General features: G+C 71.1%; 60 protein-coding genes, 2 tRNA genes and 1 pseudogene (2 of these 63 running past the window's edge). 30 read left to right on the forward strand and 33 right to left on the reverse strand.

Annotated features, from left to right (window positions below; genetic code table 11):
* The 5 genes from gyrA to O7613_RS25750 form a co-directional block, all read left to right on the forward strand.
* A protein-coding gene (gyrA, locus tag O7613_RS25730; protein WP_281585792.1) for an intein-containing DNA gyrase subunit A crosses the window boundary here: on the forward strand, positions 1-3,031 show its 3' portion. Its footprint begins 749 nt before the window's first position; only the last 3,031 of its 3,780 coding nucleotides appear in the window; its start codon lies beyond the left edge, outside the window; it ends in the stop codon at positions 3,029-3,031.
* A 3-nt stretch (positions 3,032-3,034) separates the two neighbouring features.
* Positions 3,035-3,949, forward strand: coding sequence for a DUF3566 domain-containing protein (locus O7613_RS25735; RefSeq protein ID WP_281585791.1), 915 nt, complete (start codon positions 3,035-3,037; stop codon positions 3,947-3,949).
* A gap of 146 nt (positions 3,950-4,095) precedes the next feature.
* Positions 4,096-4,169: transfer RNA gene (locus O7613_RS25740), tRNA-Ile, on the forward strand.
* 43 nt (positions 4,170-4,212) lie between these two features.
* Positions 4,213-4,341 (forward strand): DLW-39 family protein, encoded by a 129-nt coding sequence (locus O7613_RS25745; protein ID WP_013283222.1) that lies wholly within the window; start codon positions 4,213-4,215, stop codon positions 4,339-4,341.
* Positions 4,342-4,350: 9 nt separating this feature from the next.
* Positions 4,351-4,426: transfer RNA gene (locus O7613_RS25750), tRNA-Ala, on the forward strand.
* Between the two features lie 55 nt (positions 4,427-4,481).
* Here the strand turns inward: O7613_RS25750 and O7613_RS25755 are convergent.
* From O7613_RS25755 to O7613_RS25820, 14 genes are all read right to left on the reverse strand, one after another.
* On the reverse strand, positions 4,482-5,594 hold the full coding sequence (locus O7613_RS25755) for a site-specific integrase (RefSeq protein ID WP_282290429.1): 1,113 nt from the start codon (positions 5,592-5,594) through the stop codon (positions 4,482-4,484).
* 35 nt (positions 5,595-5,629) lie between these two features.
* Entirely contained in the window at positions 5,630-5,827 is a 198-nt protein-coding gene (locus O7613_RS25760; RefSeq protein ID WP_064448136.1) for a helix-turn-helix domain-containing protein, read from the reverse strand.
* On the reverse strand, positions 5,827-7,584 hold the full coding sequence (locus O7613_RS25765) for a replication initiator (protein ID WP_282290431.1): 1,758 nt from the start codon (positions 7,582-7,584) through the stop codon (positions 5,827-5,829). Before O7613_RS25765 ends, O7613_RS25760 begins: the two co-directional genes overlap by 1 nt.
* Positions 7,581-7,814: a hypothetical protein gene (locus tag O7613_RS25770; protein ID WP_282294663.1), complete on the reverse strand. Its 234-nt coding sequence runs from the start codon at positions 7,812-7,814 to the stop codon at positions 7,581-7,583. Before O7613_RS25770 ends, O7613_RS25765 begins: the two co-directional genes overlap by 4 nt.
* Entirely contained in the window at positions 7,802-8,248 is a 447-nt protein-coding gene (locus O7613_RS25775) for a hypothetical protein (protein WP_282290433.1), read from the reverse strand. The genes O7613_RS25770 and O7613_RS25775 overlap by 13 nt, the downstream gene beginning before the upstream one ends.
* A gap of 78 nt (positions 8,249-8,326) precedes the next feature.
* A complete protein-coding gene (locus O7613_RS25780) occupies positions 8,327-8,473 on the reverse strand; it encodes a hypothetical protein (protein WP_282290435.1) in 147 nt (48 codons plus the stop codon).
* Entirely contained in the window at positions 8,470-9,060 is a 591-nt protein-coding gene (locus O7613_RS25785) for a hypothetical protein (protein ID WP_282290437.1), read from the reverse strand. Before O7613_RS25785 ends, O7613_RS25780 begins: the two co-directional genes overlap by 4 nt.
* Positions 9,045-9,305 (reverse strand): hypothetical protein, encoded by a 261-nt coding sequence (locus O7613_RS25790; RefSeq protein ID WP_282290439.1) that lies wholly within the window; start codon positions 9,303-9,305, stop codon positions 9,045-9,047. The genes O7613_RS25785 and O7613_RS25790 overlap by 16 nt, the downstream gene beginning before the upstream one ends.
* Entirely contained in the window at positions 9,302-9,544 is a 243-nt protein-coding gene (locus tag O7613_RS25795; RefSeq protein WP_282290440.1) for a hypothetical protein, read from the reverse strand. The genes O7613_RS25790 and O7613_RS25795 overlap by 4 nt, the downstream gene beginning before the upstream one ends.
* Positions 9,541-9,729: a hypothetical protein gene (locus tag O7613_RS25800; protein WP_282290441.1), complete on the reverse strand. Its 189-nt coding sequence runs from the start codon at positions 9,727-9,729 to the stop codon at positions 9,541-9,543. Before O7613_RS25800 ends, O7613_RS25795 begins: the two co-directional genes overlap by 4 nt.
* 21 nt (positions 9,730-9,750) lie before the next feature.
* Positions 9,751-10,062, reverse strand: coding sequence for a spread protein (locus tag O7613_RS25805; protein WP_282290443.1), 312 nt, complete (start codon positions 10,060-10,062; stop codon positions 9,751-9,753).
* Positions 10,059-11,702, reverse strand: coding sequence for an FtsK/SpoIIIE domain-containing protein (locus O7613_RS25810; RefSeq protein ID WP_282290445.1), 1,644 nt, complete (start codon positions 11,700-11,702; stop codon positions 10,059-10,061). The genes O7613_RS25805 and O7613_RS25810 overlap by 4 nt, the downstream gene beginning before the upstream one ends.
* A 592-nt stretch (positions 11,703-12,294) precedes the next feature.
* Positions 12,295-12,510 carry a hypothetical protein gene (locus O7613_RS25815; RefSeq protein ID WP_282290446.1) on the reverse strand — a complete coding sequence of 72 codons (216 nt, stop codon included), beginning with the start codon at positions 12,508-12,510 and terminating at the stop codon, positions 12,295-12,297.
* Positions 12,510-12,908 (reverse strand): transcriptional regulator, encoded by a 399-nt coding sequence (locus O7613_RS25820; RefSeq protein ID WP_282285506.1) that lies wholly within the window; start codon positions 12,906-12,908, stop codon positions 12,510-12,512. The genes O7613_RS25815 and O7613_RS25820 overlap by 1 nt, the downstream gene beginning before the upstream one ends.
* A 222-nt stretch (positions 12,909-13,130) precedes the next feature.
* Between O7613_RS25820 and O7613_RS25825 the strand changes: the two genes are divergently transcribed.
* Together O7613_RS25825 and O7613_RS25830 are read left to right on the forward strand one after the other, a co-directional pair.
* Positions 13,131-13,985: a GntR family transcriptional regulator gene (locus O7613_RS25825; protein ID WP_282290447.1), complete on the forward strand. Its 855-nt coding sequence runs from the start codon at positions 13,131-13,133 to the stop codon at positions 13,983-13,985.
* Positions 13,985-14,560 (forward strand): kinase, encoded by a 576-nt coding sequence (locus tag O7613_RS25830; protein WP_282290448.1) that lies wholly within the window; start codon positions 13,985-13,987, stop codon positions 14,558-14,560. Before O7613_RS25825 ends, O7613_RS25830 begins: the two co-directional genes overlap by 1 nt.
* On the opposite strand, the gene O7613_RS25835 is transcribed toward O7613_RS25830, so the two are convergent.
* The 3 genes from O7613_RS25835 to O7613_RS25845 form a co-directional block, all read right to left on the reverse strand.
* Positions 14,494-15,276, reverse strand: a complete 783-nt coding sequence (locus O7613_RS25835) for an HAD family hydrolase (protein WP_282290450.1) — start codon at positions 15,274-15,276, stop codon at positions 14,494-14,496. The genes O7613_RS25830 and O7613_RS25835 overlap by 67 nt on opposite strands.
* A gap of 868 nt (positions 15,277-16,144) precedes the next feature.
* Positions 16,145-17,374: a HipA domain-containing protein gene (locus O7613_RS25840; RefSeq protein WP_282290452.1), complete on the reverse strand. Its 1,230-nt coding sequence runs from the start codon at positions 17,372-17,374 to the stop codon at positions 16,145-16,147.
* On the reverse strand, positions 17,361-19,064 hold the full coding sequence (locus tag O7613_RS25845) for a DUF262 domain-containing protein (protein WP_282290453.1): 1,704 nt from the start codon (positions 19,062-19,064) through the stop codon (positions 17,361-17,363). The genes O7613_RS25840 and O7613_RS25845 overlap by 14 nt, the downstream gene beginning before the upstream one ends.
* Before the next feature lie 642 nt (positions 19,065-19,706).
* On the opposite strand from O7613_RS25845, the gene O7613_RS25850 reads away from it, so the two are divergent.
* The 5 genes from O7613_RS25850 (at position 19,707) to O7613_RS25870 (ending at position 21,665) form a co-directional block, all read left to right on the forward strand.
* A complete protein-coding gene (locus O7613_RS25850; RefSeq protein WP_092381133.1) occupies positions 19,707-19,961 on the forward strand; it encodes a hypothetical protein in 255 nt (84 codons plus the stop codon).
* Positions 19,943-20,359 carry a type II toxin-antitoxin system VapC family toxin gene (locus tag O7613_RS25855; protein ID WP_282290457.1) on the forward strand — a complete coding sequence of 139 codons (417 nt, stop codon included), beginning with the start codon at positions 19,943-19,945 and terminating at the stop codon, positions 20,357-20,359. The genes O7613_RS25850 and O7613_RS25855 overlap by 19 nt, the downstream gene beginning before the upstream one ends.
* 161 nt (positions 20,360-20,520) lie before the next feature.
* On the forward strand, positions 20,521-20,736 hold the full coding sequence (locus O7613_RS25860) for a Txe/YoeB family addiction module toxin (protein ID WP_348775424.1): 216 nt from the start codon (positions 20,521-20,523) through the stop codon (positions 20,734-20,736).
* Positions 20,737-20,979: 243 nt separating this feature from the next.
* Positions 20,980-21,282, forward strand: a complete 303-nt coding sequence (locus tag O7613_RS25865; RefSeq protein ID WP_282294615.1) for a metalloregulator ArsR/SmtB family transcription factor — start codon at positions 20,980-20,982, stop codon at positions 21,280-21,282.
* Complete coding sequence (locus O7613_RS25870) at positions 21,279-21,665, forward strand: VOC family protein (RefSeq protein WP_281585782.1); 387 nt, start codon at positions 21,279-21,281, stop codon at positions 21,663-21,665. Before O7613_RS25865 ends, O7613_RS25870 begins: the two co-directional genes overlap by 4 nt.
* 5 nt (positions 21,666-21,670) lie before the next feature.
* On the opposite strand, the gene O7613_RS25875 is transcribed toward O7613_RS25870, so the two are convergent.
* Entirely contained in the window at positions 21,671-22,261 is a 591-nt protein-coding gene (locus tag O7613_RS25875; protein WP_281585781.1) for a dienelactone hydrolase family protein, read from the reverse strand.
* 64 nt (positions 22,262-22,325) lie between these two features.
* Between O7613_RS25875 and O7613_RS25880 the strand changes: the two genes are divergently transcribed.
* Positions 22,326-22,907 carry a helix-turn-helix domain-containing protein gene (locus tag O7613_RS25880; protein WP_281585780.1) on the forward strand — a complete coding sequence of 194 codons (582 nt, stop codon included), beginning with the start codon at positions 22,326-22,328 and terminating at the stop codon, positions 22,905-22,907.
* A 93-nt stretch (positions 22,908-23,000) separates the two neighbouring features.
* Positions 23,001-23,948, forward strand: a complete 948-nt coding sequence (locus tag O7613_RS25885; protein ID WP_282294616.1) for an L-threonylcarbamoyladenylate synthase — start codon at positions 23,001-23,003, stop codon at positions 23,946-23,948.
* A gap of 7 nt (positions 23,949-23,955) precedes the next feature.
* Here O7613_RS25885 and O7613_RS25890 read toward each other — a convergent pair whose 3' ends face one another.
* Positions 23,956-28,425 carry an HAD-IC family P-type ATPase gene (locus O7613_RS25890; protein WP_282290460.1) on the reverse strand — a complete coding sequence of 1,490 codons (4,470 nt, stop codon included), beginning with the start codon at positions 28,423-28,425 and terminating at the stop codon, positions 23,956-23,958.
* 159 nt (positions 28,426-28,584) lie between these two features.
* On the opposite strand from O7613_RS25890, the gene O7613_RS25895 reads away from it, so the two are divergent.
* From O7613_RS25895 to O7613_RS25915, 5 genes are all read left to right on the forward strand, one after another.
* Positions 28,585-28,845, forward strand: coding sequence for a hypothetical protein (locus O7613_RS25895; RefSeq protein WP_282285726.1), 261 nt, complete (start codon positions 28,585-28,587; stop codon positions 28,843-28,845).
* A 55-nt stretch (positions 28,846-28,900) separates the two neighbouring features.
* A complete protein-coding gene (locus O7613_RS25900) occupies positions 28,901-30,277 on the forward strand; it encodes an MFS transporter (protein WP_282290463.1) in 1,377 nt (458 codons plus the stop codon).
* Between the two features lie 195 nt (positions 30,278-30,472).
* Positions 30,473-31,333 (forward strand): NAD(P)H-binding protein, encoded by an 861-nt coding sequence (locus O7613_RS25905; RefSeq protein ID WP_282290465.1) that lies wholly within the window; start codon positions 30,473-30,475, stop codon positions 31,331-31,333.
* Between the two features lie 36 nt (positions 31,334-31,369).
* Positions 31,370-31,519, forward strand: coding sequence for a hypothetical protein (locus O7613_RS25910; protein ID WP_281590648.1), 150 nt, complete (start codon positions 31,370-31,372; stop codon positions 31,517-31,519).
* Positions 31,520-31,616: 97 nt separating this feature from the next.
* Positions 31,617-32,165, forward strand: a complete 549-nt coding sequence (locus O7613_RS25915; RefSeq protein ID WP_282290467.1) for a YbaK/EbsC family protein — start codon at positions 31,617-31,619, stop codon at positions 32,163-32,165.
* A 36-nt stretch (positions 32,166-32,201) separates the two neighbouring features.
* Here O7613_RS25915 and O7613_RS25920 read toward each other — a convergent pair whose 3' ends face one another.
* The 4 genes from O7613_RS25920 to O7613_RS25935 form a co-directional block, all read right to left on the reverse strand.
* Positions 32,202-32,834, reverse strand: coding sequence for a DsbA family oxidoreductase (locus tag O7613_RS25920; protein ID WP_282290469.1), 633 nt, complete (start codon positions 32,832-32,834; stop codon positions 32,202-32,204).
* A 20-nt stretch (positions 32,835-32,854) separates the two neighbouring features.
* Positions 32,855-33,280 (reverse strand): SufE family protein, encoded by a 426-nt coding sequence (locus tag O7613_RS25925; protein WP_282290472.1) that lies wholly within the window; start codon positions 33,278-33,280, stop codon positions 32,855-32,857.
* Between the two features lie 94 nt (positions 33,281-33,374).
* Positions 33,375-33,758: a CBS domain-containing protein gene (locus tag O7613_RS25930; protein WP_281585772.1), complete on the reverse strand. Its 384-nt coding sequence runs from the start codon at positions 33,756-33,758 to the stop codon at positions 33,375-33,377.
* 55 nt (positions 33,759-33,813) lie between these two features.
* Positions 33,814-35,583, reverse strand: coding sequence for a proline--tRNA ligase (locus O7613_RS25935; RefSeq protein WP_282290474.1), 1,770 nt, complete (start codon positions 35,581-35,583; stop codon positions 33,814-33,816).
* Positions 35,584-35,712: 129 nt separating this feature from the next.
* Between O7613_RS25935 and O7613_RS25940 the strand changes: the two genes are divergently transcribed.
* Positions 35,713-36,087, forward strand: a complete 375-nt coding sequence (locus tag O7613_RS25940) for a VOC family protein (protein WP_282290475.1) — start codon at positions 35,713-35,715, stop codon at positions 36,085-36,087.
* A 56-nt stretch (positions 36,088-36,143) separates the two neighbouring features.
* On the forward strand, positions 36,144-36,917 hold the full coding sequence (locus tag O7613_RS25945; RefSeq protein WP_282290476.1) for a class I SAM-dependent methyltransferase: 774 nt from the start codon (positions 36,144-36,146) through the stop codon (positions 36,915-36,917).
* Here O7613_RS25945 and O7613_RS25950 read toward each other — a convergent pair.
* The 3 genes from O7613_RS25950 to O7613_RS25960 all read right to left on the reverse strand — a co-directional run bounded on the left by O7613_RS25950 (position 36,892) and on the right by O7613_RS25960 (position 38,179).
* Positions 36,892-37,086 (reverse strand): DUF397 domain-containing protein, encoded by a 195-nt coding sequence (locus O7613_RS25950; protein ID WP_282290478.1) that lies wholly within the window; start codon positions 37,084-37,086, stop codon positions 36,892-36,894. The two genes, O7613_RS25945 and O7613_RS25950, sit on opposite strands and share 26 nt — an antisense overlap.
* 107 nt (positions 37,087-37,193) lie before the next feature.
* Positions 37,194-37,385 (reverse strand): DUF397 domain-containing protein, encoded by a 192-nt coding sequence (locus O7613_RS25955; RefSeq protein ID WP_282290480.1) that lies wholly within the window; start codon positions 37,383-37,385, stop codon positions 37,194-37,196.
* On the reverse strand, positions 37,376-38,179 hold the full coding sequence (locus O7613_RS25960) for a helix-turn-helix transcriptional regulator (RefSeq protein WP_282290481.1): 804 nt from the start codon (positions 38,177-38,179) through the stop codon (positions 37,376-37,378). Before O7613_RS25960 ends, O7613_RS25955 begins: the two co-directional genes overlap by 10 nt.
* 86 nt (positions 38,180-38,265) lie before the next feature.
* Here O7613_RS25960 and O7613_RS25965 point away from each other — a divergent pair, with 86 nt between their 5' ends.
* The 3 genes from O7613_RS25965 to O7613_RS25975 are packed head-to-tail and all read left to right on the forward strand — an operon-like array spanning position 38,266 to position 39,736.
* Entirely contained in the window at positions 38,266-38,601 is a 336-nt protein-coding gene (locus O7613_RS25965) for a hypothetical protein (protein WP_281590597.1), read from the forward strand.
* A gap of 44 nt (positions 38,602-38,645) precedes the next feature.
* Positions 38,646-39,224, forward strand: a complete 579-nt coding sequence (locus O7613_RS25970) for a putative immunity protein (RefSeq protein WP_282290482.1) — start codon at positions 38,646-38,648, stop codon at positions 39,222-39,224.
* Positions 39,221-39,736: a putative immunity protein gene (locus O7613_RS25975; RefSeq protein WP_282290483.1), complete on the forward strand. Its 516-nt coding sequence runs from the start codon at positions 39,221-39,223 to the stop codon at positions 39,734-39,736. Before O7613_RS25970 ends, O7613_RS25975 begins: the two co-directional genes overlap by 4 nt.
* Positions 39,737-39,773: 37 nt before the next feature.
* Here O7613_RS25975 and O7613_RS25980 read toward each other — a convergent pair whose 3' ends face one another.
* Complete coding sequence (locus O7613_RS25980; RefSeq protein ID WP_282290485.1) at positions 39,774-40,385, reverse strand: DUF305 domain-containing protein; 612 nt, start codon at positions 40,383-40,385, stop codon at positions 39,774-39,776.
* Entirely contained in the window at positions 40,385-42,226 is a 1,842-nt protein-coding gene (locus O7613_RS25985) for a sigma-70 family RNA polymerase sigma factor (protein WP_282290487.1), read from the reverse strand. The genes O7613_RS25980 and O7613_RS25985 overlap by 1 nt, the downstream gene beginning before the upstream one ends.
* A 308-nt stretch (positions 42,227-42,534) precedes the next feature.
* Between O7613_RS25985 and O7613_RS25990 the strand changes: the two genes are divergently transcribed.
* From O7613_RS25990 to O7613_RS26000, 3 genes are all read left to right on the forward strand, one after another.
* A complete protein-coding gene (locus tag O7613_RS25990; RefSeq protein WP_282290489.1) occupies positions 42,535-44,031 on the forward strand; it encodes a DUF1996 domain-containing protein in 1,497 nt (498 codons plus the stop codon).
* Positions 44,032-44,272: 241 nt separating this feature from the next.
* Positions 44,273-45,043, forward strand: coding sequence for an SGNH/GDSL hydrolase family protein (locus O7613_RS25995; protein ID WP_282290491.1), 771 nt, complete (start codon positions 44,273-44,275; stop codon positions 45,041-45,043).
* 143 nt (positions 45,044-45,186) lie between these two features.
* Positions 45,187-45,495: a hypothetical protein gene (locus O7613_RS26000; RefSeq protein WP_282290492.1), complete on the forward strand. Its 309-nt coding sequence runs from the start codon at positions 45,187-45,189 to the stop codon at positions 45,493-45,495.
* A 17-nt stretch (positions 45,496-45,512) separates the two neighbouring features.
* On the opposite strand, the gene O7613_RS26005 is transcribed toward O7613_RS26000, so the two are convergent.
* Both O7613_RS26005 and O7613_RS26010 read right to left on the reverse strand, forming a co-directional pair.
* Positions 45,513-46,721: a hypothetical protein gene (locus tag O7613_RS26005; RefSeq protein WP_282290493.1), complete on the reverse strand. Its 1,209-nt coding sequence runs from the start codon at positions 46,719-46,721 to the stop codon at positions 45,513-45,515.
* Positions 46,714-46,959: pseudogene (locus O7613_RS26010) on the reverse strand (sigma-70 region 4 domain-containing protein); the annotation flags it as partial. The pseudogene O7613_RS26010 and the gene O7613_RS26005, both read right to left, overlap by 8 nt.
* 242 nt (positions 46,960-47,201) lie before the next feature.
* On the opposite strand from O7613_RS26010, the gene O7613_RS26015 reads away from it, so the two are divergent.
* Together O7613_RS26015 and O7613_RS26020 are read left to right on the forward strand one after the other, a co-directional pair.
* Positions 47,202-50,141 (forward strand): hypothetical protein, encoded by a 2,940-nt coding sequence (locus O7613_RS26015; RefSeq protein ID WP_282290495.1) that lies wholly within the window; start codon positions 47,202-47,204, stop codon positions 50,139-50,141.
* 95 nt (positions 50,142-50,236) lie between these two features.
* Positions 50,237-51,139 (forward strand): sulfurtransferase, encoded by a 903-nt coding sequence (locus O7613_RS26020; protein ID WP_282290497.1) that lies wholly within the window; start codon positions 50,237-50,239, stop codon positions 51,137-51,139.
* 64 nt (positions 51,140-51,203) lie between these two features.
* Here the strand turns inward: O7613_RS26020 and O7613_RS26025 are convergent, their stop codons facing one another.
* The 3 genes from O7613_RS26025 to O7613_RS26035 form a co-directional block, all read right to left on the reverse strand.
* Positions 51,204-53,246 carry a hypothetical protein gene (locus O7613_RS26025; protein WP_282290499.1) on the reverse strand — a complete coding sequence of 681 codons (2,043 nt, stop codon included), beginning with the start codon at positions 53,244-53,246 and terminating at the stop codon, positions 51,204-51,206.
* Positions 53,243-53,578, reverse strand: coding sequence for a hypothetical protein (locus tag O7613_RS26030; protein ID WP_282290501.1), 336 nt, complete (start codon positions 53,576-53,578; stop codon positions 53,243-53,245). The genes O7613_RS26025 and O7613_RS26030 overlap by 4 nt, the downstream gene beginning before the upstream one ends.
* A 161-nt stretch (positions 53,579-53,739) precedes the next feature.
* The gene (locus O7613_RS26035) at positions 53,740-54,333 is read right to left on the reverse strand and encodes a TetR family transcriptional regulator (RefSeq protein ID WP_282290503.1); all 594 of its coding nucleotides are present in this window, start codon (positions 54,331-54,333) and stop codon (positions 53,740-53,742) included.
* A gap of 80 nt (positions 54,334-54,413) precedes the next feature.
* Between O7613_RS26035 and O7613_RS26040 the strand changes: the two genes are divergently transcribed.
* Positions 54,414-54,453, forward strand: partial view of an FAD-dependent monooxygenase gene (locus O7613_RS26040; protein ID WP_282290505.1) — the 5' portion only. 1,103 nt of this gene lie beyond the right edge of the window; only the first 40 of its 1,143 coding nucleotides appear in the window; its start codon is at positions 54,414-54,416; its stop codon lies beyond the right edge, outside the window.

The following is a 54,453-nucleotide window of genomic DNA, read 5'->3' on the forward strand; positions in this document are numbered from 1 at the left end:
GGACGAGATCGGCTACCCGATGCTGGAGCACGTCGAGGCGGCCGTGCTGGCTGGCGCGTTCGTGTCCGAAGGCTGGGTCTCCGAGGATCGAGCCGGCTTCAACAACGTGGACCGGGAGTTCTTCGTCCGGGTCCTCGCCGCCTACGACCTCGCGGTCGGCGGCCCCCGGTATGTCGCCGAGCGGGTCATCGCCTCTGGCAGCACGCTGTATGAACTCGACGTGCAGAACCTCTCCGCACTGCGGGCGAGCGTGCTGGGCGAGATGGTGGGTGCGCGCAGCGCCGCCAAGTTCGTGCCGGAGTTCGTGTGGCGCGGGCCGGCCGCGGTGAAACGAGCCTTCCTCCAGGCGCTGTTCGAGGGCGACGGCTCCTCGTCGTTGCTGCCGCGCAACACCATCCAGATCTCGTACTCCACCCGCAGTGAGCGCCTGGCCCGCGAGGTGCAGCAGCTCCTGTTGGAGTTCGGCGTCGTCAGCAAGCAGTGCCGGTACGACGACGGCGAGATCAAGGTCGTCGTGACAAACCGCCGGGACGCGCGCATCTTCGCCGCCCACGTCGGCTTCCTTGATCGTAAGCAGACCAAGCTGGAGTCGGAGCTGGCCCAGGTGCCGGCGAGCAGCACCGCGCTCTCCGGCGACATGGTGCCGTTCGTCGGTGACTTCATCCGGGAGCACGGCGCGACGCGCTGGACCGAGCGCGACTGGCTGCGCCGGCACAACGTCGACCGGGTGGAGCGGTGGGAGCGGGACCGCGACGAGATCGCCGCACGGATCACCGAGCCGGGGATCCTCGATGTGGTCGAGCCGTTGGTCGACGGTCGGTTCTACTACGCCGAGGTGACCGACGTCACCGACGCCGGGGTTCGGCCGGTCTACAGCATCCGGGTCGACACCGACGACCACTCCTTCGTCTCCGACGGTTTCGTCAGCCACAACACCGAGTGCAAGCTCGACCCGCTGGCCATGGAGATGCTGCGGGACATCGACGAGGACACCGTCGACCTTCAGGACAACTACGACGGCCGGGCCAAGGAGCCCACCATCCTGCCGTCGCGGATCCCGAACCTGCTGATCAACGGCTCCGAGGGCATCGCGGTCGGCATGGCCACCAAGATCCCACCGCACAACCTGCGGGAGATCGGCGCGGCGGTCCAGTGGTGCCTGGAGAACCCGGACGTCGACGAGGCGAACACGCTGGAAGCTCTGCTGGAGATCGTCAAGGGTCCGGACTTCCCGACCCACGGCCTGATCGTCGGGCAGCAGGCCATCCAGGACGCGTACCGGACCGGGCGCGGCTCGATCCGGATGCGCGCGGTGGTCGAGGTGGAGGAGGACAAGCGCGGTCGGCCGGCGCTCGTGGTCAGCGAGCTGCCCTACCAGGTCAACCCGGACAACCTGGCCGAGCGGATCGCCGAGCTGATCAAGGAGGGGAAGCTCGGCGGCATCGCCGACATCCGGGACGAGTCCTCCGGGCGTACCGGCATGCGGATCGTGCTCGTGCTCAAGCGCGACGCGGTCGCCAAGGTGGTGCTGAACAACCTCTACAAGCACACCCAGCTCCAGGAGACGTTCGGCGCCAACATGCTGGCGCTCGTCGACGGCGTGCCGCGCACGCTCAACCTGGCGCAGTTCATCCGCTACTACGTGGAGCACCAGATCGAGGTGATCCGCCGGCGGACCGCGTTCCGGCTGCGGAAGGCGGAGGAGCGGGCGCACATCCTGCGCGGCCTGAGCAAGGCGCTCGACGCGCTGGACGAGGTGATCGCGCTGATCCGGCGTTCGCCGACGGTGGAGGACGCCCGGCAGGGTCTGATCCGGCTGCTGGACATCGACGAGGTCCAGGCGACCGCGATCCTGGACATGCAGCTGCGTCGCCTGGCCGCGCTGGAGCGGCAGCGGATCCTGGACGACCTGGCCAAGCTCGAGGTCGAGATCGCCGACCTCAAGGACATCCTGGCCAAGCCGGAGCGGCAGCGGAAGATCGTCTCTGACGAGCTGGGTGAGATCGTCGCGAAGTGGGGCGACGAGCGCCGCACGAAGATCATCCCGTTCGACGGCGAGGTCTCGATGGAGGACCTCATCGCCCGCGAGGACGTGGTCGTCACCATCACCCGCACCGGGTACGCGAAGCGGACGAAGGTCGACCTCTACCGGTCGCAGCGACGTGGCGGCAAGGGCGTGAGCGGGGCGACGCTCCGCCAGGACGACATCGTGAGCCACTTCTTCGTATGCTCTACCCACGACTGGATCCTGTTCTTCACGAACAAGGGTCGGGTCTACCGGGCGAAGGCGTACGAGCTTCCCGAGGCCAGTAGGGTGGCCAAGGGCCAGCACGTGGCCAACCTGCTCGCCTTCCAACCGGACGAGCAGATCGCGCAGATCATCGAAATCCCGAACTACCAGGTGGCGCCCTACCTGGTACTGGCCACGAAGAACGGCCTGGTGAAGAAGACGCGGCTCGAGGAGTTCGACTCCAACCGTTCCGGCGGCATCATCGCGGTGAACCTGCGCGATGAGGACGAGCTGGTCGGTGCGGTCCTGGTCGCGCCGGAGAACGACCTGTTGCTGGTGTCGAAGAATGCGCAGGCGATCCGCTTCAACGCCACGGACGAGGCACTGCGTCCGATGGGCCGGGCCACCTCGGGGGTGATCGGCATGCGCTTCAGCGGAGAGGACGAGCTGCTCGCCGTCGAGGTCGTCCGGGAGGGCCTGGACGTGCTGGTGGCGACGAACGGGGGTTACGCGAAACGTACCCCGATCGAGGAATACCCGGTGCAGGGCCGGGGAGGTAAGGGCGTGCTGACTGCGAAGATCACCGAGCGACGCGGTGGTCTGGTCGGCGCGGTCGTGATCGATCCGGAGGATGAGCTGTTCGCCATCACGAGCAACGGCGGCGTCATCCGGACTCCGGTGAAGCCTGTACGCCGTACGCGTGACCGGAACACAATGGGGGTCAAGCTGATGGACCTCCCGGACGGCGTGACTATCGTGGCGATTGCTCGCAATGCCGACGAGCCTGACGAACAGGACTAGTTGATGACGGAGACACAGGCGAAGTCGGGGAACAAGGGGACCTCGGCCACCCCGGTCGAGGAGGAGGCCGCGCAGGGCGGCACACCAGCGACCGGGCGCGCCGCCGTGGGTCGGGCCACGGTTCCCGCCGACGCGCCTGCCCCGAAGTTCACTCGGGCCCCCGGCATGGCCCCGCCGCCCGACAAGCCCGGCGACGACTCGGGATCCCGTGAGTCGACCGAGACCAAGGTCGACGCGCCGACGTCGGCCGACGGCTTCGCGGCTCCGGCCGCGGCGAAGCCCGCCACGAGCACACCGCCGACCAAGGCGACGGCCGCCGCCCGGCCGTCCACCGGCACGACCGGCATGCAGCCCCGCATCGGGGCCGGCCTGGGCACCGCGCCGAAGGCGACGCCCGAGGCCGCCGGCCCGTCCGGCGCCAACCCGGGTCGTCCCGCGAACGGCGGGGGCCTGCCGCCGGGCATCAGCGGCGCGGCGGCGGTCGGCGCCGCGCGCGTGGGTGAGGCGGTACGCGCCGCGCGTACCTCGGTCGGCTCGGCCGCGTCGCGCGGACCGCGCCGGGCCCGGCTGAACCTGAAGCGCATCGACCCGTGGTCCGTGATGAAGTTCGCGTTCGCGGTCTCGGTGGTGCTCTTCATCGTGGTGGTCGTGGCCACGTCGGTGCTCTACCTCGCGCTCGACGCGATGGGCGTGTTCAAGAGCGTCAACGACAGCCTGACCGACCTGGTGAACGCCGGCGGTGGCTCGGGCGGCGGTGGCTTCCGCGTCACCGCGAAGGGCGTGATCATGACGTCCGCGCTGGTCGGCTTGGTCAACGTCGTGCTGTTCACGGCGCTTGCCACCTTGAGCGCGTTCGTTTACAACGTCTGCGCCGACCTGGTCGGCGGGATCGAGCTGACGCTCGCCGAGCGGGACTGATTCCGACGACGCCGGGGCACCGCGTAAAGCGGTCGCCCCGGCGTCGTGCGTCCGGGTACGTTCGTGGCAGCGCGGGTGGTTTCCGCCACGGGCCCCCCGATTTGGGGGCGCTGACAGCGATGGGTTAACCTTGCTCGTCGCTACGCGGGGCTATAGCTCAGTCGGTTAGAGCGCAGAGCTGATAACTCTGAGGTCGCTGGTTCGATTCCAGCTAGCCCCACCGCACATCGTCCGACGACAGTCGAGCGCGAGGGGTCAAGCCCATGTTCAAGAAGCTCCTGATCCTGGCCGGCATCGTCGGCGTGGCCGCCGTGGTGGCCAAGAAGGTCAAGGCGTCGAACGACGAGCGCGCCCTGTGGCACGAGGCCACCACGGCGCCCGACCTGCGCTGACGCCGTCTCGGGGCCCTAGCTCAACTGGCAGAGCACTGCCTTTGCAAGGCAGGGGTTAGGGGTTCGAGTCCCCTGGGCTCCACCAGCACAAACACCGGTTGATCTCGGGTCCGAGTACAGCCATTCGTACAGCCAAGCCGTCACGCCGACCCCTCCTCACCGAGGACCCGGTCGATGGCCGAGGCAGCCTGACGAGCCCGCGCCGGCAGGACGTGCCCGTAGGTGTCGGCCGTCATCCGGATCGTGGAGTGCCCAAGCAGCTCCATAACCGTGCGTAGCTCCTCGCCCTGGTCGAGCAGGAACGTGGCGAAGGCGTGCCGCAGATCGTGCAGGTGCAGCCAGTCCAAGCCGGCCACCGTCCGGAGCTGCTCGAAGCGCCGGTTGACGTTCCGCGGCTCCATCGGGGTGCCGATAGTGCTGGCGAAGACCAACCCGAAGTCCGACCACAACTCCCCCGCCGCGAGCCGTTCCTTGGCCTGGCGGACCCGCTGAGACTCCAACGCCCGGACCGCCAGCGCGGACAGCGGCAAGGGCCGGCTCGACCGGTGCGTCTTCGGCGGCACGAACTCCAAACCGCGGTCCGTGCGCTGCACCGTCTGGCGGACGAACAGCGCCTTACCGGGCAGGTCGACATCCGACCAGCGCAGGCCCAGCAGTTCCGCCCGACGAAGCCCGGTCGCCAGCGCCAGCACGAACAGGGACTCCAACCGATCACCGGTGAGCACCGACAGTAGCTCTTTGGCCTCTCCGGGAGTCAGCGCCCGCCGTTCGACCCGACCGAGAGCCGGTGGCTTGGCCGCCTTGGCGACGTTGCGCGCGACGAGATCCATCCGCTCAGCGTCGGCCAGGGCGACGCGCAGCACCGCGTGCACTTTGATGATGCTGGCCGGCGCCAGCTTGCCGCGAAGCCCGGTGAGGAACCGCTGTACCTCCCGAGGCGTCAGCCGGTCGAGCTTCACCCGGCCCAGCCCCGGCACCAGGTGCTTGGTCACGGCCAGGCGGTAGCGGACGAGCGTCGACGGGCGGGTGCCGTCATGGGCCTTCACGTCCCGCAGCCACTCGGTCAACCAGGCTTCCACCGTCCGAGGCTGCGCGGTGAGGTCGACACCGAGCTGAAGTTGGCGCCGCAACTCGTCACGCTTCCGGACCGCTTCCGCCTCGGTCTTGGCGTAGACGTACTTCCGCTTCCGCTTCCCGTCGATCCACCCGAGGTCGACCACCGCAGCCCACACACCCGGCCGCTGCTCGTACACCGAGCCTTCCCCGTGAGCCCGACGACGACGCCCGGTCATGCCGCGAACTCCTCATCAGCCGACAGGAACTCGTCGATCGCCGTCAGCGGGATCAGGCGAGCCCGACCAGCCTTGATCGACCGCAGCCGACCGGAGCGCATCAGCACGTAGACGGTGTCGCGGCAGACGCCGAGGAGGGCGGCGGCTTCGGCGGGCCGGACGCTCTTCGGAGCCACCGCGCGGGGCTGGATCATCACGCACGTCCTTCCGGGGAGTCGAGGTCGGATCGGGCCGGCACCGAGACGCCCTGTGCCGCCTTGTCCCTCGCCGCGAGCAGTGCCGCCTTCCACTGGGCGCGTTGCGACAGCGCTTTGAGGAGTCGGTGTTGCAGGGGCGGTAGGTCAGGGTCGTCGGGGCGGGCGAGTTCCCAGGCGTACGCGGGCGGGTCGTCCTGGTCGACGGCGTCTGCGTCGGTGGCGCCGACGGTGACGCCGAGGAGGTTGCGGACCCAGGCGCGAGCGTCGGCCCGGTGGTCGGCGAGGGTCTTCCCGGACCAGTCGCGGGAGACGAGGATGCGCCGGCCGCCGATGCCGAGGGTGGCCCGCTGGTGGACCTTGCCCTTGCAGCGGCCGGCTTGCAGGCGCCCGTGTGCCTTCTTCGGTTGGATGCCGTAGAGCAGCCAGTTGGAGCACCGCTCATTGCACGGCGTCACCCGCAGCTCGTGCCAGAGCCGGTCGAGGTGGCCGCGCTGCCGGTCGGTGTCGGGCTTGTGGCAGTCAGCCGCGGACTTGGTGATGTACTTCGTGATGTAGCCGATCGTGCGATTCGCGTGCACCGTGCCGGGAGTGACACCTTCGGCATGGACCTGCGGACCGAAGCGGACCACGTGCGCGGGTTCGGCGTCGGGGTCGGTGTCGATGAGGTCCAGGGCGTCAGCCCACGCGGTCAGCGGTTCGCGGGTGGTGGGGTCGATCCACTCGGCGCGGTCGGCGTCCCAGACCGGTGGCCGGTTGAGGGAGTAGACCGGTTCGTCGGCGGCGGGCCACCAGACTTGGTGGTAGGTGGCGGCGGCCACCTGCCGCAGCACGGTGCGGGGGATGGTGCCGCGGATGGCGAAGTGTGCGTGTGGGGCGAGGCGTCGTTGGGGCTCGACGCAGCCGGCGTATTGGACATTCCATCCGGCGCACCGCCTGAGGTTTTGCCAGAACCGGTCGAGGAGCCGGGCGAAGTGCACCGCGTCCCATGCGGCGCGCCGGTAGTCGTAGGTGTCCGGGTTGACGGGGGTGCCGTCGGGTAGGACCCGGCCGTAGGTGTCGAGGGTGAGGGACAGCCACATGGACGGTCGGTGTTCGGTGCCGTCGGGGGCGGTGTAGACCTTCCCGACCGTGCGCGGCTCGACCTTCTTGCGAGGCAGGTCCGGGGCGTCCTGCCGGCGGCGGGTAGAGCGTTTCCGGCGACCCTGGTTGTCGTCATCCTGGTCGTGGGCCGGGGCCACGGCGCCGCGGAGTCCTTCGGCGGCGATCGCTTCCTCCACCTCTCCGATGGCGTCGTCGATGTCGGGGAGTTGGTCGAACTGGGCGGCGCGTTGGGCTTCGTCGCGGGCGAACTCCAGGTGCGCGCGCAGCAGGATCAGCTCGCGTTGCGCGTCGGTGGCCGGGTTCGGTGCGGGCGCCGGTTCGTCGGTGCGGTGCCAGCCTTCCCGGATCTGGGTTTGGCGCAGCCGGCGGGCGCGTTTCGCACACGGCTCGCACTTGTCTTCGCGGGTGGAACCGCAGGGCAGGTCGACGACCTCGGTGTGACCGGTGTGTAGGTCGGTGCGGCGCAGGGTGACCGGGTGGAGGCAGACGCCGTACTCCGCGGCCATCTCCGTGACGATCTTCCGCGACATTGGCAGGGCGAGGCGAGCGGCACGGGTGCCGGGCGCCGGCGCGAGGTCGGCCGGAACGGCGGCGACCGGGTCGGTGGGCGGGGCGGGGTCGGGGGTGAGGCCGGGCAGGGTCGGGGCGGTCATCGGGTCACCTCCGGGAGCTCAAACAGGACAGCGGGCGTAGGGCCGATCGGGGTGGTGCGGGGTGGGCCGGCGTGGCTGGCCCAGCGGCGGGCGGCGGCCTGGTGGCGGGCGCAGGTGGTTTCGGCGCGGTAGCGGCCGGTGCCGGGTTGGCCGGCTTCGATGAGGGCGGTGGCCCACCTACGGCAGCGGGCGCAGTAGGTGGGCCGGGCCGTGGCGGTCAGTGCCGGCATCCCGAGCAGTGCAGCCCGGTGCAGGTGGCCTTGCGGCGCAGCAGCAACACGGCCAGGACGATGAGGACCAGGACCACGCCGACGGCGGCGGGCGCGGCCCGCTGCACGGTGTGCGCGACCTGGACGGCGAGGTAGCCGATCCCGGCCAGGGCACCGACGGCGGTGGTGGTGATGGCGGTGGCGGCGATGACCCGGCCGCGGCGCAGCCGACGCACCACCGGCGGCGGGTTCGTGCGAGCGGTGTCGAGGAACCGCACGGTGACGGTGACCCGGCCGTCGGGGTGCTGGCGGGGCCGGTCGGCGAACATCAGCCGTCCCGACTGGCGAAGCACGGCGAGCGCGGCGGCGACTTCGGCGGGGGTGCCGACGATGCGACGGGTCAGCGTGGTGGGGCCGGTGCGGTGGGCGAGAGCGGTACGGGTGGGCGACGGCATCGGGCTTCTCCTGCTCTGGCTCGGTGGGGTGCCGCGGCGCGGTCGAGGGTGAGTCGGGCCGCGCCGCAGCAGCCGTGGCTATCGGCGGGGGTGGGCGCCGTGGGGCTTGGCGAGGTTGCGCATGTCGGTGTGCCGCCAGTAGGGGTCCTTGACGTCGACGTACTCGATGGGGCCGTTGCACACGGCGCACGTGTCCATCAGGGGCGGCTGCTTGGGCTGGTTCATCGGGTGACCTCCGAGACGATGTGGCCGTTACGGGGGGCTTGAACGACCGACGACACGAGCGCCGACCGAACCGGCGCCGGAGCCGGCGGCGGGAAGACGGGAGCCGCGGCGGCGGGCACGTCGACGGGTTCGGCGTCGACGGACTCCCGAACCGGAGCCGGGGCCGGACGGGCCGGGGCGGGTGCCGCGGTCGGGGTGGGGGTGCCGGTGAAGACGAGCTTGGTCAGGGCCATGAACGCCAGCGCCGGCAGCGCGGACAGCAGCCACCCGGACGGACTCGCATCAGCCACGGCGAGTTGCGCGGCGAGGGAGAAGCAGGCGAAGGCCAGCATCAGGAACACCGGGTAGCCGATCGGCTGGCGGTGGCGTCGGCGGCGGCGGATGTCGAGCAGACATGCCACCGGCACGAGATCGGACAGCACGGCGTTGGCCCAGCCGAAGGCGTCGGGGGTGCCGTCGGGGACGTGGCGCATGGTCCAGTCGTGGACGTGGGAGAACGACGCCCACCCGGCGGTGCCGGCGACCACGATGAGGATGAGGACCAGGGCGACGGCCTCCAAGCCGTCGGCGTTCAGGAAGCGACGCACGAGGTCACCTCCTGCTCGACCGGCGGGGTGGGGCGGAGCCAGGCGCGTAGGTTGCGCAGGTAGACGGCGCCGTAGACGAAGCAGGAGGCCAGGAATCCCCACTGGCGGGTGGTGATTGCGTAGGCCAGCCACAGGCCCTGAGCGGCGAGGCCGACGGCCCAGCCGGTCCAGGAGCGCTTGCCGGCCAGCCACAGGCCGGTGACGCCGACGGCCATCAGCAGCCAGGACCACAGTTGGTGGTTCATTGCGGGGCCTCCCAGCGGTCGAAGGCGTCGGGCCGGCAGACGGGGCACGGGAGCTTCCAGATCCGGTGTGCCGGTGGGGTCAGTTCGTGGGTGAGCCCGTCGCGGATGTTCGGGTTCCAGATCTGCACCTCGCCGCGCTGCTGGCAGACAGTGCAGTCGTCGGGGTCGGTAACCAGGTGCAGGAAGCCGGCGCGGGTTGCGATGAAGACCAGCGGCTGCCGGAACGGGTGCGAGTTCATGCCGCCCACCCCCAGGCTTCGGCGTCTTCGGCGGCGATCTCGGCGTGCTGGCGCAGCGCAGCGGCGATCACGTCGGCGCCGTCGGGGTCGGGTGCGCAGTAGGGGCAGGTCTGGTCGGGGTCGACGTGGAGCAGGTCGAGGCAGGTCCGGCGGATCGGCCGACGGTTCAGGCGACGGGTACGCATCAGAAGCTCCAAGCAGGCGGGTCAGCGGGTGGTGGGGTTGACGTGGACGCGGATCCACTCCGGTGGCTCGCCGGTGGAGGCGACGGCTTCGGACAGGCAGCGCCACAGCGCCCACGCCTCCGCAGGCGTCAGGTACATGCGGCGCCGGCCAGCGCCCACGGCGACGTAGAGGTCGGCGTCGGGGGTGACCCGGACGGTGACCGGCACGGAGGCTTTGTCGACGTGCGGGGCGCGCAGCCGGTAGAAGCGGCGGGGCTCCGGGGTCTGCTGGTCGGGTTCGTCGGCGTAGGGCATCCGCACCGCAGCGCCCTCGGGGATCTGCTCGTGGGTCATCGAGGGTCACTCCCATTCGTGGTGCCGTTGAGGTCCAGGGCGTTGAGCAGCGACGGCGGTAGCAGCGGAGCGCCCTGCTTCGGCGGGGTGGGCCGGTAGACGTGCCGGCCGGTGCTGGCGCGGGGCTTGGGCGCCGCCGGCTGGACGACGGGTTCCGGCTGCGTCTCCGGCGGGGCGGGGAACGTGGCGGCCATGTCCCGGATCACGTCATCGGAGAGGTAGGAGAACCGGACCCGGGCCGGCTCGGGTTGCCCGTCGAGGAGGACGTAGGCCACGCCCTTGCCGGACAGGGGGATCTGATCCGCGAGTGCGCCGCGGTCGCGGGCGCCGTCCCCGAGGAGCAGGTCGACGTGGCCGCGTTCGGTCAGCCCGAGGGCGATGCGGGTGGGGAACAGGTCGCGGACGGAGACGACTTCCTTGCGGGGGTCCTGGGTGGCGGCGACGACCAGGACGCCGAGGCCGGCACCCTGCGACAGCAGCAACCCGAGCGCCTGAGCGATCCGGGTCCGGATCTCGGAGTCGGGCAGGTAGGCCAGGAGCGCGGCGATTTCGTCGATGACGACGACGATCAGCGGCTCATCGACGGTCGGGGTGTGCACGCGGGCTTTGCCGCGCAGGATCTGCTGGCGGGCGCGCATCCGGGCCACGGCGTCGTCGAGGAGGTCGGCCATGCGGGACCAGTCGTCGTCGACGTAGCGGGAGAACAGCGGCCGGCCGATCGCCAGTTCCATGCCGCCCTTGGGGTCGATCGCCCACACCTGCACCAGCCCCGACCGGATCCCCGCCGCCAGTGCCCGGAGCAGGGACCAGATGACCGAGCCTTTGCCCATCCGGGTCGCCCCGCCGATGAGCACGTGCGTCGCGAGGAGCCGGAAGGCGTAGACGGCGAGGTCTTCGCGCAGCCCCAGGGGCAGGGCGGTGAAGTCCGGGCGGGCCGGCACCGGCAGCGGCGCCACGATGCGGGTCAGCGGGTCACGTCGGATGAACACCAGCCACACATGCCGGGGCCGGTCCCGGAACCGCACCCGGTCGATCAGCCGCAGCACGACCGCGAGACGGCCGGTCCGGTGCGGGATCGGGTGGCGGCGGGTGGAGAAGACCCGGCAGTGCCGGGTACCGAACGAGTACGCCAGGTCGCGGGCGGCCTTGTGGTACACCTCCGGGTTCTGGCCCTTGGGCATCCGGAGGACGAGTTCGTCGGTGGCGTAGGAGCAGCGCAGCGACAACAGCCGCGGCACGACTTCCCCGCCGTCGTACTTCTTCACTAGCCCGCACAGCGACATCACCTCGTGCCACTGCCGCCGGTACACCCACAACCGCCGCCAGATGGAGACGGCAAGCAGGACGACGTGGCGGTGGAAGGAGTCGCGGCCACGCCACCACCAGCAGCCGCCGGCCGTGGTGAGGACGACGGCGACCAGGAGGTGCGGCAACCACCCGTGCGCCCGGTAGGTGTCGACGGCGAGCAGGACCAGGGCCACGGCAGGCCAGGCCCGCCAGTGCCGGAGCACGAACACCCCGAGGCGGACGGCGGCGGTGAGGAGGCGGAACAGCAGGAACAGCGCGGTGACGGTCCAGAGCAGCGGCCACGGCGCGGTGATCTGGAACCGGCGGAAGTTGACCAGCGGAGCCCGCACCATCACGCCACCGCCCGACGGCCGTTGGTGCGCTCGATCCACGCCTCAGCGCAGCCCTTGTGCACCGGCTTCCCGGCAGGGCTGCGGCAGATAGCGGGCTTGCCGCAGATGACACACGGAACCGGATCGCCGGCACCCGCACCGCGCGTCCAGTTCAGGACAACAGGCATGATGAACCTGCCCTTCCAGGCCGAGAGGGTTTGCGAGGGCAGCGGGGCGGTCGAGCTTTCCTAGGGCCGAGACCGCCCCGCGCCATCAATTCAGTTGCTGTTAGCGGTGACGCCGCTCGATGCGAGCCGCCGCGTCACGGCTGGCCTTGCCAGCGCTACCCGAGCCCGACACCTGCCCCTGCCGGGTCGCGATCACCGCGATCTGCGGGCAGTAGCCACACGCACCCGAGTTGCCGCACGTACACGACGGCGGGCGAGTACCTTTAGCCATCGGTGGGACCTCCTGTGTCCTGCCGACCGGTCCGCCGGGAGCTGCAACTCTCGGCGGACCACCCTTTGAGCCAGTCGGCTGACTGACCTCGCCCCGCACGCCGAACCGAACTCGAAGCCCGGCGTGCGGCGACACCAGTCACCCCGCCAGCAGGTCAGGCCGCGGCCAGCACGACCGACAGGGACTCACCGGCCTCAGCGAGCACACCGGCCAACCGGTCGATCTCGCTGCGCGGCAGGAACACGGTCACGTCACCATCGGCACCACCGATCTGCACCGTCACCCGCTCCTGCGTCGGATACAGCGAGAACGACAACTCCGTGTCCGGCCCGACGTGAACGTTCGCCGTGATGTGCGCCCCGCCGGCCATCAGGCGGCCTTCCCGCGCGACTCCGCCAGCGTCTTCGGCGCCACCAGCCCCGTCGCCCGGTACGAGAACGCCAGCCGGCCGTTCGAACCGACGTAGGGCGTCACGTTCAGGCCCTCGAACTCCACCCGCTCGAACGGACCCACCGGCGGCACCGGCTGCACATCGGCCAGGATCTTGATCGCCACCTCACGCGACCGCGACCCCAACTCCGGGTCCATGTCCATCACCCGGCACTGCCACACCCGCTGCCCGGTCACCTTGTCCTTCGCCGGCGTCCGCTGACGAGTCACCTCGTTGAAGTCCTGCGCCTCCGCGATCGAGTCCGGCACGAACACCGCGCCATGCGGGAAAACCGCCTCGAACGGAACCGAGAACCGAGTGCCACCCCTGAGGGCCATGACGCTCTCCTTCGCTGCTGCGACTTGACCGGCAACCCGGCCTTTGTGATGCAGGTAACCTAACAACTGATAGGGCTGCAAGTCAACTGTTAGGTACGAAGTTCTAGCACTGAGTCACTGACCAGGCAGAACACCTTTCATCTGTTAGGCCCTGGTAACCTGAAGCCCGTCCTAACCGCTAGGACAGCCGGAGTGGCGCAAGCCCAACCAGCAGGGAGCACCATGACCCCTCCCCGGGGCGGTACCGAGCGGCCGGAGGCCCGGCATCAGCAGGTGGCGCGCAACATCCGCAACGACATTGAGGCGGGCCGGTTGGCGCATGGCACGCCGCTGCCTTCCACCAGGAAGCTGGCGGAGGAGTGGGACGTCAGCGTCTTCACCATCACCGAGGCAATGAAGGTGCTGGCTGAGGAAGGCTTGGTGATCAACGAATCCCGCTCCAAGCGAGTCGTCAACGCTCCGGACCAACTACGACGGAGCGAGGTCCGTCCTCAGCGGCCCCGGGTAATCCTGGTGGGCGGGTACGCAGGCAGCGGCAAGACCGAGCTGGGTCGCATCCTCGCGCGCGAGACCGGGTGGCCGATGCTCGACAAGGACACACTGACCCGTCCTGTGGTCGAGGCTGCGTTGGAGACGCTGGGCCTATCGCCGCACGATCGCGAGTCGCAGACCTACCTGAGCAAAGTCCGTCCGCGCGAGTACGAGGCGCTTCAGGACGCAGCCAGCGAGAACGTTCAGTGCGGGAACAGCGTGATCGTCACCGCCCCGTTCATCCGGGAGTTCAGCGACCCAGCTTGGCTAGCCCGAACCCGGGCGTTCTACGAGGCGGCGAAGGCGGTAGTGACCGTGGTCTGGGTCTACTGCGATGCCGACACGATGTTGACCTACGTACGTCGGCGAGGTGCTGCGCGGGATGCGTACAAGCTCGCTGACTGGGACGGCTATCTCGGCGTCATCAACCTCGACTTCCGTCCGGTGGACGCACACCTCGTAGTCGACAACTGCGCGTCGAGTTCACCTTTGCAGGAGCAGGCCAAGGAGCTGGTGAAGGGGATCCTCGCGGACGAGGGCCAGTGATGCGAGGCGTGATCCTCTACGGTCCGCCAGCGGCGGGCAAGGACACGATCACTACCGCTCTGCGCGACCTCGACGAGCGGTATCAGCTCTACTCGCGGTTGAAGGTCGGACCAGGACGGACGAGCGGCTACCGGATGTCCGACGAGTCAACCCTTGAAGGACTGCGCCGCAGAGGCGATGTGGTGTGGGAAAACCAGCGGTACGGCGCCCGGTACGTTGTCGACCGCCCGTCCCTGGTGACGAGTCTGTCGGCCGGCGTGCCCGTCGTCCACCTGGGCCAGCGGTCGGCCGTTGCCGCTGTCACCGCGGCGGTCACCGGTGTTCGCTGGTGCGTGGTCTACCTCTGGTGTCCACGACAGGTAGCGGAGCAGCGGATCATTGCCCGACGGACCGGAGACACCGAGGCGCGTCTACGGGCATGGGATGCGACCGAGCCGCTATCCGAGGCCGACCTGATTCTCAACACGGCCGAGTTGTCTCCCCACGAGGCCGCCGAGCGGATACACCGTCACGTCCTGGCCGACGAGGCTACGGAAGCTCCCCAGGCCCGGCGCAGCAGTGCGAGCAGCTCGTAGCCGTCATCAACCTCGGCGTCCGGTCGCAGGTCGGCGCGCGGCGATTCTCGGTCCGTGCGGGGTGAGCGCATGAGGATCGCCGCCTGGGCGCCGGCACGCCGAGCGCAGGCAACGTCGCGGCCGAGAGTGTCACCGATGAACCAGCAGGCGCCGATCGGTACGTCGATGGCGTCGGCCGCGAGGAGCGCGAGTTGCGGGTTCGGCTTCCGAGGGCCGGCTTCATCGCTGTAGAACTCGGCGGCGAAGAGAGGCGACAATCCGACGCTGGCGAGGAATTCACGGTGTGCCGCGCCGCAGAGAGTGTTGCTGACGACGGCGAGAGGTAGGCCAGCGTCGGAGGCTGCCTGTAGCGCTTCCGGGATGCCGGGTCTCACTTGCCATTCACTCCGCCAGGTCCATACGTACGCCAGAGCGGTTGCTTCCCGCTCGACGGCGTCACGGGCCGGTTGGGACCAGGTGCGGGTGACGAAGTCGGCCCATACCCGAGCGTGCGGCAGCTCGACCGGATGACTGGTTCTGCCGATGTCGTCACGCCACCGCGCGTACGCCCGAGCGCCTTCGCGGAGATCGGTGGCGATCTGCTGGACGGACACCGTATCCGCGACGAGGTAGGAGAGCCGGTCGACCAGGTCCGGCGGCGCCGGAGGTTGCGGAGACGGGGCGTCGACCAGGACGCCACCGAAGTCCAGAAGGAGCGCGCTCGGGGACCGAAGCATGTTGACCATCCTCCATGACTGGGAGGTGGCGTGGGTGAAGGAGACAGGGTGAGCCCAGGCAGGGGGCCGAGAGGGAACCGCGGAGCCGAGTAGCAGAAGGACGAAAGGCGACCACGAGCGGAGCGGGTCGAGGAAGCCGGCGTCACGCGAGGATGAGCCCCACGCTTCCAGAGGCCGCACAGGATGGCGGCGGACAGGTGGCGTTGTGTTCGTGCCGGCTCGGTCGACTCGGAGCGCTGTCCGTGATCTGTTGCCGAATTGGCCTGTACTAGATCAAGCGCGTTCCGCGCGGCGCGGGCCGGGGCGCGGCAAACGGCTCCTGCGGAGCCGCCGCCCCGGCGCAAGGGCGCCGGGGCGGAAAAATCAGCCGGCCCGAACCCCACGCCCCGCCCCGCGCGTCACACCTGGGTCAGTGAGGTGACCCGGTGACGAGTCCCGAAGGACGACCAGGGCCAGGCGGACACGCTTCCACCCGATGCCGGCGATCCGAAGCAGCACGAGATCCGGCAGGCCGACCGCGGCGGGGCGAAGTTGCCGAACGACGGCGCATGGTCGCTCAGGCCCCAGGGAGGGGTGGAGGTGGGTGTGGGGGTGGTGGGGTGAGGGAGAGGGCGGGGTTAGAGCTGTGCCTCCGGCGGGGGCCAGACGACTCCGAGATGGAGTTGCCGAACGGTTCCGGTGGGCGGGTGGTTGAGGTGGGATGCCATCCCGTCAGCCACCGACCCAGGCAAGCCGAGCAGACCAGGGCCAGGGCGACAAGGTCGTTCGTCCGGTAGGGCGCTCCACCTTGTCACCCTGGCCCTGGCCCGCTCCACGGTGTGTGGGTCGGCGGCAGACGGGATGGCATCCAAGGCAACGTATTGGCGGCTCACTGCCGCATAATCGTCTGCGAATGGCGCTTGATGCTTGATCCAATTTCATGCGTTAGCAACGGATAATCGGCAAGCTCAGCTTCAACTCGGGGCCAGGCATCCTGCACTCGGCGTATGAGCTCAAACACACAATCGGCGAGGTAGGCGCCCTCGGCGTGAAGCTTCTGTTCAAGCCGCTCGAACCTCCTCAAGGTGACCGTATCGAACCTATGGCTGCCTCCGAACTTCAGACCCATATCCTCTGGACCGTCATCGCGATAAGGAGACGTCGCAACTAGGTCGTAGGCTGGGGAAAGAGAAGGACGGCGACGGTCTCGATAGATTAGGGACCAGTTCTTGAGATGAGCATCCCCGTTGGAAATTAGTATCGAGAAGGCGAGCCGTAGCGCGAACTGTCGGAGCCCTTCAATATCGTGGCCCCTGTAGCTGTAGCTTCCGACAGTCTCATAGTTCCCGAGATACTTTTCGTTCGGATAAACGTTTTTGACCTGGGCTAGGTCTTCAATGTGGATGAGGCCGCGCTGTTCAGTGCGATCGAATCGCCGGACTGCGTATGCCCATTCTTCTGACCCGGTCCACACGCGGGACGGCACGTCAACGATTTCATCGCGATGGACTAGGCGAACCTCTGGGACTTCAATCCCTGCGATGCCAGCAAGTGTCATCATCCAAAACTCATTCCTCGGCACTTGCGAGAATTGAGGGTCTGGGAACTTCACGATCCAATCGCCCTGTTCGCCGGCGGCCGGAATGGTTAGGCGGTCACCGCGAGCAAGCAGCGAGAACTTGAGGGCTACGCCAGCAAGAGAGAATCGCCATCTCCTCGCCTCCGGGCTTTCATTCCGCGATTCTGGGTCTTCGGACGGCGGAAGCCAGTCCCCTGACAAGGATTCATCCGTCGTCAACACGCGAACTGCTCCGGGGAGATCGTGGCCGACCTGCGCAATCAGCTCGATCTCGCGGTCGGAGGAGACTCCACGGTCACGCGCCACCCAATCACGAAGTGGCCCTTCCGGGAGCAAATTGGAAAACCAGGCAGGCAGCCTCAATGCTGATGCATGCCGAGCTTCTAGATTCTCCTCGAAGATCAGGCCGAGGACCGGTCTTTCGGGGTTGCTCCTATACTCCTCGCTCAGCTCCAGCCATGAGTAATCTCCCCGCCTACAAAGGGAGCCAATCCTCTCGTCATAGAGCCATAAGCTGAAGCGCGCCTCAGGCAAAGTCATCTGCTTCCCCCTCAAGATCCTCTATCTCAAGGGTGGAGATAGGGGGTGTGTCCTCGAACCCAAACTCGCACATCCTCGCGAGGAAGCGGAACAACTCCTCGTGGAGATCATCCTGGCGGATCCTCAAGAACCGGTCCACTTCTCCGTGGTAAAGAGCATGAACTGCCTGCGGGCTGACAAAGTGAGACGATAATGTTCGTGCCCACTCGCCGTCATCGAGATAGATAGGCTGCTCAACCAGCGCGTGGTCGATCTCGTAGGTATTTATGTCATCCGTTGGCAGCAAAATGCGATTGGCGGCCCAGAGCCGGTACGGGTCGCTGGCCTGGCGGCCTCTCACAATATTCCGGACAGCGTCGGCAGCGGTCGTGCTTTCGTTCAAAAAGTTCGACAATTGCGCCCGATCAAATGGTTCGCCGCTTACCAGTGACCGGGGGCCTTGGCTCCACCAGCAGCAGAGAGCGATGCGCGTCGCGCCTTCGTTTGTGCGAAACTTCGTCAGGCTGGGTATTCTGATCTCATCGGTTGGCACCGCCGCGAGAAGGCTTTGCAGCGATCCACTCAGATCGTGGGGGCCAATCCGTGCAGACAGGGCGCGCATTGCGTATGACACGCTTCCTTGAAATGGGTCAGGCCCGGCTAGGGCTGCCCGCCAGTACCAACGACGCAACAACTGCATACTCCGATGCCCGGGTTCCGGAAAGTGGGCAAAGAATCGGGCCAGAACTATCAGCAGATAGCGATACGGAAGCATGGTGAAGTGCGGGACTTCAGCCACATCCTGGAGAAAAGAGACAGCTCTTATTAGAGCGGCCTCTCCTTCGCGAAAGGCGACCTCTTGGCGCTCGCCAGGGAACTCGACCGGACCTCGCCGAAACCGGTCTTCGAATTCGTTTCGGATGTCACGGGTGACGTCCGAGCCGCGGCGTGCGAGAATGGTCCGAAGGACCGTGTCGTCGTCAATTCGACCGAACCCTCTTTCCGCATGCACGTTCTGCGCGATTCGGTCGATCGTTAGAACTTGGTCGCCTGCGGTCTCTTCTCCAGCAAAGAGGGCGCTGAACACCTCGGCCCTGCTGAGCCGCTTCCCATAGTTGTTCATTCTATCGAAGATGTCTCTAAGTACCGACTCTTCGCCACGAGATACCTGATAGGCGGGGATTTCAAATTGTCGGATTGCTCGCGTGACCGCAGTCGCCCTTGATAGTCGATCTGATACTTCAGGATGATTAGCGAACCATTGAATCAGCCGCTCAAGGTCGAAGATGACTGGGAGAGGAACGACGGCCGCGTCCTCAACCGAGGGTGGCGAAACGAACTCTTCGGTATCTAGATTGTAGGCAAGAGCGAACCTCGGGTCGGAGGATCCAGCATCGTGTAGAGCATTTGCGAGACTGGTTACTCGCTGCTGCCCATCCACGACCCAGAATGCGTCGCCGCCGGCCTTGGCCTGAACCTTGAGGGCGCCAAGCCGAACGACCTCTTCGGTGGCCGGGCGTACCCAGAGCAACAAGCTTCCGACAGGGTATCCCTTTACGATGCTGTCAAAGAGGCGGACGACGTCTTGTTTCGTCCAACGGAAGTCGCGCTGGAAGTGCGGCACCCGGATTCGACCAGTCCAGGCCATCTGGACGAGACGCTCAACGTCAAACGTTGTCGCTGTAGGCTGAGTATCGAGGCCACTTCTCATTGTTTCTCCTGTCGTAGCTCACCGGCACCCGCCTGCTGTGGCAGCAACCAGCAGCTCGTGCTACTCGCCGAGCCTATCGGCCTGACATGCGTAGGCGTAGCGTCCAACGCCTTACTCGGCGTTCCGTCCACCCGCCATCGCCCGGGACGGTGCCTGCTCCTAGCCCTGCCCGGAGTCGAGCAAGGGCCGGTACGCCCGCTTACGGTTGGCCGGCTCCGACCAGCCCTGCCGACAGCGGAAACCAGCGGTACAGCAGGGATGTACAGCAGCCGACCGAGCCGCAGGACCTCCCAATCGGCGGCCATGAACTGGCCGACGCTGGCGACGGCCGCAGGGAATCGCATCGCCGAGAGCCGCGGATCAGAGCGTGGCTGTACAGCCATCCGTACAGCCAAGCCAACCGACGGACGCCGCCCGGCGTCGACGGGAGCCGACTCGACGAGCAGGTCAACGGCACTGACCGACGCTGACCGACATGAGGCTTGATCTTTGCAAGGCAGGGGTTAGGGGTTCGAGTCCCCTGGGCTCCACCGACTTCTCTGACCTGCGGCCCTTGGCTGTAGCACCATCGTCATGCGAACCATCTGGTCGAGGGCCGAGTCTTTCCTGGAAGCTGAGCGATGCTGCATGCATAATGAATGCATGGTTGCTCTCCAGATTCGTGACGTGCCAGAAGAGGTACGAGACGCCTTGGCGGCGCAGGCCAAGGCGCGCGGGCAGTCACTCCAGGCGTACCTGCTGGATCTGGTGGAGACGCAGGCTCGGCGGCTGCGCAACACTGCGGCCCTTGATCGCTTCGCCGGCCGATCGGACGGTGCTCGCTCCCTGCCGGGGGAGAGCGCGGCCGAGTTGAATGACCAGCGGGAGCAACGCGGACCATGGGGAAGCGCGGCATGATCGTCGTGGATGCGTCGGTTCTGGCCGATGCCCTGGTCGATGACGGGCCGGTCGGCGACGCGGCGCGGGCAGAGCTGACCGGCGATCCGCACTGGGCCGCGCCGAGCCATCTTCTGGTCGAGGTCATGTCGGTGATCAGAGGCAAGGTCCTCGGTGGGAAGCTGGGCCTTGCTCGGGCTCAGGAGGCGATCGATACCCTGCCCTCGTTGGTCATCGACGAGGTTGGCGTCGCGATGCTGATTGACCGGATGTGGCAGTTGCGGGGCAATGTCACCACGTATGACGCAGCCTACGTCGCGGTGGCGGAGTTGTTGGCCTGCCCACTCGTGACCGGTGATGGTCGGCTCGCCAAGGCGAGCGGCGTCCGCTGCGAGTTCCGACTGCTCGCGGTGTCCTGACGGTGGCCGCCCGAGGATCGTCGGCCTGACGCCCTTGGGTCGGCCGACCTGAGTGGTAGGGGGTCACCGGCGATCGTGGCGGTGTGGTTCGCATGATAGTGCCTCCGGCCCACTTGCTGATCTTTTATGCGAACCTGGCCGGACCACCCGCATGAAGTGCGATCCACACAGAACAAAAGTTGATCAAGCGCGTCAATGGCCTCATCGCGGATGTGATGCGCAACGAATACGAGGGTGTCGGCAAGCCGGAGCCCCTTCGGGGAGAGCTCTCCGGCTACTGGTCCCGCCGGATAGATCGCGAACACCGGCTGGTGTATCGGATCACCAAGGACGACGTCGAGATCATCGCCTGTCGTTACCACTACGTCGACCGATAGCGGACTGGACTGGAATCAGGCACGTCGGTCCCGCGCGAACTGAGGCTCCGCAACGGCATCAGTGCCCACTCACCGATGGCCGAGGCGCTGCTGCGTCACCACTCGTCGGTCGGGTGGCGGCGGCCCCGCCCCCAGCCGAGGATCCATCCGCACGTCGTCTGTTCGAGCCTGCCGCCTGATCCGCGACCTGGCGACCGCGGATCCGACCGCGCCCGGTCTTGATATGCAAGCTGTCACTTGCCTATTGTGGCTGACGTGGGCGATCTGTACCAGGCGCTGGCCGATCCGACCCGCCGCCTGATCCTCGACGAGTTGACCGAGCGCGACGGTCAGACCCTGTTCGAGATCTGCGGCCGGCTGGCCACCCGGCACCAGGTCGGGTCGTCCCGGCAGGCGATCTCCCAGCACCTCGACGTGCTGGAGGCCGCCGGCCTGATCGTCACGCGGCGGCAGGGTCGCTACAAGTTCCACCATCTCGACACCCGGCCGCTGCGGTCCATCACCGAGCGATGGCTCCGGTCCGCACCCACACAGGAGACGCCATGAGGATCAATCTGACGAGCGTGTACGTCGACGACCAGGACAAGGCGCTGCGCTTCTACACCGAGGTGCTGGGTTTCGTGCCGAAGACGGACGTGCCCACCGGTGAGCACCGCTGGCTGACGGTCGCCTCGCCCGAGGCGCCGGACGGCGTCGAGTTGCTGCTGGAACCCGACGCCCACCCGGCTGCCAAGGCGTTCAAGGAGGCGCTGGCGGGTGACGGCATCCCGTTCACCCAGTTCGCGGTGGACGACGTCGCCGCCGAGCACGACCGGCTGCGGCAGCTCGGCGTGCTGTTCACCCAGGAGCCGGTCGACATGGGGCCGGTGGCGACCGCCGTGTTCGACGACACCTGCGGCAACCTGATCCAGATCGCGCAGTACAAGTAGCGGCGTCAGCCCAGGCGGTCGAGGAGGTCGCGGCTGCGGCTCACCACGAGCGTGGTCGCCGCCGCGTCGTACGACGGGAGCGAGCTGTCGGTGAACAGGTGCCGGTCGCCGGGGTAGACGAACAGCTCGCCCCGCTCGGGTCCGACGATCGAGACCAGTTCGCGGGCGGCGTCGACGTCGCCCTCCAGCCCGAAGAACGGGTCCTGTTCCATGCCGTGGACCTGCACCGCCACGCCGTCGGGCCACGGGCCGACGGCCCACTCGCCGGTGACCGGCAGGCACGCCTCGTAGAGCAGGGCGGCCCGGGCGCCGGGCCGGGTCTGGGCGAGCCGCTGGGCGATGGCGGCGCCCCAGGAGACGCCCGCGTAGACGAGGTCGGGGCGCAGGTCGGCGGCGATCCGGTCGGCGCGCTGGTCGAGGACGTCGCGGCCGATGCGCTTGGTGAGCGCCGAGCCCTCCTCGATGCTCGCCGGCCGTTCGCCGTCGAAGAGGTCCGGGGCGTGCACGGTGTGCCCGCCGGCGCGGAGGGCGTCGGCGAGGGCGCGTACGCCGTCGGTGAGCCCCTGCAGGTGGTGGAAGAGGAGGATCTCGGCCATCTCTAGACTCCTGACTGTCGGACCGGAATCATCGAACGAACCAGAATATTAGAACGGTCGAGAAATGTCGGTCAATCAGCGGGTCCCCGATTACGACCTCGACGACCTGCTCGTGGTCACCGCCCCGGAGCAGTTGCGCGCGCTCGCCGACCCCCTGCGCGGCACGCTGCTGGAACTGCTCCTGGAACGCGCCGCCACGGTCAACGAGCTGGCACGTGCCGTGGACCGGCCGAAGAGCAGCGTGGCCTACCACGTGAACCAACTCGTCGACGCCGGGCTGCTGCGCGTGGTCCGCACCCGCCGGGTCCGGGCCATCGAGGAACGCTTCTACGGCCGGGTGGCCCGCACCTTCTACGTCGGCGCGCTCAGCCGGCCGGAGGACAAGCAGGTGGTCGCCCGGATCAACGGGCTGGCCGAGGCCGCGGCCGAGGCGGCTGCCGCCCACGCCGCGGACGAGCTGCGCTGCACGCTCGTGCACGCGCGGATCCCGATCGAGGACGTCCGCGAGTTCTGGGCCGAGGTGCAGGCGCTGGCCCGGCGGTTCGCGCAGATCCCCCGCGCCGGCGACCAGGTGTACGGCTTCGCCGCCGGTCTCTACCCCACCGACGCGCCGAGCCTTCCCGACGCGGCCGACGAACGGGACTGAACCCCCGGCACGAGCACACCGACCGGGGCCGCGCCGGGGGCGGCGGGCGACGCAGGCTAGCGTCGCAGCGTGAGCACCGGATCCCCGCGCGTCCTGCCGGCCGACCGCGGCATCGACGAGGCCGCCGCCGTCCTGCGCGCCGGCGGGCTGGTCGCCTTCCCCACCGAGACGGTCTACGGGCTGGGCGCGAACGCGCTCGACCCGAACGCCGCGGCGCGGATCTTCGAGGCGAAGGCCCGGCCCAGCTTCGATCCGCTGATCAGCCACCTGGCCGACGCCGCCGACCTGCCCGCGCTCGTCGGCGCGGTGCCGCCGGCCGTGGCCGCGCTCGCGGACCGGTTCTGGCCCGGCCCGCTCACACTGATCGTGGACCGGCCCGCGGCGATCCCGCCGATCGTCACCTCGGGCCTGGACACCATGGCCGTCCGGGTGCCGGACGAACCGTCCGCCCGGGCGCTGATCGCCGCCGCCGGGGTGCCGGTCGCCGCGCCCAGCGCCAACCGGTTCGGCCAGCTCAGCCCGACCCGGGCCGAGCACGTGGTGGCCGGGCTGGGCGGGGCGGTGGACGTGGTGCTCGACGGCGGACCCACCCGGTGCGGGATCGAGTCGACGATCGTGGACGCCCGGGGCGAGCGACCGGTGGTGCTCCGGCTGGGCTCGCTGCCGGTCGAGGCGCTGGTCGAGGCGGTCGGTCCGGTCGAGGTACGCCAGGGCAGCTCCGGCCGGCCGGTCGCGCCCGGGACGCTCGCCGCGCACTACGCCCCGCGTACCCCGTTGCGGTTGGATGCGGTGGGCGCGCACGACGGCGGGCGGCGGGGATTCCTGGCCTTCCGGGAGCCACCGGCGGACGGTGACTGGGCGGCGGTGGAGGTGCTCTCGCCCTCGGGTGACCTGACGGCGGCAGCCGCGCGCCTGTTCGACGCGCTGCACCGCCTCGACGCGGCCGGGGTGACCGAGATCGTCGCCGAGGCGGTGCCCGACGCGGGTGTCGGCCGGGCGGTCAACGACCGGCTGCGCCGGGCCGCCGCCACCTGGCACTGAGCGCCGGTCAGGACGAGCCCGGCTGCGGCAGACGGTCCACCAGCTTCGTCAACGCGCCGTTGGCGAACGTCGCGCCGAGCGCCGAGCCGGTCGCGATGGTCCAACCCACCGGACCGAGTGGAGTGCAGCCGAAGAACTGGCTGACCCCGGGCGTCTGCACCACCAGGACCAGCACGCCGACGGACGCGGCGGTGGCGGCCAACACGGTGGGGCTGGTGCCGCCGGCCAGCACCGTCTGGCCGAGCTGGGTGCCGATCAGCGAGGCGAGCGCGACGGTGCCGGCCCGGCGTTGCGTGCCGGTCCACCGGGCCAGCGTCCAACCGGCGGTCGCGCCGAGCGTGGTCGCCGCGGCCCGCAGCGCGATCTCCCGGGTCATGGTGGCGCCGAGCGACGAGTCCGGCCCCTCCCGCAGCAGGTGGTCGGCGCGGTCGTCGGCCGGCGGGCGGACCGCGATGGCAAGCGCCGGCGCGAGGTCGGTGAGCAGGTTGACAAGCAGCAACTGCCGGCCGGTCAGGGCGGACCGGCCGGTCGAGGCGGCGGAGAGCACGCTGAACGCGATCTCGCCGAGGTTGCCACCGACCAGGATGCTCAGGGCGTGCCGCACCGAGGACCACATGGCCCGTCCCTCGACGAGCGTGGCGATGATCGTCTCCAGCCGGTCGTCGGTGACCACCAGGTCGGCGGCGGCGCGGGCGGCCGGGGTGCCGCGCTGACCGAGCGCGATGCCGACGTCGGCCAGGCGGATCGCCGGGGCGTCGTTGGCGCCGTCCCCGGTCATCGCCACGGTCCGGCCCCGCCGCTGCAACGCCTGGATGATCCGTACCTTGTGGGTGGGCGTGCAGCGGGCCACCACGTCGGTGGCCATCAGCCGCTCCGCGAGCGCGGCGTCGTCGAGCCGGTCCAGGTCGGCGGCGGTCACCACCCGTTGCTGCCCGTGGTCGGGACTGATCGCGGCGGCGATCGCCTCGGCGGTGGCCGGATGATCCCCGGTGATCATGACGGTGTGCACGCCTGCCTTGCGGATCCGCTGCACCGCCGGCCGGGCGCTCTCCCGCACCCCGTCCGCGAGGGTCAGGAAACCCACGAAGACCAGCCCGTCGACCTGCTCGTCGGTGACCGCGTCGACGGTCACCTGGCACTCGGCCACGGCGAGGACGCGGTGCCCGGCGCCGGCCCGACCGGCAAGCATGGCCTGCACCTCGTCCCGGCCCGCCGCGTCCAACGGCCGGTCACCCCCGGCGGTACGCCGGGACGCGCACCGCGGCAACACCGACTCGGGCGCGCCCTTCACACTCAGCAGGAACCCGTCGCCGGTACGGCCGACCGTGGCGCTGTAGCCCCGGGACGGCTCGAACGGCAGCCCGCCCGTCGCGGTCCAGTCGGCCGCCCCGGTGCGCTCGGTCACCCCGGCCGCGTTCGCGCCCCGGCGTACCGCCCGGTCGGTCTGCTGCGGCAGTTTCTCCGGGTCGGCCGCCGCCGGGGTGGCCCGCAACGCCGCGGCGAGCGTCGACCGGAGCGGGTCGTCCAGGCGGTCCGCCGGGGCGTAGCTGTCGTCGCCGGTGCCCACGCCGGCAAGCAGCAGCTTCCCCTCGGTGAGCGTGCCGGTCTTGTCGAAACAGAGCACGTCCACCCGGCCCAGCGCCTCGATGGTGCGCGGGTTGCGGACCAGCGCGCCGTGCTCGGCCAGCCGCCGCGCCGCCGCCAGTTGCGCGGCGCTGACCAGGAACGGCAGCCCCTCCGGCACCGACGCGACGGCCAGGTTCGCGGCGGTCGCCGCCGTCTCGGCCAGGGGTACGCCCCGGAGCAGCCCCGCCCCGGCCACCGCGATCGCCGAGCCGGCCGCAAGCGGTACGGCGGCGTTCGTCAGCTTGCCCAGCCGCGCCTCCACCCCGCTGGCCGGCGGAGCCTGCTTGGCCAGCGCCAGGCTCCGCCCCGACTCGGTCTGCTCGCCGGTCGCCACCACCACGGCGGTGCCGTGCCCGGCGGCCACCGTGGTGCCCTCGAAGAGCATCGAGTGTCGCTCCGCGATCGCCGCGGCGACCACCGGTTCGGGGTTCTTGGCCACCGGAAGCGACTCACCGGTCAGCGACGACTCGTCGGCCTCCAGCCCGTCACTTGTCAGCACCCGGCAGTCCGCCGGTACGGCGTCACCGGAACCGATGCTGATCACGTCGCCGGGCACCAGGTCCTCGGCGGGCACCACCCGTTCCGTGCCGTCGCGCCGCACCCGGGCGGTGACGGCCGAGCGGGACAGCAACTCGGCGAGCGAGCGTTCGGTGTTGCGCTGGTGCACCGCGCCGACGAGAGCGGAGCCGCCGACCAGGCCGCCGACGAGCGCCGCGTCGACGAGTGAGCCGAACGCGGCGGAGAGCACCGCGCCGGCCGCCAGCACCGGGGTGAGCGGGTTGGACAGCTCGTCGACGAACGCGCGGAGCAGCGCGAACGGCCCGTGCCCGTCGTCGGCCGCGGCACCCCGGCGGCCAGCCGCCTCCTCGTCGGTCAGCCCGGCGGGTCGGGTGTCGAGCTGCTCCAGGACGGTCTCCACCGGCATGAGGTGCCAGGCGGTGAGCGCCGGCGTCGGGGTGCCGGCGCGGTCCGGCAACCGGTGCGCCCGGACGACGCCGTGCCCGAAGGCGACCATGGCGGCGCCGTTCACCGCCGCCATGGTCCGGCCGGGAAGCAGCCGCCGGTCGGCGGTGAACGCACCGAGCGCGCCGAGCCCGCTGCCGGCCATGGCGATCCTGATGTTCTGCCCGGTCATCCGGCGGGCCACCCCGGCGGCGTCGATGAGCAGGGCGGGGATCCGCAGGTCGTCGCCGACCAGCAGGTGCGCGCCCCACGGGGGCAGGTCGTCCGGCCCGGACACGCCGAGGCCGCAGTCGGCGGCGGCGAGCGCCGACCGCTCACCGGACACCACGAGCACCACCGCGCCCTCGCGTTGCAGGTCACGGACGGCGGCGGCGAGCCGGGACCCGCCCGGTACGTGCCGGTCGGCGAAGTCGTACCGGCCGTCCCCGGCACCGCCGACCACGAGCCGGACGTCTGCCTGACGGGCCGCGGAGACGAGCGCGTCCACCCCCGGGGCTGGTTCCGGCTCGACCCGCAGCACCGCGGCGAGCCGCCCGCCCTCGGCCAGCCCGAGCAGCCGCCCACCGTGGGCCCGTAACCGCTCGCTGTCCGGGGTGTCCCCGGGATCGGAGGCGTCGAGCCGGTCCAGCGGCCCGAGCCGCCAGCCGTCGTCGGTCCGTACCCCGTCCGGGCGGGCCGGGTCGAACAGTGCGAACGCCCGGGCGGCCACCTGCCGGGTGTCCGCGCCGGGCAGTGGCGCCAGGTCGGACAGCACGCCCCGGTCGGAGCCGAGCACCGCGGCGTCCAGCACCACCGTGTCGATCCGGTCCAGCTCCCGCAACACGCTACGGTCCATCGCGATCACGCCGCGCCGGGCCAGCATCCGGCCGAGTTGCGCCGCGTACCCCTCGCGTCCGCTGCCCGGCGCCTTGGGCAACGCGGACAGCGCCAGCGCGGCGGCGCGCTTGCCGCCGGCCACCGGGATCGCCGCCGCGCCCGCCGCCGCACCGGCCGTGAGCACCCGCTTGACGTAGCGCTCGACCTGGCCGTCCGGGACCGGGCAGGGCCGCTCGCCGTCCGGCACCCGCGCGACCGCCCGGTCCGGGTCGCCGGTCAACCCCGGCTCGGCGCGGCTCCACGCGGCGAGCTGGGCCCGCGCCTCACCCCACTGCACCACCCGCTGCGCGCCGTCGAGCACGATGCCGGCCCAGCCGCCGGTGAGACCCTGCACCACCGCCTCGGCGAGCGGGAACAGCACCTCGGCGCGGGGGTCGGCGCGCAGGCCACGGTCGGCCAGCGCGTGCAGCCTCGGATGCAGGTCGACCGCGTTCAGCAGGCCGGCCACCTCGCCGGGCACCGGGGTGAACGGCAGGATCCGGGTGGCCGCGGAGATGGTCAGGCCGAGCGCGTCGGACGCAAGCGCGCCGAGGGTACGGGGGGTGCGCGGACCCTCCTCCGGCGGATGCGGCGGCGGGATTTCCGGGTCCGGCTCGAACGGGCAGGCCCGCTCGGCGCGCGTCACGGTGTCGATCAGGTCCCGCAGCCTCGGCGCCGGGTCCCCGGTCGCCACCACCACCCGGCCGGAGGGCGCGTTCACCCGGGCCCAGGTCACCCCCGGCACCGCCTCCAACGCCGCCTCGACCTGCCGGGCCAGCCGGTCCCCACCGTCCTGGCAGACGCCGTGCACCTCGATGTGGTGCCGGCCGTCCCGGGACCACACCCGACGTCGGGCCAGGTTCGCCAGCCGAGCCAACCGGGTGGTCGCCGCGCCCACGTTCCCGGCCGCCTCGGTCACGACGGGCGGGACGGCGCCCCCGGGCAGGACCGACCCGACGGTACGCGCCACCCGCGCGACGGCGTCCGGCACGGCGGCCGGCGACAGCAGGAGACCGGCGAACCCGTACGCCATCTCGCCTCCCGGACTCGTCCCGGCGGCCCGACTTCCCGGCGCGGCGTCCGTTATGCCCCCGGAGTGGGGGAAGTTTCCCCGCTGCCCGGCGCATGGACGCCGGGGGCGGTGGAATGCCGGTCGGGTCGAATGCCGTCGTCACAACCGGGGGAGGCAGGGATGAGCACGCTGACGCGAGACCTGAGCGGAGCACGGGAGACGATCCGGGCGTACAGCCGCCGGGTGGACCTCCCGCTGCTGGGCGAGGTGGCGGTGCCCCCGCCGGACAAGCTGGCCTACTACGCCGGCATCGGGGTGCTCGCCGCGTTGCAGGTCATCGAATGGCCGCTCGCCCTGGTCATCACCGCCGGGCACGTCCTCGCCGACCAGCACGCCTCCGGCCTGGCGAAGGGCATCGGCGAGGCGCTGGAGACCGCCTGACGAGACCGGGCCCACAGTTGACCTCAACCACGGTTGAGGGCACAGGCTGGAGCCCATGACGACCGCCATCGCCCCGCCGGAGACCGCCGCCACCGGTTTGTGGTCGCCGGGCCTACGGGCGATGACGGTGGGCAGCGTCGCCCTGGTGTCGCTGCTCGCGTTCGAGGCCCTCGCGGTGGGCACCGCCATGCCGACGGTCGCGCGCAGCCTGGACGGGCTCGGCCTGTACGCGCTCGCCTTCGGCGGGTCGTTCGCCTCCGGCGTGGTCGCGATGGTCGCCTCCGGCATCTGGTGCGACGCGCGCGGACCACGGCCGGCCATGTGGCACGGGGTGGCCTGGTTCGTCGCCGGCCTGATGCTGGCCGGCGCCGCCACGACCATGGGCGTGCTCGTCGTCGGGCGGGTGGTGCAGGGCTTCGGCTCCGGCCTGCTGTCGGTGGCGCTCTACGTGATCGTCGGGCACGCGTACCCGGAGCGGTTGCGGCGGCGGATGTTCGCCGCCTTCGCCGCGGCCTGGGTGGTGCCGTCGCTTGTCGGGCCGGCGCTGGCCGGTCTGATCGTGGAGCACCTCAGCTGGCGCTGGGTGTTCCTGGCGGTGCCGGTGGTCGCGGTGCCGGCGGTGCTGCTGATCCAGCCGGGGCTGCGGACGCTTGCCGGCACCGTGCCGACCCGGCCGCCGGCCGGCGCGCTCGCCCGGGTGGGCTGGGCCTGCGGGGCGGGGGCGAGCGCCGCGCTGCTGCACTACGGGGGGCAGCAGCGCGGCGCGCTCGCCGCCGGACTGATCGGGGTGGCGCTCGCCGGGCTGCTCGGCTGCGTACCGCGGTTGTTGCCGCCGGGCTTCCTGCGGGCGGCGCCCGGACTGCCGACGGTGATCGGCCTGCGCGGGCTGGCCTCGGCGGCGTTCGTCGGCGCCGAGGTGGTGATCCCGCTGATGCTCTCCCGCGAGCGTGGCTTCACGCCCACCGGCGCCGGGCTGGTGCTCACCGTCGGTGCGCTCTCCTGGTCGGTGGGCTCGTGGATCCAGGGCCGGATCCGCGCGCCCCGCTCCGCGGCCAGCCTGCCCCGAGCCGGCTTGGCCTGCATCGCCGCCGGCACGGCCGGTGTCGCGTCGGCGCTGCTGCCGGGCGTTCCGGTGGCGGCGGCGGTGCTCGCCTGGGCGGTCGCCGGCCTCGGCATGGGCCTGCTCTATCCCTCGCTGTCGGTGCTCACCCTGGAGTTGTCCGCCCCGGCCGAGCAGGGCCGGAACTCCTCGGCGCTGCAACTGGGCGACTCGCTGGCCGCCGCCGTCGTGCTGGCGTTGACCGGGGCGGTGCTGGCCACCGGGTCGTCGCCCGGTCCGGCGAGCTACGCGGCCACGCTCGCCGTCGCGGCCGGCTGCGGCCTGCTCGGCCTGCTGCTCGCGGGGCGCGTGGCGACCCGGCCGGTCGGCTGAGCGGGTCGGTCTTCTGAACGGGCTGGTCTTCTGGTCGGGCCGGTCTTCTGGGCGGGGGCGTTATGCCTGGGTGGGGCGCTTGCCTGGGCGGGCGGCCCGCCGGGCCGTCACGATCGGCGCCGGCGTTCCGTCCCTTGTCGGAAGCGGCTTTCGGTGCGGACCCGACGGCCGGCGGCAAGAGCGGAGGATGTGGCGATGCGGGTGCTGGTGACCGGGGCGACCGGACGGCTCGGACGGGTGGCGGTGCCACGGTTGCGGGACGCGGGGTTCACCGTCCGCGCGGTGAGCCGCCGACCCGCCACCGGCGGCCCTGGCGGCGGCGCTGACGGTGCCGGCGGTGGCGCTCACGGTGCCGGCGACGGCGACGGCGGGGCTCACGGTGCCGGCGACGGCGTCGAGTGGCTGCCGGTCGATCTGGACACCGGCGCCGGACTGGCGGAGGCGGTCGCCGGGACCGAGGCGGTGCTGCACCTGGCCTCGTCGCCGAACCGGGACACCCACCGGATCGACGTGCTCGGCACCCGCCGGCTGACCGTCGCCGCCGGGCACGCCGGGGTGCGCCACCTGGTGTACGTCTCGATCGTCGGCGTGGACCGGGTGCCGCTGGCGTACTACCGGCACAAGCTCGCGGCCGAGCAGGTGGTGGCCGCCGGAGAGGTGCCCTGGAGCGTGCTGCGGGCGACCCAGTTCCCCGAGTTCCTGGCCGGCCTGCTGGGCGGCGCGAGCCGATTGGGTCCGGTGATCGGGGACCGGGCCGTACTCGCCCAGCCGGTCGACCCGGGCGAGGTGGTGGACCGGCTGGTGGCGCTGCTGTCCGCCGGGCCGTCGCGCCGGGTCGAGGACTTCGGCGGGCCGGAGGTGCTCCGCTTCGACGAGGCGGCCCGGAGCTGGCTCGCGGCCCGCGGGTCGCGACGGCCGCTGCTGCCGGTGCGGATTCCCGGGCGGCTCGGCCGGGAACTGCGCGCCGGTGGGCTCACCACGACCGCCACGCCCACAGGTACGCGTACCTGGGCCGACTACCTCGGGGACACGTACGGGGGAACCGGCCGAAGATGAGATCCGGTCGGGTCCGGGGCGGCCTACCGTGACCTCATGCTGGTCTTGGCGATCACCGTGGTGCTGTATGTGTTCGGCTTCGTCTTCCTCTACGGGGTGATCCGGGTCGGTGTCCGACACGGGATCGCCGACGCCGAGGCGAACCGCCCCGAGCCGCTGCAACGGCGACACCTCACCGAGGTGTAAGGCGGGGGCCCCGCTTAACGGATTCGGTATAGGCGGGGGCCCCTGTTAACAGTGCGGCGAGCGGATTGCCGGCGCGGGTGCGAGGATCGCATCCGTGATGGGGACGCTGAAGACGGAGCCGGCCCGGGGCCGGCTGGACCTGTTGGCACCGCCGGTCGCCGCGGCGGTGGAGCGGTGGCCGGACGAGGCGCCGGTCGACGTGGACGAGGTGCTTGTCGCTGCGATCGACGCCGACCTGGCCGACACCGCGGCCTTCTGTGCGGCGTACGAGGTGGGGCTGGAGGAGTCGGCCAACTGCGTGGTGGTCGCCGGCAAGCGCGGCGGCGAAACCCGCTACGCCGCGTGCATGGTGCTTGCCACCACCCGGGCGGACGTGAACGGCGTGGTCCGCAAGCTGCTCGACGTGCGCAAGGCGAGCTTCGCGCCGATGGCCGAGGCGGTGGAGCTGACCGGGATGGAATACGGCGGGATCACGCCGATCGGGTTGCCCGAGGAGTGGCCGATCCTGGTCGACGCGCGGGTGATCGCCACGCCCCACGTGATCATCGGGTCGGGCGTACGCCACAGCAAGATTGCCCTGCCCGGGCCGGCGCTCGGCGCGCTGCCCGGGGCCAGGGTGGTGGAGGACCTGGCCCGGCCGGCCTGATCGCTCATCCGCATCGATCTTGTTCCACGTGAAACATCACGCGGCGGCCTCGCGCTGTGCCACCTCACGCAGCGCGGCGACAAGCGTGGCCGGCTCTTGGGCGCCGGTCACCGCGTACTTTCCGGCAAGCACGAAGGTCGGGACGCTGGAGACGCCGAGCTGGTGCGCGGCGCTCAGCTCGGCGGCGACCTCGCGGCGGCCGAGGTTCGACTCCAGATACCGGCGGGCCTCGGTCTCGTCCAGCCCGACCTCGCCGGCGAGCGTGACAAGCGCGTCGATCGATCCGACGTCGACGCCGTCGAGGAAGTGCGCCCGGTAGAGCCGCTCCACCGTCTCCGCGGCCCGCCCCCGCTCGGTGGCGAACCGCACCAGCCGGTGCGCGTCGAACGTGTTCGCCGCCACCGCCCGATCGAACCGCAGGTCGAGGCCGGTGCCCGCGGCGACTCCGGAGACGTGGGCGGCCATGCCCTCGGCCTTGTCCCGGCCGCCGAACTTGTCGGCGAGCGCGTCGAGCAGCGGCCTCGGCTCGGTGACCGGCGTGGGGTCGAGCTGGAACGGCCGGTACCGGACGGTCACCTCGCCGTCGTACGACTCCAGGGCCTGTTCCAGCCGGCGCTTGCCGATCCAGCACCAGGGGCAGACGACGTCGGCGTAGATCTCGATCTCCATGACCAGCGACAACCCGCCGGTCAGGAGATCTGTTCCCGGACCTGGCGCTTCAGGCGGGCCAGGATGGCGGTGCCGCCGCGTACCCGCAGTGGGCTGATCGCCTGGGCCAGCCCCATCCGCTGGTAGAGGTCGTCCGGCACGGCAAGCACCTCCTCGGCGCTCGCGCCCTCCAGCCCGTCGGCGAGGATGCCGGCGAACGCCCGGGTGGTCGGCGCCTCCGGCGGGCAGTCGAAGACCGTGCTCACGGTCTTGTCCGCGCGCACCTCGGCGCGTAGGAAGAACGCGGTCTGGCACTCGGGGACCTGCTCCAGCTCGTCCCGGTTTACCCCCTCCGGCAGGGGTGGGATCACGTCGGCGAACTCCAGCAGCATCTCCAGCACGACGTCGCGCGGTGCGGAGGCGAACTCGTCGACGATCTCGGCCAGCTTGGTCGGCATCTCGGGCATGTGTCGAGGCTATCCGCCGTGTCCCGCGCGGGCGGGCGGGGTGTTAAGCGGGGGCCCCTCCTCTACCGCAGGCGTTAAGCGGGGGCCCCGCCTTTCACGCAGTGGGGGTGGGCTGGGTGGCCAGGTCGCCGAGGGAGATGATGCCGACCAGCTTGCGCTCGTTGTCGCAGACCAGCACGCGCCGGATGTTGCGCTCGCGCATCAACGCGGCGGCCTCGCTCGCCGTGCAGTGCTGCTCGATCATGACGACCTCACGCGTGATGATCGATCCGATAGTGGTGGTGCCCGGGTCGGCGCGTTCGGCCACCGCCCGCACCACGATGTCACGGTCGGTCAGCACACCGGCGAGCGTGGCGCCGTCGGTCACCACCACGTCGCCGATGTCCGACTCCTTCATCACCCGGGCCGCCTCGTCCAACGGGGTCTCCGCAGGGAGGTAGACCACCTGCTTGGTCATCACGTCGCTGACGCGGTACATGGGAGCCTCCGAAACGCCTCGGTCGATCCTTCTGCGGTACCCGGTGGCGCGTTAGCTACACCGCGTTGCGGCGTGTCGCGCCCATCTCGTCGAGCAGGCGCTCCACCACGCCCTCCACCGGCAGGTCGGTCCGCTCGCCGGTGGCCCGGTCGCGCAGTTCCACGTACCCGTCGGCCAGGCGGCGGCCGACCACGACGGCGCGCGGGATGCCGATCAGCTCGGCGTCGGTGAACTTCACCCCGGCGGACACGTGGGTGCGGTCGTCGACGAGCACCCGCAGGCCGGCGGCGGCGAGGCGTCCGCCGAGCTCAAGCGCCGCGTCGAGCTGCGCCCCCTTCCCGGCGGACACCAGGTGTACGTCGCACGGCGCGACCTCGGCCGGCCAGAGCAGTCCCCGGTCGTCGTGGTGCTGTTCGGCGACGGCGGCGACCGCCCGGGACACGCCGATGCCGTAGCAGCCCATGGTGGGCCGGACCGGTTTGCCCTCGGGGCCGAGCACGTCGACCGCGAAGGCGTCGGTGTAGCGGCGGCCGAGCTGGAAGATGTGCCCCACCTCGATGCCCCGCCGCATGGTCAGCGTGCCGTCGCCGCAGGCCGGGCACGGGTCGCCGGGCCGCACCTCGGCCGCCTCGATCGTGTCGTCGGGGACGAAGTCGCGCCCGCACACCACGTCGGTGGCGTGCCGGCCCGGCTCGTTGGCCCCGGTGAGCCAGGTGGTGCCGGTGACCACGCGGGGGTCGACGAGGTAGCGGATGCCGTGCTTGGCCAGGATCTGCGGCCCGAGGTAGCCGCGGACCAGCTCCGGGTGCGCGGCCCAGTCGTCGAAGACGGCCACGGTGGCCGGGGCCAGCACCGCCTCGACCCGCTTCAGGTCCACCTCGCGGTCGCCCGGCAGGCCGATCACCAGCAGCTCGGTCTGCTCGGCGCCGGGCCGACGCACGGCAAGCACTACGTTCTTCAGGGTGTCGGCGGCGGTCCAGCCGGTGCGGCCGGCGAGCGCGCGGGCGTTCGCCAGGTCGACCAGGGACGCGATGGTCGGCGTCTCCGGGGTGTCGTGCACCTCCGTGGCCGGGCGCGCCTCCGGGTCACCGGCGGCCGGCGCGCGGGTCACCACCGCCTCGGTGTTCGCGGCGTAGTCGCAGGCCACGCAGCCGACGTAGGTGTCCTCGCCGACCGGCGTGGCGGCCAGGAACTCCTCGGACGCGGAGCCGCCCATCGCCCCGGACGTCGCCCGCACCACCGTGAAGTCCAGCCCGAGCCGGGTGAAGATCCGCTGGTACGCCTCTCGGTGCCGGTCGTAGGCGGCCTGGAGCCCGGCGGCGTCCAGGTCGAACGAGTAGGCGTCCTTCATCAGGAACTCGCGCCCGCGCAGCAGGCCGGCCCGGGGCCGCGCCTCGTCGCGGAACTTCGTCTGGATCTGGAACAGCGTCACCGGAAAATCCCGGTACGACGTGAACAGGTCCTTCACCAGCAGCGCGGCCAGTTCCTCGTGGGTCGGCGCGAGCAGGTGCTCGGCGCCCTTGCGGTCGGCGAGCGTGAAGATGTCGTCGCCGTACTCGGTCCACCGCCCGCTGGTCCGGTAGGGCTCGGCCGGAAGCAGCGCCGGGAAGTGCACCTCCTGGTCGCCGATCGCGGTCATCTCGTCCCGGACGATCGCGGTGATCCGGTCCAGCACCAGCCTGCCCAGCGGCAGCCAGGTGTAGCCGCCCGGCGCGGCCCGGCGGACGTAACCGGCGCGCAGGAGCAGCCGGTGGCTCGGCACCTCCGCGTCGGCCGGGTCCTCGCGCAGGGTCCGGAGCAGCAGGGTCGACATGCGAAGCAGCATCGCCGCAGCGTATGCGACAGGCCGTGGCCGGGCGATCCCTTTCGGTGCGGGTGCGTCCATCGTCGTCCGGGCAACGACAGACGCACCCGGAGCCGGGCGGCCGTCGCACCCACGGGGTATGAAGGGCGGATGGAACATCGACCGCGGCTCACGTTGACGTCCACGGTGCTCGACGCGCCCTCCGCACAGGAACTCGCCGTCTTCTACGAGCGGCTGCTCGGCTGGTCACGGCGCGACGACGAAGCGGACTGGGTCTTCCTGGTCCCGCCGGACGGCGGCGCCGGCCTGGCGTTCCAGGACGAGCCGGCGTACGTACGTCCGGTGTGGCCGGCCGGCCCGGGTGACCCGCCGATGATGCTCCACCTCGACATCAAGGTGGACGACCTCGTCGCCGCCTCGGCGTTCGCGGTGTCGCTCGGTGCCACGGTCGCCGACTACCAGCCCCAGGACGACGTGCGGGTGCACCTCGACCCGGTCGGCCACCCGTTCTGCCTCTATCTCTGACCGATCATCCATCAGGCATGCACGGTGATCCGGGGCCCCGGCAGTAGTCTGCCGAGGTGACCGCCACACCGTCGGCTCGCGCGGTGAGCCAGTACGCGACCACGACCGGCAACCTCACCGCCCGGATGGCGTTGCACGCCTACGGCACCAATGCGCAGGGCTGGTTCGCCTGGCTCGGCGAGCGGCTGCCGCTGGCCGGGGACGTGCTCGAGGTGGGCGCCGGCACCGGTGAGCTGTGGCGTCAGGTGGGCAGCCCCGAGACCGGGCTCCGGCTCACCCTGACCGACTTCTCACGAGCCATGTGTGACCGGCTGCGCGAGGTGCCCGGCGCCCGGGTGCAGCGTTGCGACGCCACCCACCTGCCGTACGCCGACGGTTGCTTCGACGCGGTGATCGCCAACCACATGCTCTACCACCTGGACGACCCGGACGCGGCACTGGCGGAGTTCGCCCGGGTGCTGCGCCCCGGCGGGCGGCTCGCCGTCGCCGTGAACGGCCGCGACCACCTCGTCGAGCTGGACGCGCTCGGCCCGGCCATCGGCCGACCCGAGATGTCCGTCGGTCTCCACCGGAACGACGTCACCGCCGAGACGACGCCGGCCCGGGTCGCGGCCCACTTCACCGACGTGACGGTCGAGCGTTACCCCGACGACCTGGCGGTGCCCACCGTCGAGCCGGTCCTCGCCTACCTCGCCAGCATGGTCGGGCCACTCACCGCCGCGCAGGAGTCGGTCGCCCGCGACGTGGTCCAGGCCCGCATCGAGATGGAGGGCGCCTTCCGGGTACGCAAGCACACGGTGCTGATCAGCGCCGTGCGTGACTCCCACTGACCCGGACGAAGGCGCGCCAGGCGTCGGGGGCGAAGGTGAGGACCGGCCCGGCCGGGTCCTTGCTGTCGCGCACCCCCACCACACCGTCCAAGTTGTCCGCCACCTCGACGCAGTCCCCCTGGGTGCCGCTGCGGGTGGACTTACGCCAGGTCGCGCCGCTCAACTCCATGACGTCATCACTTCCTTCATCAGCTCGGTCGACTGGCGGCGAGACAATGCCTCGCTCCGAACGCGAGGCGGAGGGCACCTTCCGGGTACGCAAGCACACGGTGCTGATCAGCGCCGTGCGTGACTCCCACTGACCCGGACGAAGGCGCGCCAGGCGTCGGGGGCGAAGGTGAGGACCGGCCCGGCTGGGTCCTTGCTGTCGCGCACCCCCACCACACCGTCCAGGTTGTCCGCCACTTGGACGCACTCGCTCTGACCGCTACGGGTGGGCTTGCGCCAGATCGCACCGGTCAGTTCCATGACCCGACCACTTCCTTCATCAGCTCGATCGACTGGCGGCGAGACAATGCCTCGCTCCGAACGCTCTCCCACCTGGACAGCAGGATAGCCACTCCTTCGTCGTTGTCGATCACCGTTCCCCCGAGCTGGTTCTCCAGGTAACCGATCCAACCCCCGTCGCCGCCACGGGCAAGTGTGAATGGTCCGGTCAGTCCGATGTGCAGGCTGACGTCGGCCGGAATCACATGAACGGCGACATGGGGTAGCCCGTTCGCGTCGATCAGGTGCGCGATCTGTTGGCTCATCAAGCCGCGGAAGGATTCGTCCGCCCGTCGCAGCACCGCTTCCTCGATCACCGCGACGAACTTGGGTGGATCGGGGCGGGTGAGCACTGACTGCCGGTCGAGCCGGACCGCAAGGCGTCGATCACCTTCTTCGACGGCGAGCATGTCATCGGTGTTGATCATCGCGCGGGCGTAGTTCTCGGTCTGCAACAGGCCAGGGATGAGGCCCGGCTGGTAGCAGCGCAACTGCTGGGCCTGGCGTTCGGCTTCCAGCCACGGGCGGAACCAGCTCGGCTGGCCGTCCCGCTCGGCGAGCTTGAGCAGCGACGTCAACAACCCGCCGGTGCCCAGCACCTCGTCGGCCCGCTTCAGGAAGAACCGGTCCAACGGCCGCTGACCCAACTCCACCGCCGACACCTGCGAGTTGGAGAAGTGCACCAGCTTTCCGAACTCTTCCTGGCTCAGCTCGGCCCTGAGTCGCAACCGCCGCAGTTGGGCGCGGATCAGGTCGGCTGTGGGTTCGTTCTCCACTCGGCCTCCTCGAACGCCGGCCGGCTTCTCGACCCGCTCCCGGGCCGGCTCCGGCGACTTCCGAGCGTAGTGGTGCTCTCAGCAGACTGTCACGCATGAACCTTCCCGTACCCCGGCTCGGGCCGCACCCCGACCGGCCGCGCCCCTGCCCGCCCGACCAGCCGGCGCACCTGCCGATCCGGCCCCTGTGGCTCTGCCGCGCCTGCGGCTCACCGTGGCCCTGCGCCCACGCCCGCCTGCTGCTCACCGTCGAGTACGCCGACCACCCGGTCGACCTGGCCGTCTACCTCTCCGGGCTCTACCACGAGGCCACCCACGACCTGTTCCGCCTCAACCCGCACGACGGCCCGACCCCACGTGACCTGTTCAACCGGTTCGTCGGCTGGGGCCCGTACCGGCGTGGTGTCGCCGGGGCGGTCTGATCGTCGGCCCCAAGGCGGCGGCCCCGTCGATAGGATCCGGCGTGATGGCAGCGCGTAGACACGTCGTGTCCGGGGATTTCGACCTGACCATGGACGAGTTGCGCGTCGTCGCGGGCTACGTGGTTCGGCACGCGGAGGACGTCCTGCCGGTCTTCGAGCAGGCCGTACCCGATGATCCGCGCCCTCGCGCGGCGATCGGGGCGGCCCGGGCGTTCGTCGACGGTGCCGCCCGGACGAAACTGCAACGTGTCGCGTCCATGGACGCGCACCGAGCCGCCCAGGCCGCGCCGTCCGAGGCCGCGCGCCTGGCCGCGCGATCCGCCGGTGACGCCGCCGCGGCGGCGTACCTGCATCCCCTCGCCCGGGCCAGCCAGGTCGGTCACATCCTCCGGGCCGCCGCGAGCGCGGCGCGGATCGGGGAGCTGGCGGCCGGCGGTGACCCGGCGGTCGGTGCCGCCCTGCTGGACCGCTCGCGACGCCGTGCCACCCCGGCGCTCGTCGACGTGCTCCGCCGCTACCCGCCGGTGACCGGTGGCAGCAGCCGGGTCGCCCGGCTGATGGGCGCCCTCGACGATGCCCTGCGGCGGACGCCGGCCGCTGACGAGGAGGAGGACGACTCGTGATCCTGCCGAAGGTCAGGGATCCCCGCTTCATCACGATCCGTCGCGGCGGGACGCTCACCGACGACGACCACCGACTGCTCGCACTCTGGGCCGCCGACTGCGCGGAGCACGTCCTCGACCTGTTCGAGGCGGTCCGGCCCGACGACCCGCGCCCACGTGCGGCGATCGAGCACATCCGGGCCTGGGTGCGTGGCGAGGTCACGATGATGGTGTCCCGCGCGGCCGGCGGTCACGCCATGGGCGCGGCCCGGGACCTGCGTGGGGCGGCCCGCCATGCCGCTTACGCCGCCGGGCAGACCGGGGCCGTCGCCCACGTCGCCGCGCACGAACTCGGCGCCGCCGCGTACGCGATCAAGGCGGTCCGGGCGGCGGCGCCGGACGGTCTGGTCGACGAGGCGGGGCGGGCCGAGTGCCGGTGGCAGCGCGACCGACTCCCGGCGGCGATCCGCGACCTGGTCCTCGACGACCAGCGGTTGCGCAACGACATCTGCTGGTCGGTGTTCGACTGCTGAGCCGGGACCTGTTCGACTCGTTGGTGCGGCGTACCGGTCAGTTGACCGCGTCGCCGGTCGCGCCGGGCCGACCCGCCAGGGCGCTCAGCTCGGCGGCCCGCGTCACCTGGATGCGGCCGGCGAGCTCCTTGACCTGCGGGCTGCCCCCGGCGGTCCGCTCACCCCGACACAGCACGACGGTCTGCTCGAGGTGCGCCCGGAGCAGACCGACGGCCCGGGACGGCACCTCGGCGTCGGGGGCGGCGCGCAGGTCGGCGAGGCGCTCGTCCGTGACCATGCCGGGCATCTGATGCCCCTCGTGGATGTTCCGCTCCGGGACGTTGCCGGCGGCCAGCAACCCTCGCAGCTCCACCACCTCGGCGCGGTGCGCCGTCCGGACGTCACCGAGGACGGTGCGCAGCGCGGGATCGGTGGTCGACCGACGGGTGTCGAGGTGGTCGATCAGCGCGAGAACTCCGTCGTCCATCGGCAGCAGCAGTTGGATGAAGGCGTCGTCGGTGCCGCTGAGCGTGACCGGCGCGGCGGGCGCGGCGGACTGGTCGACGCGGTCCGCATGCCGGGTCAGGGCGACGGCCAGCGTCGTCGCGGCCAGCGCCACGACGACTCCGGCGATCCGCCAGGCGGGGGTCCTGAGGGCGGAACCGATCATCAACGCGCGGCCTGGAACGCTCGACCGATCGCCGTCGTGCTGGTGCCGTCGCTGAACAACCCGGACCTGTCCCTGTCGGTCGCGGGCAGGCCGAACCAGGCGTACCGCTGCACGTAGGGGAGTTGGCCGAGCATGGCGGTGGCCGCGCTGAGGAAGGCCGCCTGCTGCGCCTGACCGGGGAATATCTGACGCCCGCCGTCGTAGCGGATCAGTGCGAACTCGGTCAGCCAGATCGGTTTCCGGTAGCGCTGGTAGACGGCTTGCAGGTACTGCCGCAACTGGTTCACCGCCGCGGCCGTGGTGAAGTCGGCGCCATACCAGTGCAAAGCGATGAAGTCGACCCGGTGACCTCTGGCCTCGGCGCCGGCCATGAACCTGTCCAGCCAGCCCTGGGGGTCCGCGCCACCCCAGGCGACCGCCGGGCTGCTCAGTTTGCTGCCCGTCGCCATCAGTCGCGGCCACAGGTCAAGTGCCTGTTCGACGGTCATGTTCGCCTGCTCGGGCAGGTCCGGCTCGTTGAAGCCGAGCAGGTAGGGTCCGGCCGAGCGGGCCCGGGCCAGGTCCGCGGCGTTGACGTTTTCCGCGCTACGGATCATGGGCACGAACGTCGCGCCCCGTGGGGTGCTGATCCCCGGGTGCTGGGTGCCCCAGGTGTAGTACCAACCGGCCTTCGAGTTGGCCAAAGCCTGACTCACGCCGGCGAAGTTCCACACCCCGACGCCCTTGCGGGTGGAGCTCACCGCCGGCACCACCGGTGCCTTCGAGGGCAACGGACGCACCGACGGCGACGGCGACGGCGACGGCGACGGGGACGGGGACGCGACGACGGTGGGCGCTGCGGGTGGCGCGGCGGCCCAGGACGGCACGGCCGGTGGCGCGGCGGCCGGATCGGCCGGCAGGAGCACCACCACCGCGCTGATCGCGACGACCGCCGCCACCGTCGCGGCGAGGGACGGCATCAGGCCCCGGGGTACGCGCACCGCCGGGTGGACGACGGTCGGCGGCGGCCCGACGGTCTGCGGGGCAGCCGGAGGCGCGGTCGTGGGCGGGACGTGAGTGCCGAGGCCGGGCGGAAGGGGCAGCAGCGGCATCCCCGCGAGCAGCCGGTCGATCGGCAGAAACGCGCCGCCCAGGTGCCCGCAGAACGCGCAGTCACGGATGTGTCGAGCCAACCGCTTGCGCCACAGCGGGCTGGGACTGCCGTCCCACTGGACCGTCAGGATGTGCAGGTCGGGGCACCCGGGCCGGGCGTGCAGCGCGCGGACGACCCCGCGTGCGCTCTGGATCTGCTCCTTCATCCGGTGGATGCGCACGGCGACGTGCCCCGGTGGCAAACCCGTCGCCTCGGCGATCTCGGCGCGCGTCAGCTCGCCGGTCTCCTCCAGCCACCACAGCGAGAGCAGTTCCTGGTCGTCCGGTTCGAGCCAGCGGGTCGCCTCGGCGACCTCACGCCGCTGGTCGGTCAGGCCGAGCCGGAGAATCGTCATTCCCGCGAAGTCGGCCGCGGGGTCGGGCACGTCGTGGACCACGTCCAGCCCGGCATCGCGGTGGAGGGCGGCCCGTCGGCGCTGCTCCCAGTCGCGCACCTGCCGGACGGTGATCGCCACCAGCCAGGACCGGTACGCCGTCGGGTCGTTGAGGGCGGGCAGGTGCCGGATCACCCGTACCAAAGTCTCCTGGACCACGTCGTCGACGTCGGCGTGGCCGCGGAGCGCGCGCCCGACGATGTTGTAGACAAGCGGGAGAGACGCCGCCACGACGTCGTCGAGAGCGTGCCGGTCGCCCTGGCGGGCCGCGACGACCAATCCGGGATCGGGTACCGCCCGACCGGCTGCCGACATGGTGCCACTCCTTGTGCGCTCGACCGAACAGCGCCCGTGCGCGCTGCCCGTCTCCTATCGGAGACCGGCGTCGGCAGGTCAGATTACGGTTTTCCGCCGGGAGACGTCACTGCCCGCGGTGGTGGCATTAATGAGAAATTAAGGATGCGAGGGTAAAAAATTGTTATCCGGAGCGGGCGCGGCGGCCACCAGGGCACCTGTCCGCACCCTTCCTTAATTCCTTTTTCCGAACGTTGCCGCAGGTCACGGGCGTGCACATACTCCATCCCGACAGGAGCTTCACCACCGAATCAAAGGAATCACTGGCAATGCGGACTCCCCCCGCGCATGTCGCATCGTCCAGCCGGGCGCACAAGCGCCGCCGCCTCACTCGAATCACGCTCGCCTCCGCGGTCGCCGCGGCCCTGGCCGGCAGCGGCATCTACGTCGCCGGTGCCCAGGCCGAGGAGGTCGTGGTGCCCGGCCGGGTCCAGGCGGAGGCTTTCGCGGCGCAGTCCGGCGCACAGACCGAGAACACCGGCGACGCCGACGGCGGCCGGAACGTGGGCTGGCTCGCCAACGGTGACTGGCTGCGGTACGACGGCATCTCGATCGTCGGCACCGACCTGACGGCCCGGGTCGCCGCGGACAACACCGACGGCGGCACCGTCGAGCTGCGCCTCGGCACGCAGACCGGCGCCCTGCTGGCCAGCTTCCCGATCAGCCACACCGGCGGCTGGCAGAAGTGGACGACGGCGAGCGCCACGGCGGCCAGCGTGCCGGTGGGTCCGCAGACCGTCTTCGCCGTCATGAAGAGCGCCTCCCGGTCGGACTTCGTGAACCTGAACTGGTTCACGTTCGGCTCCGCGACCGGCGCGACGCCGAGCGCGTCGCCCACGGCGAGCGCGTCGCCCACGCCGAGCGCCAGCTCGGCGACGCCGCCGACCACCCCGGCCACCCCGACCGCGCCGACGGCCGGTTGGGTCCCGGTCGACCAGGCCAGGTGGAACCAGGAACTTGCCGCCTTCGACGCGATCAAGCCGAAGGCGGTGACGCCGGGAACCACTCGCGTCCCCGAGTTCCACACCGACTGCGAGCTGGCCAACTCGGCGCCGGACGACCCGATCGTCCTGCCCGGCCTGCCAGGTGCCTCGCACATGCACACCTTCTTCGGCCCGAAGGTCGACGCCTTCACCACCACCGACGACCTGCTCTCCTCGAAGACCACCTGCAACGCCCCCGGTGACCTGAGCGCCTACTGGACGCCGGAGCTGCGCAAGGACGGCAAGCCCGTACCGATGAAGAGCTTCCGGGTCTACTACGGCTCGCGGGTGAAGGACCCGTCGGCCGTCAAGCCCTTCCCGCCCGGCCTGCGAATGGTCGAGGGTGACGCCAAGCGGCAGGTCGACACGCCGAAGAACGCCGGTAGCAACCAGTTCTGGTGCGCCGGCAGCGCCGAGACGGGCCGCAGCGCCGACGGCAACTGGCCGGTCTGCGCCTCCGGCGGCAACCTCATCTTCCAGCTCGTCTTCAAGGACTGCTGGGACGGCAAGAACATCGACTCACCCGACCACAAGTCGCACATGGGCGACCCGGTCAACGGCGTCTGCACCGGCAAGTACCCGGTGGCGGTGCCGAACCTGTCCTTCATGGTCAACTACCAGTCGCTGGGTGGGAACGGTCTCAGCCTCTCCTCCGGCAAGCCGTCCTCCATGCACGGCGACTTCATGAACGCCTGGGACCCGGCCCGCATCGGACCGCTTGTCAAGTCCTGCCTGAACCAGAGCGCCAAGTGCGGCACCGAGGTGACCTTCGCCGGCGGCTGACCCCGCACGGACCCCACCCACGGACGGCCCCCACGCCCCGGCGAGGGGGCCGTCCGGCGCGTCGACCCGATCGGTGCGGCCCGGGCGGGGCCGACGGCCGGGCCCATGGTCCGCTCGGGAGGTCGTCGGGAACCGGACGCCGAGACGTCCACCACGTCCGGCCGGGAGGGTGGGCGGGACCGGCCCGGGCGGTGACAGACTGGGCGACGCAATTCCGCGGGGACGTCGGAGGGGAGGCGCCGTGCGCTGGCGCAGCTTCGTGGCGGTGGGCGACAGCTTCACCGAGGGCATGGACGACGCGTATCCGGACGGCAGCTACCGGGGCTGGGCCGATCTGGTCGCCACCCGGCTCGCGGCCGAGGCGGGTCCCGACTTCGGCTACGCCAACCTGGCCATCCGGGGCCGGCTGTTCCCGAACGTCGTGGCCGAGCAGGTGCCGTCCGCGCTGGCCATGAAGCCCGACCTGATCACTTTCGCGGCGGGCGGCAACGACGTGCTGCGTCGCACCTTCGACCCGGACGCCTTCGTCCCGCGCTTCGACAAGGTGGTCGAGCGGCTGCGGGCCGGCGGCAGCGACGTGGTGCTGTTCCGGTTCGCCGACGTGATGGCCCGGCTGCCCGGGCAGCGGCTGGTGGCTCCCCGGGTGACGCTGCTCAACCGGGTGGTCGGCGAGGTGGCGGAGCGGCACGGGGCGATCCTGGTCGACCTCTACTCCGACCAGGCATACCTCAACCCGATGCTCTGGAGCACCGACCGCCTGCACCTGTCGGCCGCCGGGCACCGGCGGGTGGCCGCGCAGGTCCTCACCGCGCTCGGTGTCGGCTGCGAGGAGGAGTGGCTGCTGGTGCCGCCGCACCCGGCACCCACCCCGTGGCTGGCCGCCCGCGCCGCCGACCTGCGCTGGGCCGGTCAACACCTGGCCCCGTGGATCAAGCGCCGGCTGACCGGCCGCTCCTCCGGCGACTTCCTCACCGCCAAGCGGCCGGTCCTCGGGCCGGTAAGCGCCGACTGAGCGGGTGCGCACGCTCCACGTCGCGGACCTGCTGCGGCTCACGCCCGACGACGAGCCCCGACCCGGGCTGGCGGTCCTGGTCGACGGCGACCGCATCGGGGCGGTCGCGCCGCTGGGTGAGCTGACCGGCGCGTACCCCCCGGGTGCGGGTGCGGCGGTGGGCCGGCACGCTCGGGCCCGCGCTGGTGCACGACGGTCCGCTGCCCCCGGCGCCCACGCCGCGCGAGCGGGTGCACGCGCTGTTCCGGCTCGGCGCCGCCGCGGTGCTCGACGCGCACGTCACCGACCCGGCGTTGCGGGCCGCCGCCGTCCGCAGCGAGGTGGCGGTGCTGCCCGCCGCCCGGCCGCCGGCGCTCGTGGTGGGTGGCCGGGCCGACCTCGCGGTCTTCGACCCGGACGGCTCCTGCCGGGCCACCGTGGTCGCCGGCCGGTTGGTGCACCGCCGCGCCTGACCGCAGTCGGTGCGCGGTCAGGAGAGCTGGAGCCAGCTACGGTCCACCCCCCGCCCGACGCCGAGGAACCACGTCCGGCCGTGCTGGGCCACGACCGTGCCGTCCGGCAGCACGCTCACCGAGGTGCCCGGGTCCGAGGTCCGCAACGGCCCGCGCAGCTCGGACACCTCGACGTAGCCGCCGCCGGTCACGAAGCCCAACCCGCCGTACGCGCTGGTGACCACCAGCAGGCCGGCGCCGGGCGCGGCGATCCCGTCGGTGTCGTCCGGCAGGGCCGGCCCGGGTTGCCAGCCGGTGCCGGCCAGCCGCCACACCCCGTTCGGCTGCTCCGTTCGGACCAGCCAGACGTCACGCCCGTCCGGTGCGAGCACGAGTTGCCGGGCGGCCCGGGGAACCGACGGCATCTCCTGCCAGGTGGCGCCCTGGTCGGCGCTGGTCACCACGGTCAGGCCGTCGTCGTCGCCGACCGTGAGCCAGAGCCGGCCGTCGGCACCCTCGACCAGTGCGTTCTCGGCGTCCGACCGCAGCGTGACCGGCGGCTGGTGGAAGTGCAGCCCACCGCTCACCCGCAGCACGCGTTGCCGGTCGCACGTCGTCGGCACCCCGTCCGGGGGGCAACCGAGGTAGAGCCCGCTCGGGGTGGCGAAGACGCGCCGGACCGCCGCTTGCGGCGCGTCGAACGGGTGACTGGCGAAGCTGTTCCCGCCGTCCATCGTGACGAGGTAGCCCACGCGGGTCATCACGGCCAGCGTGCCCGCGTCCACGGGAAGGAGATGCACCCTGCCGTCCGGCACCGCCGGCAGGGCCGACCGCTGCCAGGTCACGCCGCCGTCCACGGTCCGGGCGACGGTACGCCGGCAACCAGCCGCCGACTCGTCGGCCCCGGCGCAGGTGTCGAAGAGCGCCCAGCCGGCGCGGGCCGAGACGAAGCGCAGTTCGGCCAGCTCACCGGACACCCCGGGCAGGGTGACCGTGCGGACCGCGAGCCGGCCGGTCGGGCTCGGCGAGACCGACGGCGTCGGCCGCGGTTCCGGTCGGTCGGCGCGGTGGGCGACCGCGAGCGCCGAGGCCGGCCCGGCCAGCGCCACCGCGAGCAGGCCGGCCAGCAGGCCCCGTCGCCGTCTGCGGCCCCGGATCCGGCGTTGCACGTCGGCCACGCCCGGTGGCCGGAAGGTGGTCGCCGCCGCCGTCTCGAATTCGACGAACAGGTCCTCCACGTCAGGCACGGCGCAGCTCCGATCCGGTCTCGGTGAGGTGGCCGGCGAGCGTGGCCCGCCCCCGGGACAGCCGGGAGCGCACGATGCCTTCCGGCGCGCCGACCTGCGCGGCGATCTCGGCGACGCTCAGGTGGGCCAGGTGGTGCAGCACGATCGCGCGGCGCTGGTCGGCGGGCAGGGTGGCCAGCGCCTCCAGCAACGCCACCCGGTCCCGTCCCGGGGTGGCCGGGCCTGTTGCCGTGGGGTCATCGCGGTCCTCTGCGGTCGGCGGTGTTCGCAACTGTCACGTGTGACCCGCCGGATCCGCTGCATCCGGTCTTCCCGTCCGCCCGATCAACCGTACGGTCCGGCCTGCCTGACCGTTCCGTCCGGTGTGGCCGCTCCTCGCGAATCGGGACCGCCCGATGTCCGCCCGGCTGGATAACATCCGCTGCCCCCGTCGATCGAGTACGGGGTAGATCGGGGAAAGGTGGATGAGGGATGACCCTCATGCCTGACAGAAATCCACTTCGGACCGGCGGGCGGAACCTGCTCGCCGCCACGCTGTCCATGATGGTCGCCGCCGGCACGGTCGTCGCCACCGCGGCGCCGGCCGCCGCGTACGACGTGCGCTACGAGACCAGCACCGCCTGGGGCTGGACCGACTCGAAGACGCCGGGCAAGAACAACCTGAACCGGCCGGGAGACCTGCCGGTCGGCACCTGGAAGGACGCCAAGGGTCACCCGCACACGTCGCGGGCCTACCTCACCTTCGACATCTCGCGCTACCGGGGCGCCGACATCGAGCGCGCGGTGCTCGACGTCAAGGAGACCGCCGGCGCGGACTGCACCAAGCGTCCGAAGATCGAGCTGTGGCGCACCTCGCCCTACACCGCGAAGTCGAGCTGGCGGAAGCCCCCGGCCGACCTGGGCCTGGTCGACGACCGTCAGCTCACCAACCAGACCGTCTGTCCGGCGCCCCGGGTCGAGTTCGACGCGAGCGAGGGGCTGCGCCAGGCGCTCGCCGAGGGCCGGTCGACGCTGACCCTGTCGCTGCGACTGCCGGCCGAGGTGGAGAAGGACCCGGCGTGGGCCCGGAAGTACGCCACCCGGGCGGGCATCTCCATCGACTTCAACTTCCGCCCCGGCGTGCCGACCGACCTCCAGACCACGAACGGCACGGCGTGCACCACCACCGAGCCCTACCAGGTGGTGCGTTACGCGTCCATGTCCGGCGTCGTGCACGACCGGGACCTGAACGACACCGGTGGCCGCGACCAGCTCACGGTCTCGTTCGCAGCCTGGCCGGTCGACCAGCCGGACGCGCGGATCGAGCGGATGGACTACGCCTGGGACGGCGACCGTGCCCTCGGCCGGTTCGACCAGATGTGGCCGGCGCCGTTCGAGCACGACCGGACGTACGCGTGGCAGATGCGGGCGGCGGACAGCCGGGCCACCGGCGACTGGAGCCCGGTCTGCTACTTCCGGACCGACTTCCGGGGCCCGGAAAAGCCGCCGACGGTCACCTCCACCGCCTTCCCGAACGACCGCGAGTTCCACCCCGGGCTGCCCGGCGACTTCACCTTCGCCGCGAACGGCGCGGCGGACGTCGCGACGTACGGCTACTCGCTGAACTACAACGGGGAGAAGACGGTCGCCGCGAACGGGGCGGGCGGGTCGGCGACGGTCACGCTGACGCCGCGATCCGGCATCAACACGCTGCGGGTGTGGAGCCTCGACGCGGTCGGTAACCGCTCCGCGACCACCGACTACGAGTTCTTCGCCCGGGACATGTCGCCGATCGTCGACGGCCGGCTGGACGAGATCGGGGTGCCGGCCACGTTCCAGGTGCGCTCGCAGCTCGACGGGGTGGTGCGCTACCGCTACGGCCTGGACGGTGACCCGGAGCGGACCGTCGACGCCGCCGCCGACGGCACCGCCGCGTTCACCGTCACGGCGACCCGGGGCGGCAACCGTACGCTCTCCGTCACCGGTGTCACCGCCGCCGGGGTGGAGGTCACCGCGACGCGGGAGTTCTCGCTGCCCACCGAGCCGAAGATCTCGGCGACCGTCTACGAGGAGTACGGCGTCGGCGGCGGCCAGGGCGTGCCGGGTGTCTTCACCTTCACCCCGCGCGTTCCCGACACGGTCAGCTACCGCTACCACTTCAACGGCGAGGAAGGCACGGTGCGGGCCAACGCCGACGGCACCGCCTCGATCACCTGGACGCCGACCGCGGCCGGCTGGGTGGACCTGGGCGTGTGGGGCGTGAGCCGGGACGGCACCGAGTCGGAGCCGGCGACCTGGTTCTTCCAGGTCCGGGACCTGCTGCCCGGGGTCTACTCCAGCCTGTACTGGCCGGACCAGTGGGCCGGCGGCCCCGGGCAGGCCGGCGAGTTCCGGCTCAGCTCCGAGGTGCCCGACACGGTGGCTTACCGCTACCGCTTCGACGGCGGCGCCGAGCAGAGCGTCGACGCCGACGCCAACGGGTACGCCACCGTCGGCTGGACGCCCGAGCAGGGCGGGACGCACACCCTCACCGTGCGCGGGGTCACCCTTGACGGGACGGTGTCGGCCGAGCGGACGTACACGTTCCTGGTCAACGACGCGCCCCTGGTCTCGTCCGAGCAGTACCCGAAGGAGACGAACAGCGGGCTGCCCGGCGTGGCCGGGGTCTTCACCGTCACCCCGCAGCGCCCCGGCATGGCGAAGTACCACTACACGTTCTGGGGCGAGGAGACGAAGACGGTCGACGCGGCGGCCGACGGCACCGCCTCGATCACCTGGACGCCGGAGACCTCCGGCTGGCGTCAGCTCACGGTGATCGGGGAGACCGCGGACGGCACCAGCACCCAGCCGCGGGAATACACGTTCAGCGTCCGCGAGCCGAAGCCGGCGATCGTCTCCTACCTCTACAACGAGTACGACCCGCAGGGCGGCATCGGGCAGGCCGGCGCCTTCCGGTTCGACTCGGAGCTGCCGGACACCACCGCGTTCGTCTACCGGCTCAACGACGGGCCGGAGCAGACCGTGGCAGTGACCGACGGCACCGCGGCCGAGCTGACCATCACCCCGGACCGGGGTTTCCGGAACACGCTCACCGTCCGGGCCCGCTCGGCCTCCGGCGAGTTGTCCCCGGAGGCGAGCTACTCGTTCGTGGTCAGCACCGCACCGGCGATCAGCTCCGCCACCTACCCGTACGGTGAGCCGGGCGGCGGCGTCGGCGTGCCCGGTGTCTTCACGTTCACGCCCGGGATGCCCGACGTCGAGTCGTACGTCTACCAGTTCGACAACGGCCCGGAGATCACCGTGCCGGCGGGTGCGGACGGCTCCGCCTCGGTGACGCTGACGCCGACCGAGGCGCGCTGGTACCCGATCTCGGTGTTCGCGGTCGACAAGGCGGGCAACCGCTCGAACTATGCGTACCACTGGTTCGTGGTCCAGGGCTGACGGCTCGCTCCCGACCAGGCCGGCCCCACCACCTTTCCGAGGTGGTGGGGCCGGTGTCACATCCGCCGCGGGCGATCCGGCGTACCTTGGGGATCATGCCTGTCCCGAGCGATCCGCATCCCCACCTCCAGTCGTACGCCGACCCGCAGCGCCTGGTCACCACCGAGTGGCTGGCCGAGCACCTGGGCGACGAGGGCCTCGTGGTGGTCGAGTCCGACGAGGACGTGCTCCTCTACGACACCGGCCACCTCCCCGGCGCCGTCAAGGTCGACTGGCACACCGAGCTGAACGACCAGGTCACCCGCGACTACCTGGACGCCGCGAGTTTCGCCGAGTTGTGCGCGGCCAAGGGCATCGGCCGCGACGACACGGTCGTCTTCTACGGCGACAACTTCAACTGGTGGGCCGCATACGCCCTCTGGGTCTTCTCCCTCTTCGGCCACGCCGACGTGCGGTTGCTCGACGGCGGCCGGCAGAAGTGGGTGGCCGAGGGGCGGGAGCTGACCCGGGACAAGGCGAGCCGCCCGCGCGCCGACTATCCGGTGCCGGAGCGCAACGACGCGCCGATCCGCGCCTACCGCGAGCAGGTGATGGCGCACGTGGCGGCCGGCCGGCCGCTCGTCGACGTGCGCTCGCCCGGCGAGTACACGGGCGAGATGCTGCACATGCCGGACTATCCGCAGGAGGGCGCGCTGCGCGGCGGGCACATCCCGGGCGCGGTGAGCAAGCCGTGGAAGTCCGCCGCCAACGACGACGGCACGTTCAAGTCGGCCGACGAGTTGCGCGCCATCTACGCCGACCAGCTCGGGTTGAGCCCGGCCGACGACGTGGTGGCCTACTGCCGGATCGGCGAGCGGTCCAGCCACACCTGGTTCGTGCTGCACCACCTGCTCGGCTATCCGCAGGTGCGCAACTACGACGGCTCGTGGACCGAGTGGGGCAACCTGGTCCGGGCACCTGTCGTCAAGGGCGACCAGCCCGGCGGCCTGACCCGCTGAGCGCCCGGCCGGTCCCCGCGAGGCGTCGGGGACCGGCCGGTCAGCGCGCCGGTGCGCCGTGCACCTAGCCCAGCAGATAGCCGTGCCGGGCCAAGACCCCCCTTAGCTGCCGGAACAACTCCGTGAGTTCCCCTTCCGCCATGCCGGACGGGTCGGGCCCGAAGAGCACCATCGCTCTGGCCGGCGTGCCCTCCTCCTCCAGCCAGATCGCTGACTTGTGACGGTCCGGCAGATATTCCAGGAACGTCCCGCGACGCCCGCCGTCCGTGGACCAGGTGGGCAGTTCCCCCGGATGGGTGGAAGGGGTGAGGATCCGGTGGACGGTGGCACCTGGTGATCCGGCCGGCACGGGATGGATGGTGGTCGGTCGGTTCACGAAGGCGGGACCGTCGGGAGGGTATTGCAGATAGGCGATTTGGCCTGCCGGTTCGTTCCCGTGCAACACGCAGACCAGGCGGGTGAGGACGACCCTGTCGGCGTCGTGGATCTCGGTCTGCTCGCTCCAGCCGGGGCACTCCTGGCTCGTCCACCGTGCCTTGTCCGTCATGACGGCCAGTCCGGCGGGGAAACGCGGAAGGGCGGCGGATCCTGTCGGGGTGGCGCTGGCGGACGCGGCGGGTGGCGCCGAGGCCCGAGGAGACGTGGTGGCGTTCGGCCACGACAGGCTGAGGACGAGGGCTGCGACGGCGGTCGCGGCAGCGCCACCGCCGGCGAACGCGACGTCCCGGCGACGTCGGGGACGGAGGCCGTCCGTCCAGACCGCGACCGCGCCCCGGACCACCAACCACTGCCGGACCAGTGCCGGCAGCCGGCGTGCGGCATCCAGCGGGTCCAGCTCCCGCTGGTTCGCCCGGGCATGGAGAGAGGCGGTCTCGACTGTTGCCTTCGTGGCGACCCACGCGGGCCAGGTGCCCAGTCGGGGCGGACCGATCCCGGTCGAGTTCAGGAGCAGATCTGCGCGCTCCGGTTCGTTTCGCCTCAGCTCCGACAAGACGACGACGGCCGGTGCTGACGGCAGCGCCTGGAGCAGGGTTCGGGCCCGTTCCAGCGTCATGAGTTCGAGCACGTCGGCACCGAAGGCCGGCGAATAACGGATCAGCTCGACCGCGGCGGCGCGCGGTTTCCGCTCCGCCAGCGCATCGAGAACAGTCGCCCTCCTGGACCGCTCGATCCTGGCCAGCCACGCCCGTACCGGTGCGTGGACGAGAACTTTCGCCGCTCGCATCGGGGCCAGTTCGGAAAGAAGGCGGATCGTCTGATCGGACGGTAGCTCCGCGAGGACCGGAGTCAACTCATCCCTCTTCGCGCCGTCGAACCAGGAAAGAACACCGCGGTGGATGTTCGGCCCGGCGAGCAGTCGCGACACGCGGGCAGGACTCCGCGCCGCAAGTTCGGTGACGTGCGACCGGACGATTTCCCCGTCGAGAGGCTCGAAGGCCGGCCCGATGTCCTCACCCCACTTGGCGAGCACCTCGGCGATCACCGGCTCGGGCGGCAGCGCGGCGAGCAGGCGTGGATTGGGTGGGAGGATCGCGGCGGCGATTTCGGGACCTCGCCTCGGCGACGGCATGGCGGCGATGTTCGCGACCAGTTGGGCCGCCCGGGCCGCTCCCTCGGGCTGGTTGGCCAATTCATCGATGAGATGCCGGGCATCCGGGGGCGTCATGTGCGCCACCAGTTCGGTCTGCTCGGCGATTTCCAGCGCGCTCCACACGGGCAGCGCGTGTTCCGCGTCCATGGGGCCGAGGTAGTGCCGGGCGCAGTCCACCAATCCATCCGGGTGCTGCGTCATAACCCGTACGATGCGCGCCGCGAAAGCGGTGGGGAGGCTCCGCAGCAGTAGCCGCCGGTATCGTTCGTCATCCTCCTCGCGCAGACTCGCGTATGCGTGGACGGGGTTATCGGTGACCAGGGCGTTGACGCGAGCCTGGATCATCTTGAGGTCGTAGGGGTGGTTGTTGACGTACACGTGGTTGTTCGTGGTGCGGTAGACGTCGCCCTGGTGCACGTCGCCGCCGACGATCCCGGCGGTGACTCCCGAGCCGCTGCCTTCCACGGTGCTTCCGCTGACCTGATGGTGGGTCGAGGAGATGTGGGGTTCGGTCATGGCAGTTCGGTGGGTGTCTCGGGTGCCTTGTCAACGGTCCCGGAGGGCGCGACGTCGCCGCCGATGATGGCGGCCGTCGTCCCGCTGCCCCGGCCCGTGACGGTCGAGCGGTTCACCGTGTGGCCGATCGAGAGGGTCGGGACGACGGGCGACGCGGAAGCCCAACTTCCGGCGATCGATGCGGAAAGCGCGACGACGGCGGTGGCTCCGCCAAGGGCCAACGGCCAACGCGCCGAATTCGCCGAAGCGAGCTGCGCGATCAGTACGAACACCGACGCGGCCACAACCGCCCCGATGGTCAAGGTGATGATCCATTTCGCCATACGGCTCATGCGGTGGATCCGTCCTGCTCGGTGAGGAGGAGCGGGATTGCCGGTGGTCCGCGGCCTGAGACATGTCTCGGCCTTCCCGCTGACAGGCGTTCCAGTTCAACCGATCAAGCGGAGCGACGCCGCATCACGACGGATATCCGACAACCTCCGGCTTCTCCTGTTCACCTGGCGGAGGTCGAGGACGGTGGAAAGGGACGGGTCAGATAGCGCTGGATCGTCGGGCCGACCCATTCGACGAGTTCGTCCGGGTCCAGGTCGGTCACCGGTGGCAGCGGGATCACGTAGCGGGTGAGGGCCAGGCCGAGGATCTGGCTGGCCACCAGGCCGGCCCGGCGGGCGGCGGTCGCCGGATCGGCGCCGGAGCGGGTGACCGCCGCGACGAGCTGGCCGGCGAAGATGTCGCGCATCCGGTCCGCCGCGCCGGGGTTGGTGCTGGCGGCCCGGAGCAGGGCGACGAGCGTGCCGTCGGCCTCCCAGCGGCGCAGGAAGTGCCGGGCGAGTGTCTCGCCGAGCCGCTCCGGTGGCACCTCGGCCAGCTCGGGCAGGTGCAGGTCGAACTCGGCCGCCGCGGCGAACAGCCCCTCCTTGCTGCCGTAGTAGCGCATCACCATGGCCGGGTCGATCCGGGCGTCGGCGGCGATGGCCCGGATGGTGGCCCGTTCGTAGCCGTCGGCCGCGAAGCGTGCCCGGGCGGCGCGCAGGATGGCCGCCCGGGTGGCGTCCGAGCGGCGGGTACGGGAGCCCGTTCCAGTCATGTCCACGACTGTAGGCCAACAAGTGTTGACATGGTCCCTAAGGTTTTAGTCAACAATCGTTGGCAAACGGAGGTGGCGTGATGCTTCCCGAACACACGGACGTCCTCGTGGTGGGCGCCG

Origin of the sequence: Micromonospora sp. WMMD975, assembly GCF_029581215.1 — a bacterium.
Classification (GTDB): domain Bacteria; phylum Actinomycetota; class Actinomycetes; order Mycobacteriales; family Micromonosporaceae; genus Micromonospora.

Excerpts from the sequence above, each read along its gene's own strand:
- O7613_RS25825 (WP_282290447.1), top strand. The coding sequence starts at position 13,131 with ATGACCCCTCCCCGGGGCGGTACCGAGCGGCCGGAGGCCCGGCATCAG.
- O7613_RS25805 (WP_282290443.1), bottom strand. The coding sequence starts at position 10,062 with ATGACCCACGAGCAGATCCCCGAGGGCGCTGCGGTGCGGATGCCCTAC.
- O7613_RS25915 (WP_282290467.1), top strand. The coding sequence starts at position 31,617 with ATGGGGACGCTGAAGACGGAGCCGGCCCGGGGCCGGCTGGACCTGTTG.
- O7613_RS26020 (WP_282290497.1), top strand. The coding sequence starts at position 50,237 with ATGCCTGTCCCGAGCGATCCGCATCCCCACCTCCAGTCGTACGCCGAC.
- O7613_RS25815 (WP_282290446.1), bottom strand. The coding sequence starts at position 12,510 with ATGGCCGGCGGGGCGCACATCACGGCGAACGTTCACGTCGGGCCGGAC.
- O7613_RS25780 (WP_282290435.1), bottom strand. The coding sequence starts at position 8,473 with ATGAACCAGCCCAAGCAGCCGCCCCTGATGGACACGTGCGCCGTGTGC.
- O7613_RS25970 (WP_282290482.1), top strand. The coding sequence starts at position 38,646 with ATGGCAGCGCGTAGACACGTCGTGTCCGGGGATTTCGACCTGACCATG.
- O7613_RS25955 (WP_282290480.1), bottom strand. The coding sequence starts at position 37,385 with ATGGAACTGACCGGTGCGATCTGGCGCAAGCCCACCCGTAGCGGTCAG.
- O7613_RS25820 (WP_282285506.1), bottom strand. The coding sequence starts at position 12,908 with ATGGCCCTCAGGGGTGGCACTCGGTTCTCGGTTCCGTTCGAGGCGGTT.
- O7613_RS25810 (WP_282290445.1), bottom strand. The coding sequence starts at position 11,702 with ATGGTGCGGGCTCCGCTGGTCAACTTCCGCCGGTTCCAGATCACCGCG.
- O7613_RS25870 (WP_281585782.1), top strand. The coding sequence starts at position 21,279 with ATGAGGATCAATCTGACGAGCGTGTACGTCGACGACCAGGACAAGGCG.
- O7613_RS25935 (WP_282290474.1), bottom strand. The coding sequence starts at position 35,583 with ATGCTGCTTCGCATGTCGACCCTGCTGCTCCGGACCCTGCGCGAGGAC.
- O7613_RS25930 (WP_281585772.1), bottom strand. The coding sequence starts at position 33,758 with ATGTACCGCGTCAGCGACGTGATGACCAAGCAGGTGGTCTACCTCCCT.
- O7613_RS25875 (WP_281585781.1), bottom strand. The coding sequence starts at position 22,261 with ATGGCCGAGATCCTCCTCTTCCACCACCTGCAGGGGCTCACCGACGGC.
- O7613_RS25790 (WP_282290439.1), bottom strand. The coding sequence starts at position 9,305 with ATGAACCACCAACTGTGGTCCTGGCTGCTGATGGCCGTCGGCGTCACC.
- O7613_RS25775 (WP_282290433.1), bottom strand. The coding sequence starts at position 8,248 with ATGCCGTCGCCCACCCGTACCGCTCTCGCCCACCGCACCGGCCCCACC.
- O7613_RS25800 (WP_282290441.1), bottom strand. The coding sequence starts at position 9,729 with ATGCGTACCCGTCGCCTGAACCGTCGGCCGATCCGCCGGACCTGCCTC.
- O7613_RS25900 (WP_282290463.1), top strand. The coding sequence starts at position 28,901 with ATGACGACCGCCATCGCCCCGCCGGAGACCGCCGCCACCGGTTTGTGG.
- O7613_RS25985 (WP_282290487.1), bottom strand. The coding sequence starts at position 42,226 with ATGTCGGCAGCCGGTCGGGCGGTACCCGATCCCGGATTGGTCGTCGCG.
- O7613_RS25760 (WP_064448136.1), bottom strand. The coding sequence starts at position 5,827 with ATGATCCAGCCCCGCGCGGTGGCTCCGAAGAGCGTCCGGCCCGCCGAA.
- O7613_RS26025 (WP_282290499.1), bottom strand. The coding sequence starts at position 53,246 with ATGACCGAACCCCACATCTCCTCGACCCACCATCAGGTCAGCGGAAGC.
- O7613_RS25845 (WP_282290453.1), bottom strand. The coding sequence starts at position 19,064 with ATGAGAAGTGGCCTCGATACTCAGCCTACAGCGACAACGTTTGACGTT.
- O7613_RS25855 (WP_282290457.1), top strand. The coding sequence starts at position 19,943 with ATGGGGAAGCGCGGCATGATCGTCGTGGATGCGTCGGTTCTGGCCGAT.
- O7613_RS25905 (WP_282290465.1), top strand. The coding sequence starts at position 30,473 with ATGCGGGTGCTGGTGACCGGGGCGACCGGACGGCTCGGACGGGTGGCG.
- O7613_RS25745 (WP_013283222.1), top strand. The coding sequence starts at position 4,213 with ATGTTCAAGAAGCTCCTGATCCTGGCCGGCATCGTCGGCGTGGCCGCC.
- O7613_RS25765 (WP_282290431.1), bottom strand. The coding sequence starts at position 7,584 with ATGACCGCCCCGACCCTGCCCGGCCTCACCCCCGACCCCGCCCCGCCC.
- O7613_RS25920 (WP_282290469.1), bottom strand. The coding sequence starts at position 32,834 with ATGGAGATCGAGATCTACGCCGACGTCGTCTGCCCCTGGTGCTGGATC.
- O7613_RS25840 (WP_282290452.1), bottom strand. The coding sequence starts at position 17,374 with ATGACTTTGCCTGAGGCGCGCTTCAGCTTATGGCTCTATGACGAGAGG.
- O7613_RS25830 (WP_282290448.1), top strand. The coding sequence starts at position 13,985 with ATGCGAGGCGTGATCCTCTACGGTCCGCCAGCGGCGGGCAAGGACACG.
- O7613_RS26030 (WP_282290501.1), bottom strand. The coding sequence starts at position 53,578 with ATGAGCCGTATGGCGAAATGGATCATCACCTTGACCATCGGGGCGGTT.
- O7613_RS25880 (WP_281585780.1), top strand. The coding sequence starts at position 22,326 with ATGTCGGTCAATCAGCGGGTCCCCGATTACGACCTCGACGACCTGCTC.
- O7613_RS25990 (WP_282290489.1), top strand. The coding sequence starts at position 42,535 with ATGCGGACTCCCCCCGCGCATGTCGCATCGTCCAGCCGGGCGCACAAG.
- O7613_RS25850 (WP_092381133.1), top strand. The coding sequence starts at position 19,707 with ATGGTTGCTCTCCAGATTCGTGACGTGCCAGAAGAGGTACGAGACGCC.
- O7613_RS25835 (WP_282290450.1), bottom strand. The coding sequence starts at position 15,276 with ATGCTTCGGTCCCCGAGCGCGCTCCTTCTGGACTTCGGTGGCGTCCTG.
- O7613_RS25735 (WP_281585791.1), top strand. The coding sequence starts at position 3,035 with ATGACGGAGACACAGGCGAAGTCGGGGAACAAGGGGACCTCGGCCACC.
- O7613_RS26035 (WP_282290503.1), bottom strand. The coding sequence starts at position 54,333 with ATGACTGGAACGGGCTCCCGTACCCGCCGCTCGGACGCCACCCGGGCG.
- O7613_RS25795 (WP_282290440.1), bottom strand. The coding sequence starts at position 9,544 with ATGAACTCGCACCCGTTCCGGCAGCCGCTGGTCTTCATCGCAACCCGC.
- O7613_RS25890 (WP_282290460.1), bottom strand. The coding sequence starts at position 28,425 with ATGGCGTACGGGTTCGCCGGTCTCCTGCTGTCGCCGGCCGCCGTGCCG.
- O7613_RS25950 (WP_282290478.1), bottom strand. The coding sequence starts at position 37,086 with ATGGAGTTGAGCGGCGCGACCTGGCGTAAGTCCACCCGCAGCGGCACC.
- O7613_RS25925 (WP_282290472.1), bottom strand. The coding sequence starts at position 33,280 with ATGCCCGAGATGCCGACCAAGCTGGCCGAGATCGTCGACGAGTTCGCC.
- O7613_RS25910 (WP_281590648.1), top strand. The coding sequence starts at position 31,370 with ATGCTGGTCTTGGCGATCACCGTGGTGCTGTATGTGTTCGGCTTCGTC.
- O7613_RS25940 (WP_282290475.1), top strand. The coding sequence starts at position 35,713 with ATGGAACATCGACCGCGGCTCACGTTGACGTCCACGGTGCTCGACGCG.
- O7613_RS25770 (WP_282294663.1), bottom strand. The coding sequence starts at position 7,814 with ATGCCGGCACTGACCGCCACGGCCCGGCCCACCTACTGCGCCCGCTGC.
- O7613_RS25980 (WP_282290485.1), bottom strand. The coding sequence starts at position 40,385 with ATGATCGGTTCCGCCCTCAGGACCCCCGCCTGGCGGATCGCCGGAGTC.
- O7613_RS25895 (WP_282285726.1), top strand. The coding sequence starts at position 28,585 with ATGAGCACGCTGACGCGAGACCTGAGCGGAGCACGGGAGACGATCCGG.
- O7613_RS26015 (WP_282290495.1), top strand. The coding sequence starts at position 47,202 with ATGCCTGACAGAAATCCACTTCGGACCGGCGGGCGGAACCTGCTCGCC.